A 54,077-nucleotide genomic window follows, 5' to 3' on the forward strand; every position below is an offset into this window, starting at 1 on the left:
AGGCACAGATGAAAACAGCGGACTTGTAAAGACATCAGCGGCAGCGGTAAGCAATAGCGTTGTAATTCAGACACCTGCTTTGCTAAGCGCTTCCATGACAGCTTTACCCGCATCAATAGGAGTCGGCTCTGAAATAACAGTAATCATGACAGTTACGAATAACGGACAGGCAACAGCAAATGCAGTAACTCCGACAGGTTTTGCAATAATTGGATCGGCATCTTATGTAGCTGTAAACGGGCCGCTGCCAACAAATGCAACTATAACATCCGGTACTTCGGCTTCATTCACGTGGCGCTACGCTGCTGTAAGCACAGGCAGTCTGTATTTTACGGCAAATGCATCGGGGCTTGATGGTAATAATGCGGCCTATACAGTAAGCACATCGGTTACAGCACAGAGCAATCCGGTAAACATTTATCCTACAGACCCGATTCTTACAAGCTGGGTTACTGTGTCGCCGCAGGTAATAAACTATAACCAGCGGTTCACGGTGATAATGTCAGTAAGCAATGTTGGAATTGTGGCTGCTAATGGGACAATCCCAAATGTCATCCCAACTGTCCTTTCAAGTTCGTTGATGAGCGGGCCTGTGCCGGCTTTTGTGGATATTCCGGTCGGCGGATTCGCGCAGTTTACATGGGTATTTGAAAGCGCCATGACCGCGGGAACTGCAAACCCGACAGTTATAGCTTCAAGCGCAGGTTTCAATAGTACTGATATTACAACCCTTTCAGCGTCGCAGATTCAGGTAATAGCAGATCCAATGCTTGCGCATGATATTATAGTAAGCCCGGCAGTGGTAAGCGTGGGACAGAATATTACCATAAGAATGCACATAACAAATTCGGGCGCAAGTGAAGCGCAGGGTGTTGTACCTGCAGCCCTTTCCAAACTTGGAAACGGAAATTATACATATGTAAGCGGGCCTGCGCCTGCAAGCCAGACAGTGGCAGCCGGGGCAAATGTGTACTTTACCTGGATATACCAGTCATCCGGCGCGGGTTCATTGGCTGTAAACGGATATGCCACAGGCTACAGCCAGTACAGCAAAGCAACAAAAACTGCAGCTGCAGAAGACAGTAATTATATTACAATACAGTCACCGGCATCACTTACAAGTTCAATTTCAATACCTGCCACAAAGAATATAGGGCAGTGGTTCACGGTAACAATGACAGTGACAAATAATGGTACTGCCACAGCTAACGCTGTCGCGCCTCCTTCCAACTTAACAGTTGTAGGAACCGGCGGAGCGGTAAGGATGAGCGGGCCGGAACCGCCAAGCGCGGCAATTATCGGCGGAACATCACAGGTATATCAGTGGACATACAGCGCAGCGGGCGCCGGAACAGTAACGTTTGCGGGAATTGCAGCCGGCACAGACGCGAACAGCGGGGCAGCAGTTGCAAGCAATAACGCCGTAAGCACAAACTTTGTGATACAGACAGGCGCTAATTTAAGTGTGGCAATAAGCGCGGCGCCTGCGGTAGCGGGAACCGGATATCCAATAACGGTCACAGGAATAATTACAAACAACGGACAGGCAACAGCAAATAATGTAAGGATGAACGAATTAAATGACGCGGCAGTATCAGGCGGAAACGCGACACTGACGACAGGCGTTGTGCCGTCAGCAGGTGTAATACTTACAGGCGGAGCAAGCGCATATTTCACATGGACATATACGGCTAACACGATAGGAACAATAAACTTTACAGGTATTGCAACCGGGGTAGATGGCAACACGAACCTTGGCGTGACATCAACAGCTGCTACAAGCAATAATGTGGAAATAAGAAATACGGCATTCTTAACCGCGGATTTAAGCGCGCTGCCGTTATCCGTAAGCGCAGGACAGAGAATAACAGTTTTAATGCATGTGACAAATACAGGCGCGGGCGACGCGAACGGCCTTACGGGTGTTAACATGACTCCTTCAGGCACGGGTTCTGTGTCTTATGTTTCGGGTCCTGTTCCGGTAACGCAGTCTATTGCGGCGGGCGCTGACACTTATCTGACATGGGTATATACGGCTATGACGGCGGGGAATATTTCATTCAACGCGGGCGCAAGGGCGGTTGATGTAAATATTGGCAATACTATAAACTCGGCAGCAGCCGTTTCAAATGCAGTCATTATAGAAACTCCGGCTTCACTTGCAGCTTCAATGAATGCATATCCTTCATTGATAAGCGCCGGTCAGCAGATAACGGTATTAATGACAGTTACCAATAATGGAACCGCGGATGCAGTGTCAGTACTGCCGGTAACGCCTTCGGCTTCTGTTCCTTCATCTGTAAGTATTATCACGCTGCCGGCTTCAGTTACAATTCCGGGCGGAGCATCATCTGTCTTTACATGGGTATTTGATTCCACTGCTCCGGGCAATGTAGTATTCACAAGCAAGGCTTCGGGTCTTGATGAAAATACATTAAATACAATATCTTCAGCGCAGGTTTCATCAAACGAGATTGTTATTCAGGCACCTGCGGCAATTGCGGCGTCAATATCCGCATCACCATCAGCAGTGGCGCTTGGAAGCAATGTTACGGTTATTATGACAGTTACAAATTCAGGAACGGCATCTGCTAACGCGGTAATACCGGCCGGATTTGGTTTCTCCGGTTCAGCTTCTCTTGTATATGTAAGCGGGCCTGTTCCTACTAATGCCACAATTACAGCCGGGGCTTCTTCGCAGTTTACATGGGTGTATGCGACAGTCGGCCTTGGGTCTTTAACATTCTCATCCAATGCCTCCGGAACAGATTTTAATTCAGGAATGCCTGTTTCTACAACTTACACGGCATACAGCAATATAGTAAATGTTTATCCCAATAATCCGGTAATGACATCATTTGTTACAGTGTCGCCTTCAATTGTAAACTATAATCAGAATTATACAGTAAGACTTACTGTAAGTAATGTGGGTGTTCAGGCAGCTAACGGTACATTTGCCAGCCCGCTTAACCCTGCGCCTGTGCTGGGCGGAACTTTGCAAAGCAGTGTGAATCCGACATCCGCAGATATACCGGCGGGCGGAACAGCAGTATTCACATGGGTTTACAGGTCCGCAACTACTGCAGGAACTGCTTCGTATTCAATAATAGCTTCAAGCGGCGGCTACCCAAGCACAAATGTAACGTCAGGTACTGCAAACCAGATACAGGTTGTTGCTGATCCTGTTCTTGCAAATGAAATGATTGTCACTCCGTCTGTCGCAAGTGTGGGGCAGAATATAACGGTAATGTTAAGCGTAACTAATTCAGGCGGCAGCATATCAGAAGGAACTGTGCCAGCGCCTATGGTAAAACTTGGCAGCGGTTCATATTCATATATAAGCGGGCCTTCGCCTGTATCAGCTTCAATAGCCGCCGGAGCAAGCGCTGTTTACACATGGGTTTACCAGGCAACAGGGGCTGGAACACTTGCGGTAAACAATTATGCAACGGGTTACAGCCAGTACAGCAAACTTACAATAACGGCAGCTGCCGATGACAGCAACTACGTCACAATACTTACACCGGCTTCACTTGCAAGTTCTATTTCAGCACCTGCCACTAAAAACATAGGGCAGTGGTTCACGGTAATAATGACTGTAACCAATAACGGCCAGTCAGCAGCAAACAGTGTAGCGCCTCCTATGGCTCTTAACCTTATTGGCGACGGCGGAGCTGTAAGAATCAACGGACCGGCGCCGGCTGCGGCAGTAATAGCAGGAAATAGTTCAGCCGCATTCACATGGACATACAGTGCGGCAGGTTCAGGCAGCGTCATATTCAGCGGAAATGCTTCGGGAATAGATTCCAGCACAGGTGCCGCGGTTTCAAGTATTGTCACAAACAGTAATCTCTTAAAAGTACAGACACCGGCTTCGCTTGGCGTATCAGTTTCCGCCATGCCCGCGGTGCTTGGTACAGGGTATATGATAACGGTAGTGGTTGATGTTACCAATAACGGACAGGCAACCGCAAATAATGTTTCAGTCACCGCTGTTGATGATATTCAGATATCGGGAGGAAATGCTGAACTTTCATCCGGAGTTCTTCCTTCGGCCGGAGTCACGCTGACAGCTGCGGCCACTGCAAGATTTACATGGGTTTACAGCGCGCAGGCAGTAGGCACAATAGCATTCACTGCAGCAGCCCGCGGAACAGACGTAAATAATCCGGCAGAACCTGTAATATCTAACATAGGTACAAGTGCGAATGTGGTTATTAAAGACGCGGCGTATCTTGTATCTGATATTCAAATAATTCCTTCTACGGTAAGTGTCGGCCAGCAGGTAACCATAATAATGAACGTAACCAATACGGGTGCCGGCGGCACTTCAGATGTAATAGGGCAGAATATTGTGACAACAGGGTCAGCATCGCTTGTTTATGTAAGCGGGCCGGTTCCGTCTGCAACACCTATTCCCGGAAACGCGGCGCCAATTCATAACCAGTTCTACACATGGATTTATACCGCGAATACTCCCGGATTTGTATCGGTAAGCGGAAATGCAAAGGGTATTGATGAAACACTTGGCAATACAATTACAAGCTCGGTTACGGGCAGCAATGTGCTTGCTGTTGAAAGTGCGGTTTCGTTAGCGGCTCAGCTTAGTGTATCACCTGTTCAGGTAAGCGCAGGGCAGATAATATCAGTCATTATGACGGTCACAAATAACGGCCAGGCAGATGCTGTATCGGTATTGCCTATAACACCCACATCAAGCATAGTCGGAACTGCTGCCATATTTGAATCGCCCGCGGCTGTTACAATTCCGGGCGGTGCCAGCGCGGTATTTATGTGGAGCTATACAACACAGGGATCAGGTACTGTTATCTTTACAAGTGCCGCGTTTGGCACGGATGAAAACAGCGGGCTTGTGAAAACTTCCGCACAGGCAGCTTCTAATGCGCTTATAATTCAGTCGCCTGCTGCGCTTACAGCTTCAATAAATGCAAACCCTGCAAGCCTTGGCACCGGCAATAATATTACCGTTGTAATGACAGTTTCAAATAATGGTCAGGCTGCGGCAAATGCAGTAACACATGCAGGGTTTATGGCTGTTGGAAGCGCGGGCATTGTAGCCGTATCAACACCTGAACCTGCAACCGCTAATATTTCAGGCGGAAGTTCAGGTTATTTCACATGGGTATATGCCGCCACATCTGTCGGTTCTATATACTTTACAGCCGATGGGCAGGGAACAGATTTCAACAGCGGCGCAATCATAGCAACTACAATTACGGCACAGAGCAATACCGTACTTGTTCAGCCTAACTTCCCGGTACTCTCAAGCTGGATATCGGTTGCTCCGCAGACAATAAACTATAATCAGAGATACACGGTAATAATGTCAGTAAGTAATTCCGGCATTATAACGGCAAACACCGTCACGCCGGATACATATACTGTACCTCTTTCAGGCACCACAATATCAGGCCCTATACCGGCAAATGCAAACCTGGCGCCGGGTGAAAGGCAGGACTTCACGTACGTGTTATCAAGCGCGGGTGTTGCGGGTATATCCAATGTTACAATGACTGCATCATCGGGTATTTATACAAGCACTGATATTTCAAATCCTGCCGGCATGGTGATAAATGTAATTGCTAACCCGGCGCTTGCTCAGGACATAACATTACAGCCTGCTGTAGCCAGCGTGGGACAGCGCGTAACGATAATTATGAATGTGACAAATTCAGGCGCAAGCACAGCCGAAGGCGTTGTGCCTTCCGCATTAATCAAACTTGGAACGGCAAGCTATACGCTTGCCCAAAGCCCGGTACCTGCAAGTGTAAACATAGCGGCAGGTGCTTCAGCTTCCTTCACGTGGGCATATACGGCCACCGGCGCGGGCAGCCTTGCGGTTAACGCTTATTCCAAAGGCTACGCCCAGTACAGCAAAACTACTGTTACAGCAACAGCAGTAAGCAGCAATTTCATAACAATAGAATCGCCTGCATCGCTTTCAAGCGCGCTGTCCATAGACGGAACGATGTTTAACATAGGGCAGGATGTCAGGGTATATATGACTGTTACAAACAGCGGTACGGCAATTGCCAATGTGGTTATGCCTAACCCCCTTAATTATTCCGCGGCAAGCACAGGCGGCTTGATACCTGTGTCAGGTCCCGACCCCGTAAGCGCTACTGTAGGCACGGGCACAAGCGCGGTATTTACCTGGCTGTATACGGCAGCGGGTTTAGGTTCGGTTGCGCTTTCAGGAAATGCTTCAGGCATGGATGAAAACAGCCTTGCAACAGTTAATTCAGCTGTCACGGTAAGCCCTGTGATACAGATACAAAGCCCGGCATCATTAACGGCATCCATTAACGCGTCACCTGCATATCTTGGAACAGGCGAAAATATAACTGTAATTATGAATGTGACAAACAACGGCCAGTCTGCTGTTAACGGCCTTACAGCAGATCCTGCAGGATTGATCCTGACGAATGGCGGAAACGTGCTGCCTGTTTCAGGGCCAATACCGGCTACAATGACTCTGCCTGGAATGTCATCTGCCGCATTCACGTGGATATATCAGGCAAACAGCGCGGGAACGGTACAGTTTACTTCAACCGCAAGGGGTACAGATTCAAACGATATTTCATCGCTGGTTAACACAGGTTCACAGACAAGCAATGCTGTAGAAATTTATGCCTCTGCCGGCGTTGCAATTTCATCCTTTACGGCATTACCTGCAACGGTATCCACCGGCCAGCAGATTACGGTATTAATGACGGTTGAAAATGCCGGAATTGGAAACGCAGAAGGCGTAATGCCAAGCGCGCTTGCTCTTATGGTCAGCGGCACTGCATCAGCATCTTACGTAAGCGGGCCTCTGCCTTCAACACCGCAGAATTTAGCATCCGGTTCAAGCACGCAGTTTGAATGGATATATCAGGCAACAACACCCGGAACAGTCTGGGCAAGTGCAAATGCAGTAGGATATAACGAGGCAAATAAAGCCACTATCACCGCACAGGCGGCATGGACTAATAATGTAATTATACAGCCGGCTGCATCGCTTACGGCAGGGCTTGTTTCAATTCCAAATCAGGTAAGCGTGGGACAGATAATAACAGTTGTAATGGCAGTCACCAATAACGGCACTGCAATGGCGGAAGGAGCTTACGGAGTAACGCCCGCGGCATCAATACCGGCCAATGCGCTTATATTAACATCGCCTGCGGCTCAGGATATTGCCGGCGGTACTTCCACGCACTTTACCTGGACATACAGTGCAAACGCTTCGGGCGCAATTAACTTTGCGTCATTGGCTATAGGGTATGACTTTAACAGCAAGATAACCAAAACAGCATCCGCAATAGGCGGAAATGTAAATATACAAAGCGTGCCTGTTCTGGCAAGCCGCGTTTCCGCGATGCCCATACTTATAAAAGAATCGGTTGATGCCATAACGGTTATACTGTCAGTAACCAACAGCGGCCAGGCGGCAATAACAAATGTTGTGCCGGCACTTGACATTACAGGCAGTTCAACGCCTTTATATCTTACAGGCCCGGCGCCGGTATCGGCAAACATTTCCGGAAACGGCGGAACTGCAAGATTTACATGGACATTAAGCGCCGCAGGAGTTGGAAATCTTATTTTCAGCGCCTATGCGCAGGGAACAGATGCCAATTCAGGCGTAACATACGGTTCAACGGGCAATACAGTTACTGTTAATGCCGTATCCAATCAGCCTGTACTTGCGGTAACACTCTCCGCCCCGGCTGAAGTAACCAACGGTCAGAACTTCACTATAATAATGAGGGTGGATAACGCGGGGCTTGTTGACGCTAATAATGTTACGGTATCCGCGCTTGCGGTAACCGCGGGTACGGCAACATATGTTGTAGGCCCTGTGCCGTCAGCAAGAAATATAACAGTGGGAAATTATGGCACGTTCACGTATGTGTACACAGCGGGCTCTGCGGGAACAATATCGCTTGAAGGCTATGCCTGGAACAGCCCTGTGGCTTCTGTTTCAACCACAGCTTTTGAACCTCCGGCACTCTCTTATAATTATATGGAAATACTGCCTATAGGCGGCACGTTCTCTGTCGGGCAGAATATTACTCTTACAATGACTATCAGCAATACAGGCGCGACAAATGCCATTAACGTAGCGCCCATACTTCCGCTTAACAGAGTAGGCACAGGCAATGCGACAATTGTATCAGGGCCGCTGCCTTCATCATTATCAATAACTGCGGGTTCATCAGCCACTTATACATGGGTATACAAAACTACAATTGCCGGCTCTCTTGGATATAACGGCAGGGCGCAGGGCCAGGATATAAGGACAGGCGCGGGTTACCAGAGCGTTACAGGCACTTCCAATATGGTTAATATAGAAGCGCCGCCTGTATTGGCATCAAGCATAAGCATAATAAATGACACATTGAACCTTGGACAGACCACAAATGTCTATATGACTGTTACAAACAGCGGAACAGCTGACGCGGTAAATGTGGCACCGGGTGATATATATGTGGTTAATCCTCCGTCCACCGGCGGAATGTGGGCAATTGACGGGCCTTCGCCGCTTACTCAGAATATTCCTGCCGGAGCGGCAAGGGTATTTACGTGGACATACAGCGCTACGGCTGTGGGCTCGGTTGCACTGTCCGGAAACGCTTCGGGCTTTGACGAAAACAGCGGCATAAAAATATCCTCTGCAATGAACGCAAGCAAATACATACAGGTTCAGCTGCCAATGCAGCTGTCTGCTTCAATAATAGCCGCGCCGTCTGATGTTAAGACAGGCCAGGCAATAACGGTATACGTAACTGCCAATAATACTGGAGGGGCTGCGGCAGCAAATGTTGTGCCTTCAGCATTAACACTTGGCGGAACAGGCAGTGTTGCCTATGTATCAGGGCCGGTGCCTGCGTCAGCTGCTATTATTAACGGCGGAAGTGCATTCACATTCGCATATGTGTACAACAGCACTGCTTTCGGAACAGTTAACTTTACGGCTTCAATTGACGCCAATGATTATAATACCGGCGACCCGCAGGCTACTGCTCCGGTGATTTCCAATGATGTAACAATAACCGACTCGGCTTACCTTGCAAGCGACACTTCAGTATCAAGAAGTGTGGTTTCAACAGGCCAGCAGATAACTGTAATTATGACAGTGACCAACGTGGGGACAGCTTCAACCGCAAGTTTTGTAACACCGTCTATACAGGCTATACTTACCGGCGGCGCCGCTTTAACAGCTGTGTCGCAGGCGGTTACATCCACGCCTATGGCTGCAAATGATGTTGTATCATTTACATGGATTTATAACCCAACCGCACAGGGAACGGTAACGTTCAGCACATACGCTTCATATGCAGATGCGGACGGCGCCAAGACAACAGATCCTGACCGCACGGCGCCGGTACAGATACAAAGAGCGGCGGCATTAACGGCATCGCTTATAACACCGCTTACGGTAAATAACGGGCAGATATTTGATGTTACGATGATAATAACAAATACGGGCGGCGCAAACGCCACCAATGTAATACCGGTGTTCACATCCAGCGCCACAGGCACGGGTGTGACGGTAAATCTTGCAGCATCCGGCGTTACTGCCACTGCAATAGCGGGCGGAAGTTCAACAGCCATAGTTTGGCAGTATCAGGCAACAGGAAGCGGGACAATATTCTTCAGCGGCTACGCAAGCGGCATTGATGAAAATGATACAACAAATACTATTATATCGCCCATGACGCCGCAGAATTATATTACAGTTCAGCAGCCGGCAGCGCTTTCCATCACCGCGTTTACGGTATACCCGCCGGTAGTGGCACAGGGACAGAACGTCACGGTCTTAATGACAGTAAGCAATGGCGGCGAAGGCCAGGTAACAAATATTAATCCTACAATGACGGCAACAGGCACAGGTTATTTCACAAGAATAACAGGCCCTGCTCCCGCAACTGTATCATTATCGGGTAATCAATCAGCGGTCTTTACATGGACTTATTCGGGTTCTGCCATTGGAATAGTTACATTCAGCGGCGGCGCGGAAGGGCTTGAAGTCAATACAGCTTCCAATATACAGTCAGGCCCAAGCGGAAATGTGGATGCGGAAGTAATAGCTCAGCAGGCAATATTAACGGCGCAGATGTCATTGTCGCCGTTGGTTGCCGGCCCAAGCCAGAGAATAACAATTAATATGACAGTTTCAAATACAGGGCTTCATGCGGCAACGGGCGTATCGCCTGTGGCCGGGTTATTAATGTATGACAACACAGGCAGTTTAATCAAGAGCGTAACGCACACAGCTCAGGTTGCGCCTGTGAATCTGGCAATAGGGCAGGCACAGACATTCAGGTGGATACTTGAAACGGACGTAAACTTTGGAACGGTAATCTTCAGCGCGGCAGCACAGGGCGCGGACGCCATACTGCCAATTACAGTTTCGTCCAATACAGCGGTCTCTGAAATGCTTACAATAGAACAGCCGCCCGCGCTTGTTTCAAGGATAGACGCGTATCCAAATACGGTAAATACATCACAGATGATTACAATATTAATGACTGTCACCAATAATGGCCAGGCGGATGCGGTTAATGTAATGCCGTCACAGTTATTTAAGAGCGGTTCGGCGCTTGCCAATCCGAATAACCCCAACGTTCATTCGCCGTCATCGGCTGTAATACCGGGCGGCGGCGGTGTGGCTGTCTTTACATGGGTGACACAGGCTACAGGCGCGGGTACAATTAACTGGCTTGGCTGGGCGTCAGGACAGGACGAAAATTCGCTCAACACATTCCTGTCAGCTTCAACAAGCACAAACGTAATAACTGTACAAAGCCCGGCTAATTTAAGCATTGATTCAATTGCAGCGCCTTCTTACGTCACGGTGGGCCAGCAGTTTACTGTTATAATGACGGTAACAAACCTTGGCGGCGCGTCAGCTCTTGGCGCTTCTGCAAATATGAACATAAGTTCCGGCAGCGGCGGCGTTATACCGATGGCAACTCCGGCAGCGGTGGATATTGCAGGCCGGACAACAGCCGCCCTTACATGGATATATCAGGCATCAGGCCAGGGTGATGTGGTACTGTCCGCCATGATAACGGCAACAGATTCAAACACCGGCGCTGTTATAACTGACGCGGGCTTCACCGGCACAATTAATGTACAGTCGCCGGCGTCCATTACTTCAGATATTTCAATAGCGCCCGCAATGAATTACAACGGTCAGATATTCACCGTATCAATGCTTGTAAATAATTCCGGTCAGGCTGCTGCTTCTTCTGTAGGCATAACACCTTTTGTGCTTACAGAAACGGGAGCGTCAGCATTCATGGTTACAGAGCCTTCGCCGCTTACAATGACGGTTGCGGGCGGAACGTCGCAGATATTCCAGTGGACATATTCCGCATCTGGTGACGGAACGATAACATTCAGCGCTTATGCAACGGGCACAGACGCTAATACATTAGATCCTATTGGTTCAACAGGCACAGAAGCGTCGGTAGAAATCAGGGCATCGGCTTCGCTTGTGGCGGATGTATCAGTATCAGCGGCAATGGTTTCCACAGGCCAGTCAGTAGTAGTAATTATGACAATAACAAATACCGGTTTTGGCAGTTCAAATGCCTATAATGTCACACCGCTTTATCCTGTATGGGCGGGCGGCGCCACGTTCAGCATGGTTTCAGGGCCGTCAGGCGCGGCAGTTACATTAACGGTAGGAGCCGCGGAATCGTTCACATGGGAATATCAGGCAACAAGCGCGGGCACATCATCATTTAGCGCTATCGCATATGGAAAAGACAGCGGCATCGGCGACATTTATTCATCGCCTGTCTTAAGCGCGCCGGTAACTGTCCAGACCTCAGCAGCGTTAATGTCAACGCTGTACAGTTTCCCTAACAGCATTAATACAGGGTCTGATTTTACAGTAATAATGTCGGTCACCAATACCGGCGGCGCCACAATTAACAATCTTACGCCGCAGTATAGCTTCACACCTGCTGCAGGAGTGGCAGCGCTTTCTTCATCGCCTGCTCCTGTTGCAACGTTTGCCGGCGGCGCTTATCAGGCATTCACGTGGATATTTAACACAACAGCACCCGGCACAATTGCCTTTGTGGGACGCGCCGAGGGTATTGATGTTAATTCAGGCTCAAATGTGACATCTGCACAGACATCAGCGCCGGCTGTAGTAATACAGGCGCCGGCAGTACTTGTATCCACAATAGAAACATATCCGCCTGCCACGCTGTCAAGGTCGCAGGTAATCACAGTTATACTTAACGTTACAAACACAGGCGGCGCAGCGGCAACAGGAGTTACGCCCACGGCGATGCTGATATCAGACGGCGGTTCAGGAGCAACATATGAACTGCTTACAGGAAATACTTCAAGTGTTACGTTAAATGGCGGGCAGTCAACGTCATTTACCTGGACATATTCTGCCACGTTAGAAGGACAGCTTACGTTCGGCAGCTCTGCTTCCGGTACGGACGCCAACAGCGGCGCGGCAATAGTGTCAGCACCAGATGATGTAACTGTTACTATAACAGAACCTTCCGCAAACCTTGTTGCAACACTTGACGTTTTCTCTCCGTCAGCTACAGACAGGGCGGAACTTAACGAAACAATAACAGCAATAATGGCTATAACTAATACAGGCCTTGTATCGGCTCGCGCGGTAACTCCTTCGGTAATGGCAATAACGCCGGTCGGATTTGTTACGCTAGTCTCAGGTCCTGTACCCGCGGTTATTGATACAATAGCTGTCGGTGCTACGCAGTACATAACATGGGTATACGAAGCCGGTTCTAATCCTGAATACCTTACGTTTACGGCATCGGTTTCAGGAACAAATGACGGTACGTCCACACCTGCAAGCAATTCAGGCGTGGCGGTATCAGACAGTATAAGAATAACGCCTTCGTTTGCTAACCTGGCGCTCTCAATTAACGCGTTGCCTGCCACGGTGGGCGTAGGTGATGCCATAACAGTAATAATGACGGTAACCAACAACGGCCAGCTTGATGCGGGTAATGTAAATCCTGTGCCTGCGGACCTGCTGCTCTCCGGAGCCGGATACGCTTCTGTATCAGTAACCAACAGTACGCTTAATGCTTCAATACCTGCAGGCGGGTCACAGAACTTTACCTGGATATTTACAGCGGTTTCAGGCGGAAATATCACATTTGCCGGAAACCTGGCGTATGAATCATATAACACATTTACCGGTGAGACTAATACAATCAATAACACTGACCCGGCAAATTATGTGGTTTCCAACGTTATAACAATAGCATTCGGAAGCTCCACCACATCGCATAACGATATGTACTTTACAGCGAACAGTTTCAACCCGCAGGCGGGCGAGTCGGTGGGCATAATCTTCAGCGTTAACGCGGATTCAAACAACGCTGATTTAATGGTCTTTAACGTGGCGGGTGAAAGGGTAAGGACAATGTCACTTGGCCCTGTAGCAGCCGGAATCCTTTACACGCAGCTTGCGGTATGGGACGGCAGGGCGGATGACGGCAAGCTTGTCACCACTGGCATGTACTACATAAAACTGCGCGACGGTTCATATGAAGTAATTAAACCGGTGGCTGTTATAAAAAAATAGACAGGCAATAAAAATAACAAGGAGAACGGCAGTATGAGAAGAAAGCTACTTACAGCTTTCACAGCAGCGTTAATCATAATACCGGCAGCGGTCTTCGCGCTTGGCGGCGGCACGTCCAATGCTGATTTTCTTAAAATAGGCGTGGGCGCAAGAAGTTCCGGAATGGGAGAAGCGTACGCGGCAGTGGCAGATGATGCCAACGCGGCTTTCTGGAACCCTGCAGGCATCGCGCAGGCGGATAAGTGGTCGTTTACACTTATGCATCTTATATGGTTTGCAGGCAGCAATTATGAATTCTTTGGCGGAATAGCGCCCATAGACAGCACAACCGCGGCGGGCTTAAGCGTGAATTACTTCTGGATACCGCCTTTTAACAGCACAAAAGACTCGTTCGGTGCCATTTTGGCACAGGACGCAGAAATGTCATATGACCTTGCAATAACCGGAACTTTCGCTAAAATACTGGGTAATTTTTATACAAAAGATTTTACCATCGGAAACGTGACTGTGGGCGCAAATATCACTTACATTCAAAGGCAGCTTCTGGGTGAAGCGCTTCCGGGAATAGTGGCTGCGGACCTTGGCATACTTGCAAATATTACAGAGCCTTTAAAAATGGCTTTTGTTATCTCTGATATAGGCACCAGTACAGGCAAAGACCAGACCCCGTTAAACCTTCGCCTTGGCGCGGCGTATGACATTCCTTTTTCAAAAGAGTTCGGGCTTTTGCTTTCGTCTGATGCAACCAAACCAATAGATATTACCAACCCTGAATACGCCAAATTTTTTGTTAATCTTGGATTGGAAATGAGAATAGCGGATATGGTTTATTTAAGGGGCGGCTATAAATTTGGAAGAGGAGATGAAAGTTTCACGGCAGGCGCGGGATTTGGCATAAAAGACCTTGGCAATATAGATTACGCTTTCATACCGCATACAGAACTTGGCGCCACACACAGGATATCACTTTCTTTCATGCTTGGTAATCCGGTTGAAAGGCCGGTAATTGGCGGGCCAAGGCCTCCGCAGAAGGTAAATGCCATGTCGGGCGATAAAATGGTATCAATAGGATGGGATCCCAATCAGGAATCCAACATTACCGGGTATAATATATACTACAGAAGAAAAGGCACTTATAAATATGAAATGCTTAACAAAAAGCCGGTAATGGAAGAGGCCAAGTTCAGGGCTGTCCTTGAAAATGACACGGATTATGAATTTGGTGTTACCGCCATGAACAACAGGGGCCTTGAAAGCGTAATGTCAGAAATTGTCGTTGCGACTCCAAAAAAATACACGGCCGTTAAACCCGAGAAGATGGAATCTGTATTTACAAAACAGTCAGACGCGGGAATTGTGGTGATGTGGAACGCGCCGGATGACGAGAGAATATCGGGCTTTAACCTTTATTATAAAAAGAAAGGCGACGAAAAATATAAGAAATTAAACAGGCAGATAATAAAAGAGACTAAAGCCACTCTGGCCGGCCTTCAGGCAAATATGGAATATACATTTGTTGTAACCGCCATAAGCAAAGACGGAATAGAAGGCGAATTTTCTGATCCGATAAGTGCAAGAATAGAAGAATAGAAAACCTATCTGACAGGTGGTAAATGACCGGGACTCCGACTGATTTCAAAGCCATTTCAGAAAAAGAACCGCGCGCGGCGGTTCTAAGCGATATTAAATTAAGGTGGATAGTGCTGGCCTGCACTGTTCCGCTGCTGTTTGTTATAGAAAGATTCGGAGTAAAGATTTCCTTAATTCCCATCCTTGTTATTTCTTCGATATTTGCGCTTATAAACCTTGCATATCTGTTCGCGATAAATCGCAACCTGCTAAGTGATACCGCGATTTTTGCCGTTTCTTCAATTGTTGACAATGTGGTTATTGCGGCTGCTTTGTTTTTTAGCGGCGGTATCGCAAGCCCGCTGTTTGCCCTTTATTTTATAACGCTTATTGATGCAAGTTTTGATTATTGGACGGGTAAAAAATTCCTATATTTTGTATCTGTGATAATGGTTTCTTTTTTGGGTGTATTTTTACTGCAGTATGGGTTCGCAGCCTCCGGGGCTGTTTTCTTTGATTTTCTTGCAAAAGAAGCGGTTCTTGTTATAGGAGCCTTTTTTGCCGTTAAAATATCCACTGAAATGAAAGCGCAGGAAACAAATGCAAAAAAAGCCGCAAAGGAAAAAGAAATCCTGTATAAAAACATAAACACGCTTAACACCAATCTTGAAAAGAAAGTGGCTGAATCCACCAGGTCGCTTGAAAATACCAACTTCATGCTTGTTAAGAAAAACATAAGCCTGCTGGCGGCGCACGAAATATACCTTACAGCGGGGCAGTCCCGCACAAGGGAAGAACTGCTTCAGCACATCCTTTCAATTATCATACCCCTTATGAAAGGCACGCGCGGAGCTTTTATTAAACTCACCGAAAATGGTTCAAAAGGCCACGTGGAATTTGCCAGGGAGGCTTTTGGAAAATCAAAGTTCAGCGATGGCCGCCTGGCGGTTGAAAAAGACGGAATTATTTCCAGGATGATAAATGACAGAAAAGGGCTGCTTATAAATAATGTGGATGATATAGAAGAACGTGTGATAAAATCAGCGGTGCCAAACGGGACCTGCGTAATATCGCCTTTAAGTTCGGGCAAAAACGTGGACGGGCTGCTTGTGGTTTCAAATAACAGCCCCGGCATTTATAATAAGTCGGACGTGGAACTTATTGAACTTTTAAGCGACCAGATAGGAACGCTTCTTCAGAACAGGCTTCTGTTTGATGAAGCCAATAGAAAGGCTGACGGCCTTGAAAAACTTATGAAAGTTACCAATTCGGTTGCGGCTTCCCTTAAGGTGGACGACATAATAAGCACTGCTTTAAGTGAGGGGATAAATAAGCTTTTCGCCGGTTCAAGCGGAGCGGTAATACTGCCCGAAGGCCCGGATAATTCACTGCGCGTGAAAGCGCAATATGGCTACGGCGAAAAAAATATTTTAAACAGGCAGATACCCAAGACAAGCATAGCGGGTTTTGTTTATACAAACGGAAGAAAGTTGATTATAAGAAATCCGGAACGCCTCTCTTTTTTTAATAAAGGAGTGGACTCCCTATACATAGAAAAGTTCGCGCTTGTGGTGCCGTTTACGTCAAAAGGCAAGAACATGGGAGTCATATGCATAACAAGGCCGGAAAAGTTGTATTCACACGATGACCATTACTTTCTTACCATACTTGCCGGCAGCATTGCCAGGGATATAGAAATAACAAACCTTTATGGAAGCATTAAAAAGGATTATATAAACTCCATATACGCGCTTGCGGCCGCGGTTGACGCTAAAGACCATTATACGCACGGCCATTCCACCACTGTTATGAATTATGCCACCAAAATAGCGCAGGCGCTGAATCTGCCTGAAGAAATGGTTGAAGACATAAAATACGCGGGCCTTTTACATGACGTCGGCAAGATAGGAATAAGCGAAAGCATAATCAATAAGCCGGGCAAGCTTACAAAAGAGGAATTTTCAATAATTAAGATGCACCCGCAATTGGGAGCGAACATAGTTGCAAAGATAGATTCTCTTAAAAAACTTGTGCCGCTTGTCATGTCCCACCACGAATGGGTAAACGGCACCGGCTACCCGCTTGGGTTAAGGGCGGAAGAAATACCTCTTGGCGGAAGAATTTTAAGCATCGCGGATGCTTTTTCAACAATTACATCCAAACGCCCTTACAGGGAAGAACGTACCATTGAAGATGGTATAACGGAATTAAGAAGGTGCGCCGGCACGCAGTTTGACGCCGAATTGGTGGAAATATTTGTGTCTGTGTTAAGGGCAGAACAGGAAGCCGAACGCGAATTAAAAGAAAATGCCCACAAAGATGAAGAAAAAGAGAAAAAAGACAAAAAACGGATCCGGGTAATAATGGAAAACCCTTCTGATACTGATGAACCGGAGATAAAAGACGATAAGTTCTACTCGTAACAGGTAACATCGTACAAGTTGCAGCTGACAGGTTACAGCTAACAGCTAACAATTTTCCACCTGTCACCTGTCACCTGACACTTGCCACTTGCTACCTGCCACTTGTAACCTGTAACCTGCCACCTGTAACCTGCCACCTGTCACTTGCCACCTGTCACTTGCCACCTGCCACTTGTCACTTGCTACTTGCTACCTGCCACTTGTAACCTGTAACCTGCCACTTGTCACTTGCTACCTGCCACTTGTAACCTGCCTTTATTTGACACCCTTCTTATTTTATGTTATCATCAAAGTCCGCTTTAAAATTAACAGGAGGTTGTTATGATTTTAAAATTAGGTCTGCCAAAAGGAAGCCTGCAGGAATCAACATTTAATATCTTTAAAAAAGCCGGTTTTAACATAAAATCGGATTCAAGAAGTTATTACCCCGCGGTTGACGATGAAGAACTGTCAATAACCCTTGTAAGGGCGCAGGAAATGGCAAAATACGTGGCTGAAGGCATATTTGACGCAGGAATGACAGGCGAAGACTGGGTGGCTGACAGCGGGGAATCGGTTAAAAAAGTTGATAACCTTGTCTACGGAAAAGTCGGCATGAGGCCTGTGCGCTGGGTGCTTGCGGTACCGGAAAATTCAAAAATAAAATCAGTTAAAGATCTTGCAGGGAAACATATTTCCACGGAGCTTGTAAACACCACAAAAGCATACCTTAAAAAACATAAAGTAAAAGCGGATGTAAGTTTTTCCTGGGGGGCAACAGAAGCAAAGCCGCCTCATCTGGCTGATGCCATTGTGGAACTTACGGAAACAGGTTCATCTTTAAGAGCTAATAAATTAAGGATAGTGGATACCATAATGGAATCCACAACGGTAATGATAGCCAATAAAGAATCGTGGAAAAATGAGTGGAAACAAAAAAAGATAAATGATGTTCTGTTGCTGTTAAAAGGCGCGTTAAACGCGGGCGAAAAAGTAGGGCTTAAAATGAACATTCCGGAGAAAAAACTTGGATGTGTCCTGGAACTGCTGCCTGCGTCAAAAAGGCCCACTGTTTCTTACCTTATCGGCAGAAAAGATGAAGAGCAATGGGTCGCCATAGAAATAATTATGGATGAAAAGAAAGTAAGGCCGCTTATTCCAAAGTTAAAGGAACGCGGAGCGGAAGATATAATAGAATACCCGCTTAACAAAGTAATTTACTAAAGGATCAGGCATGTTTTTAAAAAAAATGTTGCTGGCAGCAGTGTTTTTTATCTGCGTAATTCCGGTTTCACACAGTGCCATTATGGATGATTCAGATTTTTATTATTCGGTTACAAGTTCCGCTGAATTTGCTGAAAGCAGCGTAATGCCTGTTTTTGAACCCGTGAAATACGGTCAAAATAAACTTGTAGAGGACTTAAAGGTAAGCCTTGTACAGGCTGTGCCTTTTGGGTTTCTGCTGTCCACACTGTACATCACCGCCGCAGAGGCAATTAGCCAGAAAACTTTAAGCGTAAAAATGAAACCCGTCCAGGAATATATGCCTGTATATTACTCCGTAATAGGGGGGCTGGCGGCGGTTACCACTGTTGTAAATTTTGTATGGTATTTTGACTATCAAGACTCCGAAAAGGAGGTGGTTGATAATGGAAAAACGCCGCAAACAGATGAAAAAAAATAAAATAACAGTTAATTTTAATAATATGATGTCAGAAAAACTTGGCAGTGAAGGTATCAATACCGGGGAAATAAACAAACTTAAGCCGAAAATCAGGCAGGCAGCCAGGAATCTTCAGGAAAAAAGGGATGACGGCAAACTGGGTTTTGTTTATCTTCCGTACGACATAAAAATAAAAGAAGACATAAAAAAAACCGCAGCGGCAGTAAGGGATAAATTTGAAAACTTTGTGGTTTTAGGAATAGGCGGTTCTGCACTTGGGACCATTGCCCTGCACAGGGCGTTGACGCATCCGTATTATAATCTGCTGCCGGAAAATAAAAGAAAAGCGCCGCGGCTGTTTGTCCTGGACAATCCTGATCCTTCGTCTGCGGCCGGAATTTTTGATATTATAGACATTAAGAAAACCTGTATTAATGTCATCAGCAAGTCAGGCGAAACTGCCGAAACGGCGGCTTTTATGAAAATCTTCTGGAAAAAACTTCTGATGCAGATGAAAGAAGATAAATTAAAAGAGCATGTAATTATAACCACTGACAGAATAAACGGCGCCTTACGGCCTATTGCGGCCAAATACGGCCTTATGTCTTTTGCGGTGCCGGACAATGTGGGGGGCAGGTTTTCGGTTTTATCCGCATCAGCGCTGCTTCCGCTTGCGGTGTGCGGCGTTAATATTGATGAACTTTTAAAAGGCGCGGCGTATATGGACACAATGGTATCAGACGGTACAGTCTGGAAAAACCCGGCTTATATGGCGGCGGTCCTGCATTATATATCCGCGGTTAAGCATAAAAGAAATATAAGCGTAATGATGCCTTATTCTGACGCTTTAAAAGATGTAGCGGCCTGGCACGCGCAGCTTTGGGCGGAATCTTTGGGTAAAAAATTTTCCCGTGACGGCAGAATAATAAATTCCGGAATAACGCCTGTAAAAGCACTTGGCGCCTCTGACCAGCATTCACAGGTTCAGCTATATATGGAAGGGCCGTATGACAAGGTTATTACTTTTATTAAGGCGGATAAATTTAAGGAAGATATTGAAATTCCTTCCAATTTTAATGATTCAGAGGCAATGTCCTATTTAAGCGGAAAAAAATTAAGTTTCCTGTTAAACGCGGAACAATCAGCCACAGAAATTGCGCTTACGAACAGCCAGCGCGCCAGTATGACAATTACGCTTCCGGAAATTTCAGAATTTACGATGGGTCAGCTTATTTATCTGCTGGAAGTTGAAACGGCTTTTTTAGGAGAACTGTATAACATAAACGCGTATGACCAGCCGGGTGTGGAAGCGGGAAAAGCAGCCGCATTCGCGCTTATGGGCAGAAAAAGCCATAAAGATATTTTAAAACAGCTGATGGTAAAAAAGGATAAAAAGGCGTATATTATTTAAAGGTACTTATATAAAAAATCATCCGTTGAAAGGATAAAAAACATGGCAGAGGTAAAACCGTTTTCATCAGTGCACTATAACAGCGAAAAAGTGGAGATGGCAAAAGTTATTATGCCGCCATATGACATTATAAGGGATACTTCCGTTTATTATTCAATGTCGCCGTATAACGTGGTGCGTATTGATAAGGGCAATGAAGAATCCGGCGATAATGATTCCGAAAACAAGTATACAAGGGCCGCGGCAAATCTTAAAAAATGGATATCAGAAGGCGTTCTTCTGCGCGATGAAGAGGAGTGTTATTACCTCTACACGCAGGAATATTTGACGCCTGACGGGACAAAGCACGAAATGGCTGCATTTTTTGGGCAGGTAAAACTGGAAGAATTTGAAAAAAAAGTGGTGCTTCCGCACGAAAAAACCCACAGCGGCCCCAAGGTGGACAGGCTGCTGCTGATGAGGCAGACCAAAGCCAATACAAGCCCTATCTTGTCGCTGTATTTTGACGCTGAAAAAAAAGTGGACGCGATAATAAGAAAACACATAGCGGATGATAAGCCTTATTATGACGTAAAAGCAGGTGACGGAATAAGGTACAGGATATACAGGGTGACTGATAAACAGGAAAAAGAAAAAATATCATCTTTCTTTGCGGGAAAAAAACTGTTTATCGCGGACGGCCACCACAGGTATGAAACCGGCATTAATTTTAGAAACGAGATGAGGGAAAAAGGCGCAAAGCCCGGCGCCGCGTATGACTACATTATGATGTGCCTGATAAGCATGGAACATTCGGGAATAAGCATACTTCCGACGCACAGGCTTAAAGCCAAGTTTAACCCTGATATTCTTGGCGCCGCGGAGCTTGAAAAGTTTTTTGAGGTAAAGAAATGCGCTGATGAAAAAGAACTGCGTGAGATTATGGTAAATTCCGCGGGTAAAAAGATAATAGGCATTTTTGGGAAAGGCATGTGCCACGCGCTTACCCTTAAAAAGAAAGAATACGCTAAGATAGTAAATTTAAGCGAGCACATAATGGACTATTACCTGCTTGACGCGTCTGTGCTTCATAAACTGCTTTTTGAACGCATTCTTAAAATGGATGAAGCCGCCATAAACGAAGGCATTGACTACACGCCGGACATTGACGAAGCGATAAAAATGGTATCTTCAGGAGGGTCAGAAATAACATTTCTTCTTGGGCCGGCAACTGTGGAAGAAGTAAGGATAATTTCCGAAAACGGCGAGGTTATGCCTCAAAAAAGCACTTATTTTCTGCCCAAACTTGCCACCGGTTTTTTAATCAACAGCATGGAGGAATAAAAAACTGATGCAGGACGATCTGTTCTCTGCGGGTACGCCGGAAAAAGATAAATACAGGCCGCTGGCTTACAGGATGCGGCCCGCAAACCTTGATGAATTTTCAGGGCAGGAACAGGCTGTAGGAAAAAAAGGGTATCTTAGGGGATTTCTTGAAAAAGGAAGTATTCCTTCAATTATATTCTGGGGGCCGCCGGGCACCGGCAAGACCACTCTGGCGATGATTATTGCCAAACACATAAACGCGGAATTCATTCCTTTATCCGCGGTTAACAGCGGCACAAAAGAAGTGAAAGAAGTCCTTGAAAAAGCCCGCCTTAACCATGCAAGAGGCAAAAAAACCATTATGTTTATTGATGAAATACACCGTTTTAATAAGTCCCAGCAGGATGGTTTTTTGCCGCACGTTGAAAACGGCACAATTATCCTGATAGGCGCCACCACCGAAAACCCGTCTTTTGAGGTAAATTCCGCTTTGTTGTCAAGGGCAAGGGTGATAACGCTAAAACCCCTTGAAGAAGAGGATATCAGGCAGATAGTTTTAAGGGCGGTCAATGACAAAGAACGCGGCCTGGGAAAAAGAAAGATTGGAATACACGATGATGCGTTTAAGGTGTTTGACCTGTTGTCAAACGGCGATGCAAGGACGGCTTTGAATATCCTTGAAATGATAGACAATATGAAGACACAAGAAAGTTATGAGATAACCGTTGATGACATAAAAGAGGTTACGGAAAAAAACACCCACTTCTATGACAAGGGCGGGGAAGAGCACTACAATATAATATCAGCGCTTCATAAAAGTATGAGGGATTCAGACCCGGATGCTGCCGCGTACTGGGCTGCAAGGATGATGGAATCGGGAGATGCTCCTTTATACGTCTCGCGCCGAATAATAAGGTTTGCCAGCGAAGACATAGGCAATGCGGATACAAATGCTCTTGTTGTGGCGCTTGCCGCAAAGGAAAGTTATGATTTTCTTGGAAGCCCGGAAGGCGAACTTGCAATAATACAGTCGGCTGTATACATGGCAACCGCGCCAAAAAGCAACGCGGTTTATATGGCGCATAACCTTGTCAAAGAAGACCTTAAAAATTTCAGGGATGACCCTGTGCCTATGCATATAAGAAACGCGCCCACAAAACTTATGAAAGAGCTTGGTTACGGCAAAGGGTATAAATACGCGCACGATTACGAAGGCCATTATGTAAAGCAGGACCACCTGCCGGACAGGTTAAAGGGCAAAAAATATTATGAACCCACCGACAACGGAGCGGAAGCGCAAATTAAGGAAAGGATGAAAAAATGGCAAAGCGGCTCCTGATGCTTTCGTTTTTTCTGGCCGCGGGATTAAATCTGTCCCTGGCTGAAGAACCGAAAAAATCAGAAAATGAAATTATGCAGGTAAGGGTTAAAGAGATACATTTTTTTGTAACGCCCACCTTTAAATTTGTCCTTCCGGATACAAGCATAAAAATGGGAATAGTGCAGGATTTTGATAAATCAAAACTTGAAGGCTCCACGGAATACAATTATGTTTACAGTAAAATGAATTATCTGGTCAAATACAGTTTAAATTTTAATTTTCCTGTGTCCGTAAGCCTTTATGATAACATCTGGTTTGAACGCATTTTTGAAAAAAGGAAATACCTTCAGCGCAACAGGGGGGTAAGGGTAGGGCTTGAAACTCCGGAATTTCTTCAGTTTTTCAGGGTAAAGGAGTCAATAAAAAGGGAAACCTATTATTTTGCCGCGCTTGATGAAAGTGTAAGTACTGACGGCGGAACGATTAATATCTGGGACAGCGTTTTGGAAGTTAATATTAAGGATCAGCTGCAAGGCAATGACTTTTTAGCTTCCGCGCATTTTGAAAAGGGCCTTCCGGGAAATGAATCAAGATACAACTATTTGTACCTTAACATTGATGCGGCAAAAAGTTTTACGATAAACGGAAGTGACAGGTTTTCCATTTCGGCTGACGCGGGTTATGTGCTGGAACGCTATGACCTTCCTGCGTGGAAACGGTACTCACTTGGCGGCTATGATTCCCTGTGGGGCTACAGGGTGGATGAGTTCTATGGGGATTACAGGTTCAAATGCAGGTTCAGGTATGACCATAAGATTTTTGATAATATAGGGTTTAAAGTGATGCTGATGGAGCTTACATCTGTAAATGGGTTTATTTTAATTGATATGGGCAACACCGGTGATATATGGCAGATGCAGAAACTTGACCGGTACAAGACAGGCGCGGGCGGGGGATTGGAAATAAACCTTGTCTATAATAAAATGAATAAATTCAAATTATCTGTGGCTTTGGCGCAGGCAATCAACGGAAACAGCGTGCCCACGTTCTATTTTGTATATGACATATTGTAGAAAGTGCAGTGTTTATGTCGTGTCAGATTCAGGTACTTTTTCTGAGAGGTGTTTAGGTTGTTTTGTTTGAATTTGTAGGGACGGCGCTCCTGCGCTGTTCGGTAGTTTATTTGTCTTGGCAGTGGTAGACGCGGGTCTTCAGCCCGCGGAGGTTTTATTTTTATTGTATTATTCCAAAAATGTTTATTACCGGTATTTAAACAGATATAATAATCAGAACAACTTTCGGAGGGGAGGGAATATGAAAAACAACATGAAACTAATAATTATCTGTATATTTTTGTTTACTTTTATATTCAGCTGCAAAAAACTAAAGAATCCGACAGTGCCGGAAATAGATGTTAACAATATTTATACAAATACCTGTACCGCAACTGCCACGAACGGGGGTGTTAATACTGCCTCGCAAACTCCCACTATAACGATAACATTATCTGAAACCGATACAGCAACAAAAACACCAGTAACTCAGCAAACATTTACGAACACACCGGAGCTGACTCCAACATCGACGTTTACTATAACGCCTACGCAAACAATGACAATACAGGCCATGACGTTTATTGCCACACAGACTGCAAGCAGTACGGTGTCACTGACCGCAACCGCAACAGTAACTGCAACAGTTACTATGACAGCAACAATACAGCTGATTGGGAAGATGGTATTTGTAAGCCAAAGAGACGGGAATGAAGAAATATATACCATGAACTCAGATGGCAGCAATCAGACAAGGCTTACCAATAACACGGCAAAGGACATGTTTCCTGAATTATCATACGACGGCAGTAGAATACTTTACACAAGCAATCTGGATGGTGATTATGAGATATATTCAATGAATTATGACGGAAGTGATGTTCAGAAACTGACAGACAATACTTTTGTTGATGGGTATGCATCATTTTCACCGGACGGTACCAGAATAGTGTTTTTAAGTAATAGAGAGGGTGATGACGATTTGTACATTATGAACGCTGATGGAAGTTCTCAGACAAGAATTACTGAAATACATACCTATGTTATTCATCCTGATTGGTCTCCTGACGGTAGTAAAATAGTTTTTGAATCAATGATTCTTTCATATACAACGTATTCACAGATTTATGTAATTAATGTTGATGGTACGGGCCTTACTAAACTTTCCAATGTAGAATATGCTGAAGGACATCCTTCCTGGTCTCCTGATGGCAGCAAAATAGCCTATTTCAGCAACTTCGGCGGAAGTCTTGAAATATGGATTATGAACTCTGACGGAAGTGGACATATTAAGCTTACATCAAATGGCGGAAAAAACATATATCCTGTATGGTCTCCTGATGGCTCGAAGATCGCTTTTTATAGTGACAAGGACGGAAATCAGGGTATTTATTTAATGAACACAGATGGAAGCGGGCAGATAAGAATAACGAGTGGTTTAGTTTCGGACATAAGTGTTTCATGGAGATAAGAATGTTAAAGCGTGACAGCAGAATTCTATCGGATTGTTGAAAGTCAGCAAGGTTGGTGTTTTATCATTTATGTAGTGGTTGGAATGAGCCTGCGAGCGGAAGCATACGGGATAGTCGCGCCTTTTAAGGCGCGATTTTTAGATTTGTTTTATATGCTATCCAAAAAAACGGGCTGTGTATGGCCCGTTTTTTTATTTGTTTTAATGTTTTTTATTATTTGCCTCTGACCTTCCGTCCCTCAGTGCATCTGTCCCTCCCTCCCTCGGCTTTCATCTATGGGATATGGGATAAAAGTTTATGGGTTAAAGAGCTGTTAAGGTACTTGATTTTATCGCCTGTTTGCTATATTATATGAAGGATTTTAAATCGCTTACATATTATGGAGACGTATATATGAGTTTATTGCTTGCAGGATATCAGTTTAAAGGCCCGGAGCCGCTTGTGGATTTTAAAGAGACTGACATAGATAACGGCATATTTGGTATTTTTTTCCTTAAAAATCCCGAAAAACAGAAAGCTAATTATGGAGTCTTATACCTTTCAAATGTGGAAGAAATAAAAGCCGCAAAGGGATTTCCTGAAAATCATAAAAAATACGCTGAATGGGCACAGGAAGCTAAAAGTCCGGCCAACCTTTATATTGGATTCTGTCCCACACCCGGGCTTGTCCCGCAGAAAAGGGATTTGATAATTAAGCACCTTATTTACAGATATAACCCAGCCTGCAATAAATAAAGTCAACCAAATCGGGTTTGAATACGTCTAAATGTAAGTCAGTTTATGTTGATAAAACGTTATTGGTGTGATAAATTAGTATAATTAAAGCCTATACAGGCTAAATTTGAAGGGAGAATAAGATGAAAAAAACAATTTTTTTAGTATTAATTGTGTTCGCGGCAGCATTGTTTGTTGGTTGTAATCAGGGTAAAGTGGTGGCAAAGGTGGACGGAAAGGTAATAACTGAAAGCGATCTTAAAGCGGAAATTGACAACCTTCCGGCTAATTTAAAACCGTTTGCGTCCGACCCGGGGATAAGAAAAAACATTCTGGATAATATGATACTTGATAAGGTTATAATGGGCTATGCTGAAAAAGAAGGAATTACAAAGAAAAAAGAAGTGCTTGAAGCGGCAAAGGAAACAGAAAAGTCAATAAGGGCAGAGATAGAATCACAGCTGGCTATGCTGAAAAAACAGCAGGAACGTATTTCGGAAATGTCACAGAAAGAAGCGGTTATGAAAGAAGTTTTTGAAAAAGGCGTAAATTTTGCTGAAATTCCGGTAACAGAAGCGGAGATTAAAGACGCGTATGACCGTTATTCAGCAAGAAGAAAATCACAGGATCCTAACGCAAAAGTGGAACTGCTTGCTCAGATAAAGGATAATTTAAAGCTTGGCGTTGCAAGGCAGAAATGGGTGGAACAGTTAAAAGCGGCGGCAAAGATAGAAATAGAAGAAAAGGCGTTTGAACTGCCGGCGGCCCCTCTTAATTCGGGCATAAAGCTTGAAGCTCCAAAGAAATAACAAAGTTTTTTCAGCAGGGCTGATAATAACAGCCCTGCTGTCTTTTATACTTTCGGGGTCGGTTTTTAAAGAAGCCCCGGATGTTCTGGCAAAGGTGGACGGTAAAAAGATTGTAAAGGAAGATTTCTTAAGAAAGACAGCCCTTTACGGAATAACGGTATCTTCGCATGAACAGGCCGAAAGTTTTTTAAACGGGATGGTTAACGATATGCTTATCCTGAATATGGCTAAAAAGGATAAAGTTAAAGCCGGCAAAGAAGAGCTGTATAAAGAAATAGAAAATTTTGTCCCGGGCTTTTCTGCCAAAGACATTAAAAAGGTTCTTAAAAAGGGCGGCATAAGCTACAGTTACTGGCTTAAGGACATAAAAGAGAAACTTATAATAAAAAAAGAGATAGAACATGTTTTAAAAGGCCGGCTGGTTATAACCGACAGGGAACTTAAAGATTACTACTGGACTAATATCCTGGAATTCAGGCAGGCCAGACGGGTCAAGGCAAGGCAGATAGTGACCGGTTCCCTTGAAAAGGCACAGGAAGTCCTTTTGAAAATTAATAATAAACAGCCCTTTGAAGAACTTGCAAAGGATTATTCCATAACTTCGGAAGCGCATGATGGCGGCGACCTTGGTTATGTAAAGCACGGGGATGTGCCTTCTTTCATGAACCAGCTCTTTACAATGAAAAAGGGCGCGGTAAGTTACATAATAAAATCACCGTACGGATATCATATTTTCAAGTGCGAAGATATAAAAGAGGCGGCCACGCCCGCGTATGATGAAGTAAAAGAAGATGTGGAAAAGAAGTTCCGCGAAATAAAGAAAGACGCGGCTTTTTCAGTATGGATGAAAGAATTAAGGCAGAAGTCGGATATAAAGCTTTTTTTGGAACATCTAAATCTGGTTGTAGAGGAGGTTTTACATGCAGAAAATTAAAATAGTTGTAATTCTAACAGCGTTATTTATACCCGCGTTTATAATCGCGGCGCCGTCTTCGGATAAAATAGTGGCAAAGGTAAATGACGGGCTGGTGCTTGAAAGCGAAGTAAGGGAAGCCTATGACGCCATGACCGCGCAGCTTGAAGCTGCCGGGCAGAAAGTGTCGCCTGATCAGCTAAAAAAAGAGATATTAGAGAACCTTGTGCAGCAAAAACTTTTAATAACCATAGCACAGGAAGAAATGGTAATAGTGTCAGAAGAAGCTGTGGCTGATAAAGTGAATGAATTTCTTTCCGGTTTAAGGGCGCGGTTCGCGAATGAGGAAGCGTTTGAAGAAGCGCTTAATAAAGAAGGGCTTTCGTATACTGATTTCAGGCTTAAAATTGAATCGCAGGTAAGGGATGGGCTTGTTTTTACAAAACTAAAGCAGAAAAAACAGCAGGACTTTATAAGTAAAGCGCCTGTGGCGGAAGCCGAAATGGCAAAGTATTATGATGAACACAAAGGCGAATTTAAGGTCGGCGATGAAGTAAATATTTCCCAGGTGATGATAATGCCGGGATATTCCGGAAACAGTTCTCAGAAAGCCGCGGAAGTTACTTCCCGCTTAAAGTCGGGAGAGGATTTTGAAAAGGTTGCGTCATCGCTTGACGGTGTTTCAGGGATAAGCGCTGCGGAACTTGGATGGATAGATACCACACAGCTTGCAAAACCCATTATGGATGCACTGGCAAAACCTTCAAAGAATAAGGTTGTAAATGTAAAGTCAGACGGCTCTTATCACATCATAAAGATACTGGACTATAAAAGCGGAAGCGAACAGACGCTTGATGATGTAAAAGATAAAGTAAGGATGAAATTGATAGAAGGTAAAGTTGATAAGATGTGGCAGGATTGGATAGACGAAGTAAAGGCGAAGGCATACATAAAGTACATGTAACAGGTAACAGGTGACAAGTAACAAGTAACAGGTAACAGATGACAAGTAACAAGTAGCAGGTAACAGATGACAAGTAACAAGTAGCAGGTAACAGATGACAAGTAACAAGTAGCAGGTAGCAGGTAACAGATGACAAGTAGCAGGTTGCAAGTAACAGTTGTAAGTTGTAACTTGTCAGTTGTAAGTTGTAACTTGTCAGTTGTAAGTTGTAACTTGTCAGTTGTAAGTTGTAATTGTAACTTGTCAGTTGTAAGTTGTAACTTGTCAGTTGTAAGTTGTAACTTGTCAGCTGTAAGTTGTAACCTGTCAGCTGTAAGTTGTAACCTGTCAGCTGTAAGTTGTAACCTGTCAGCTGTAAGTTGTAACCTGTCAGCTGCAAGTTGTAACCTGTCAGCTGTCAACTGTAAGTTGTAAATAGCGGAGGCGTTTATGATTAAAGCGGCGATAATAGGCGGAACCGGGATGACCGGCCGCGAACTTATAAAAATACTTGTGAAACACCCTTTTGTAAAAATAAATTGTGTTACATCCCGCGGAAGCGCAGGTGTGAAAGTTGCCGACGCTTTTCCTGAAGTTAACGGGCTTATTAACCTGTCTTTTGTTGACCCTTCAGACAAATCTGTGTTTGAAAAAACAGACGTTGTTTTTGTCTGCCTTCCGCACACGGAAGCCATGGAATTTGTAAAACAGGCGCATGACAAAAATAAAAAAGTTGTGGATTTAAGCGCTGACTACAGGATTCAGGACATAAAGATGTATGAAAAATGGTATAAGCACGCGCACAAATACCCCGCGCTTTTAAAGAAAGCGGTTTACGGCCTGCCGGAATTTTACAGGGATAAAATAAAGAAGGCGGATGTGGTTGCCAATCCTGGCTGCTACGCTTCATCGCTTATATTCGGGATAGCGCCGGTTTTAAATAAATATGAAGTATCGGATATTATAGCCGATTCCAAATCCGGCGTTTCCGGTTCCGGGATAAAGCCCACCGCAAAAAACATATTTCTTAATGTTAACGAGAATATTTACCCTTATAACACGGGGCGCGCCCACAGGCACGTGCCGGAAGTGGAAGAAGCGCTGTACCTGAAGCTAAAAAAGAAGGTAAAGATATTTTTCACCCCGCAGGTAATAGCGGCGGAAAGGGGAATATTGTCCAATATTTACATAAAAACAAAAAAGAAAGTTGACCCCGCGGATGTTAAAAAAATGTTTCAGGCGTTTTATAAGAATGAACCCTTTATCCGCATTGTTGATTCGGTATCGCTGCATCAGGTGCAAAACACCAATTTCTGTGACATAGCAGTATCCGGTGTAAAAGAGATGAACATGCTTTTAATATCCACAGTGCTTGACAATATGGTTAAGGGCGCGTCAGGCCAGGCAGTGCAGAATATGAACCTTATGTTCGGTTTAAACGAGCAGGAAGGTTTAAAATAATGGAAAAGAAGTATGTGCTTCCAAAAGGTTTTAAAAGCGCGGGTATACAAGGGCAGATAAAACCGGGCAAGATTGATACCGGGCTTATCTTCTCTGAAACGCCGTGCGACTGCACGGCTTTTTTTACAAAAAATAAACTTAAAAGCGCGCATATACTTCTTGATCAGAAGAGGGTAAATAATAAAATACGCGCGGTTTATGCCAACAGCGGCAACGCTAACGCGTTTACGGGTCAGCAGGGCGTTGATAATATTATAGAGATAGGCAAAGTTGTGGCCAAAACGCTTAATGTTCCGGAAAATTCTGTTCTGTTTGCCGCCACCGGCATAATAGGCAAACAGCTGCCGCTGGACATAATGGTGAAAAACGCTCCTGTTGTATGTAATGCTTTATCCGCCAAAGATGACAATTATCCCAAAGCTATAATGACAACCGACAAGTTCAGGAAAGTGCGCTCGTCAGTGTTAAAGATGGGAAACAAGACCGTAACAGTAAGCGCTGTGGGTAAAGGCGCGGGGATGATATCGCCGGACATGGCAACGCTTCTGGTGTTTTTAATGACGGACGCGGTTATAGATAAAAAGCTTTTAAGGGAAGCCGCCAAAGAGGCGCTTGAATATTCTTTCAACAGGATAACGGTAGATGGGGACATGAGCCCTAACGATACCGTAATGTGCCTTGCTAACGGGCAGGCGGGGAACAAGAAAATAAGTTTAAAGGGCAAGGATTACACTGCGTTTAAAAAAGCCGTGTCAGACGCTTTTTATGGAATTGCTGAAGATATGGTGTCTGACGGCGAAGGCGCCACAAAAGTTGTAAAAGTGGAAATTATTAATTCAAAGACCAAAGCTGCGGCCAAAAAAGCGGCTCTGCGCATTGCGAATTCCCAGCTTGTAAAGTGCGCGTTCTTCGGCGAATCGCTTAATATGGGGCGCATACTTTCAGCCATTGGCCAGACCGGCGTGAATGTGGATTTAAACTCCATATCAATAGATATCGGCGGGTACAGGGCTGTTGAAAAAGGGAAACTGATAACAGGCGATGCGCTTAAAAAAGTTTTAAAGCAGGACAAAATACATCTGTTAATAGATTTTAAGCAGGGGAAAGAAAAGCATTATATTCTTGCGTCTGATTTAACTTATGACTATGTAAGGGAAAACGCGGATTATTCTTAGAATAAGATTTGTAGGGACAGCGCTCCCGCGCTGTCCGGCTCTTTGTTATTAATTTGGTATTTTGGTTTTACGGCGGTTTCAATAAGAATACAAAGTAATGCTTTTAACGGGGGTAACTTGAATAAAATTATTATTCTAATATTGGCTGCAATTTTTTTGTGCTCCCCTGCCTATGCCATTTCCAATGCGTATATTGACGCGCGTGTTGCTACAGTGACGCTTTATGACGATACCCTTGAAAGCCATAATCATCTGCGTAATCTTAAAGGGCGCTTTACAGTAGGTAATGGAGAGGGCAGGCCGCTTTTGTATGGTTTTCCAACAGCGCCATGGAGTTCCATTACCACAATAAAAATTGATTACCCTAATGGCGGAACAGCTGCTTTTGGTTATGGCGGCGAGTATGTATCGGGACCTTCTGACAGCCCCGGCAATACCGTAAATACAACTGTATGGAAAATAAGCAATATTCAGGTTACGCAGGTTTTATCGCTTGTTGATAATCCAAGAGGCAGCGGGCTGCCGGACACTGTGGAAATAAAATATGTAATAGAAAATCTTAACGCGGTAAACGCAAGTGTGGGCTTAAGGGTAATGCTTGATGTCAGGCTTGGCACGGAAGCCGCCGGCGATAATTCGCCTATCTTTGTTCAGGGCGCGGGTCGGATACAAAAAGAAAGGGAATGGGTTGGCGCGGCGGTTCCGGAAGCGTGGCAGACCGTTGACCGTTATGATAATCCGCTCATTAAGGCGGAAGGGGGGCTGTCAACCGGAAGCGCCACAAAACCTGACAGGTTTCTGGTTGGGCAGTGGACTTCAATGTCTTCAAATCCGTGGCTGTACACTTTAAATACTACAGATAATATTGCCGACATTGCCACGGCAATTTACTGGGAATCTTCAGTTTATGCTCCGGGGGAGAAAAAAACTTTTATCACTTATTACGGGTTGCCTTATGTATCCGGGGCTAATATTGATATGTATAAGAGTGTTGACCCCGTTGAAGCGTTTCATGGCGATACGCTAAGCTATAATATTTCATATTCAAATATAGGCGGCGCTGCCTCATCATCTGTTTATATTTGGGACACGCTGCCGTGGAACACGTCTTTTGTTGACGCATCCCCCGGCTATTCGCTTACAGGCAGGGTTATTTCCTGGAGCATAGGCGCGCTGTCCGCTTTAAGCTCGCAGTTTTCCGTGTGGTTCAGGGCGGGAATAAATCACGATCAGGGGATAACGGTAGAAAATGAAGCTGCAGCGGGTTACACAGATGCGTACTGGCTGGATTATGAAACTGCGCGTTCCAATAAGGCTGTGGCCGCAATTTTCACATCCACAATAACGCCTACTTCCACCATAACACCCACGTCAACTATTACTCCTACATTTACAATTACGCCAACGCCTGCGCCGTATCTTTGGCTTAATACCGTTAATGTTTTTCCCAACCCTTCAAAGTCATCCGCAAAAATTGTTTTTTATGTAAGCGTGGATTCCGAAGTTACGCTTAATATATACACTGTTTCAGGTGAGCCTGTAAGAAAAATACAGCAGGAATTCTTCGCCGGCACAAATGCGTTTGACTGGGATGTAAGAAACAATGCCGGCGCAAAAAGCGCGTCCGGGCTATATGTTTACCGCCTTGAAGCCCGAAGTAAAAAAGGGGAATATCAGGAAACCTCCGGCAAACTGACGGTGGTAAGGTAATTACAGGTGACAGGTTACAAGTTACAGGTTACAAGTTACAGCTGACAAGTTACAACCTGTCACTTACAACCTGTCACTTACAACCTGTAACCTGTAACCTGTAACCTGTAACCTGTAACCTGTAACCTGCAACTTGTAACTTGCAACTTGCAACTTGTAACTTGTAACTTGCAACTTGTAACTTGTAACTTGTAACTTGTAACTTGTAACTTGTAACTTGCAACTTGCAACTTGCAACTTGTAACTTGTAACTTGTAACCTGCAACTTGCAACTTGTAACCTGTAACCTGTAACTTGTAACTTGTAACTTGTAACCTGAATCGAATCCCTGTATAATTTATATATATTAACTGCAAATGTGACTTGGAGGTAATGAAAACGCATGAAAAATAAGGCTTTTATCGGCATTGTAATCCTGCTGACAGCCGCCATTTTTATTTTTTCCTGCGGAAAGAAAAACAGCTTTACCGCACCTTCACCTGCGCCTGTTATAGCCACAGATACGCCTGCGGATATTACAACTGTACCCACGGCTATTAATACAGGTACAATCACAATAACTTCCACGCATACTGAAATACCTGTTAATTCAATAACATCAACAACCACGATAACAATTACAAACACACTTTTGATAAATTCACCTACCATTACTTTATCAGCTACCGCGACAGCAACGCCGTCAAATTCATCCACGGCGGAAAATTCATCAACCGTTACTTTAACGCAGACACCAACACCTCCATTTACAGAAACTGCAACGCCCACTGCATCTGTTACAAACACGCATAGTTCGCCCACGCTTACAGTAACCATTACAAATACAAACGTTATAACATACAACAGCGGTACCGCGTCAGCGTCATCCAATCCGTTATTTTCCGGCGTTTATGGAAATACGGTAACAATCACATTCAACTGCGGTTCTATAAACTGGCAGGGCCCAAGCCCGATTTACGGCACGTTAAGAATTACTGTTCCCGCGGGATGGAGCCTTCCAAGCCTTGCGGGAAATAATCCCGGCTATTATGAAGTATCGCTTCCGTCAGGCGGACAGCTTGTGGGAATTGACGCGGTTGACAGGACAATGATAATAAAAGTGGCATCGCTTTCAGCTTTAACGGGCCAGGTGGCTGTAACTTATGGATCTATGTCATCGGGCGGGCCGGGCGCGTACATTCCAAACGCCGGGAATTTTACATTTGAAGTGTCAGCTGCAGAGATGGGGGATTCAACGCTTCCTATTGCGGTAAATCCGCAGGTAACAGTTTTAATACCAACGCCATCAGTTACGCCAACCAACACGCCGATAATAGGCGAAGGCACAATGGCTGTCATACCGCAGTATTTGACGCAGAATACAACAGGGAACACAATAATGCTTGTTTACACCGCGGGCGCCGCAGCCTGGACAAGCGATGTTGAAGGCGGAACAATAAGAATAACACTGCCGGCAGGATGGACTCCGCCGGAAGTTGAAGAAGGTTATGCCGGGCAGTTTTCAGCTGTTGCATCATCGGGCGCTTCAATTGTGGGGCTTCAGGAAGATATTATGGATATGATAATAAGGGTGAAAGATCTTCCGGCCGGCGGAACTGTAACTATAATTTACGGGTATAAAAAAACAGGAATTGAACCGGGTTTTGCGACAGCCGGTGCGGGTACTTACACGCTTACAACTTATGTTGATCCGTTCGGCGCGGATATTCATCCTATTGCATCCTCACCGCTTATTCACGTTATACCGCCCACTTCCACAGTCACGGCAACCTTTACCATAACGCCCACGCATTCGGCTACGCCCACAATAACACAGACTTCAACAATAACGCTGACGCATTCAATAACGCCCACGCATTCAATTACTCCCACTTTTTCAATCACACAGACGCACACTTTTTCACCCACAATTACCATAACCGCCACTGCCACAATAACAGCCACTGCGACGGGAACGCCCACGGTGACTAATACTGCCACGCCGTTCTGGGAAGTAATGGGAGCCAAAGGAATATCAAAAGGGCAGGCGGATTTTGATTCAATAGACATTTATAACGGAATCATTTATGTTGTGTATAGGGACCTGGGATACTCGGAAAAAGCCGTGGTGAAAAAATTTGAATCCGGTGTGTGGTCATTTGTAGGCCCCGAAGGGGGAATCTCAGACGGGATTGCCTATGATACAGTAATAAAAGTTCACAACGGTGTGCCTTATGTAGCTTACAGGGATGACACAAAAGGGTTTAAAGCAACTGTAAAAAAGTACACCGGCGGCAGCTGGCAGGACGTGGGCACAGGAGATGTCTCTGCAACTGCCGCGTACGATATCTCTTTTGGGATAGATAAAAGCGATAATACAATTTATCTTGCTTATAGGGACAATGCAGACTATCTGAATGTTAAGAAATTCACGCTGTTTGGGGTGTGGGAAGAAGCGGGTACCACATCACCCTCCGTAAAAACTGCGGAAATATCCCTTTTTGCATACGGCGGCTATGTTTATGTTGCTTTTTCCGACCCGGATAAAGGGTATAAATTAAGGGTGATGGCGTATGATATCTATGACGTTAAAGGCTGGGTTAATTTTGGTTCTGCTGACGGTATTTCAATTGGCAATTCGTATTCGCCGTCGTTGTTTGTATACTCTGACGGGACGCCTCATGTGGCTTTCCGCGATACCGGTAATTCAGGAAGGGTATCGGTAATGAAATATGAAACATCGGCGTGGTCTTATGTGGGGTCATCAACATTCTCCAATACCAACTGCGATTCAATATCCCTGTTTGTACATTCAGGCACGCCGTTTGTGGCATACAAAGACGGGGGCAGGGGAAACACGGTAACTGTGGCAAGAAATAAAACAGGGGTCTGGGAAATTGTGGGCTATGATATTTCAGATGGAGCCGCGGAATTTGTTGATTTGTCATATGACACATCCGCACAGATGCCTTATGTCATTTTCCGTGATGCAACGACAGTGACACCGTTAAAAGCAACAGTGATGAGATATACGGGAAGTTATTAAAAAACGTGGAGGCAATAATATGAAAAAAATAATTATAATATCACTTGTGGTATTTACGGCATTGGTATTTTTGTCATGTAAAAAGAAGGGGGCGCCTGTGCCGTTTCCCGCGCCTGACCCGATAGCTAAAAGCGTGTCTGTGTCAGCGGTGGAAGACGCAAGGGTTCCGGGAATTGAAAAGCGTATTGAATACCTTGAACTTTTCCAGGAAATATACATGTTTGAAATTAACTATTTAAGGAACAACGTAAGGGAGCTGACGCTGGCGTCCGTTGATGCGGAAGACGCGGAAGCACAGGAACTTGCCGCACAGCGGTTTGAGGATGATAAAAGAAGGGCAGAGATGGGAAAGATAGTGGATGAAATAGGCAAAAAGGGAATGGAAAAGATAACGGTTGCCGACCTTAGAAAATACAGGGAACGGATAAGGGAACAGATAGCGGAGTAGTGATTGGATGCTTAGATGCTTGGAAGGTTGGATGGTTAGAAGGTCTGGTTGGAGCGAGCATGCGCAGCGGAAATCCCTGCGATGAAGCGAATATATGAGCGTAAGAAGCAGGGATAGACGCGGGTCTTTAGCCCGCGGATTTTATAAGTAGATTTTAGTAGTGGTAGGCGCACCCTTTAGGGTGCGGCAGTTGGTTTAGTTTTAATGGGTTTTTGTTCTTAATTTCTATTCCTAGAATTTCTTTTCTTACGAGGTTATGCTTTTGCTTAACTGCCTATAGCTTAAACCGCTGTTTCTTCCGTCCCTCCGTGCATCCGTCCTTCTGTTACAAAGCTTTTATATATGGGATATGGGTTAACAGTTTATTGGATAATCCTTCTTATGCAACCTTTTCCCGTTCCATACGTTATAATGTTATGGAGTGAGTTTTTGATTTAACCGAGCCGCTGAGCTGCTGAGCCGCCGAGCTGCCAGGTTCAGGAGGGTTTTTTTGAGTCTTGAAAATGAAAAGGACATAATAAACAGGGCAAAACAGGACCCGCAGGCGTTCGCGGAGCTGTTTGATTTTTATTTTGATAAAATATTCCATTACATCTTGTACCGCACGGGAAACGCGGAAATAGCCAGGGATATAGCGTCCGAGGTTTTCTTTAAAGCCCACAAAAATATAAAAAACTTCCGCTTTATGGGATATCCTTTTTCCGCGTGGCTTTACCGCATGGCGGGAAACGAGGTTATTTCGTACTTCAGGCATAAAAAGTTTGAACCTTCATCCCTTGAAGCGTATCTGGAAGATAATAAAATAGACGGCCCCGCTTCAAGGCAGGACATGCAGCAGGAAATAATAAAAGCGCAGGAACTGGCAGATTCCAACGGCGCGTACTGCGCGGTTAAGCAGGCAATGCTTAAGCTGGATCCGCTTTATCAGGAAGTAATTGTGCTTAAATTCCTGCAGGAAAAATCCATAAAGGAAATATGTGAAATACTGGGTAAAAAAGAAGGCACTGTAAAATCGCTTATTTCAAGAGCGCTGGATATGATAAGGAAAGAGTCGGATATTAAGTATTTTTCGTCCATAAACGGATAAAACGCAACCTAATTTTTTTTGGAACGTTATCAGATATAAGAGCAAAAGGAGAATTAAAATGGAAGAAAAAAACTTTAAAAAAGCGCGGCTGGAAAATGTGACCATACCGCAAAACAGGGAGTTCTTAAGAAATGCCCTTATAAATTCCGCGGCAACAAAAAAGAAATCGTTTTTTAATTTTGCGCCGGTAAAAATAGGCGCAGCCGCTTTTGCGGTAGTGCTTGCGGCTGTTTTTATGGTGGTGGAAGATAATAATAATCCCGGGCAGACTAACAATCTGGGCGGCGTATGGAGCACCTATGATGATTCCGCAGAGGGCAATAACTCTGTTGTATGGCCGCAGGCGCCAAAAGCTTGTGAAAACCTGTTTGAAAAAAGCGCGCCCGGTTTTGGCGGTAAAGGGTATGCGGTGCGCGTTACAGGGAATGCAGGGGATAAAGCAAAAACCACTTTGGGAGTTAATACCTATTTAAGCGAACACGCTTCGTGCCCGCGCTGTTCAGGGATAAATATAACCATGTTCAAAGGTATTAAATTTAAGATGAAGGGCAATATTGCCGGCGGCGCGCTTTACTTTATCCTGCCGCACGAATCCGGCGAGCCGGACGAAAATAAAACTTTATGCCAAAGCCTTACGGATAATAATGATTATACGGCGGATATCAGCGGGCTTGTAAAAAGTGAATGGACAGACGTTAAACTTGATTTTTATAAGTCGTTTAAACAGCCCAAGGGAACCACGGTAAAAATAGATAAAGTGCTTGAAAATGCCAACAGGATTAAATGGGAATGGAAAGGCAATAAAGGTGAAAAGATGGATATTTGGATAGATGAAATTCAATTTTATTAAAATTCCCGGTATCCGGGACAATAAGGAGGAAGGTATGAAAAAGATTACAGCAATGGCGGCAGCGGTAATGTTTGTGTTTTCAGGGCTGGTATTTGCGGCAGAACCGTTTATAGTGGATGACTTTGAAGACGGCAATGTTCAGACAGTAAAGGGCGGATGGTGGTACACGTATAATGATGCAAATGCAGGCGGTAATTCTGAAGTATGGCCCGCGCAGGGCAAGTTTGAATTAAGCAAGCCGGGAGCGGATGGAAAGGGCTATGCAGCAAGGATGAAAGGTACTGCCGGTAATAAACTTGGATGGGATTTTGTAGGAATGGGAGCAACGCTATCGCTTAATTCCGGATGTCCCACGGCAGAACCTGTTGATTTAAAAATGTACACAACGCTTCAGTTTAAGATTAAGGGGAACGTGTCCGGCGGCAGGCTTACGGTGGTGATTCCGTATACTGCCGGCACTTGCGAGCAGGGATCTGATGGTCCTAAAAGTCTTACGGATTGGGCGGATTATGAATGCGGTATTACATCCAAGGTATCCGAGGGTTGGACGACAGTAAAACTTGATTTAAGAAAAGATTTTAAGCAGCCAAAGTGGGTAAAAAAAGAAAATGTAGCGGCGATTGATAAAGTGTTGGAAAACGCGCACAACATCTCATTTCATTTTTCCAGCCCGGACGGCGATAATATGGATATCTGGGTAGACGACATACAGTTTAATTAATAATATTTTTGTAATCCACAAAAAACCCGGGCTATTTTGGCCCGGGTTTTTTATTTATTGTTTTTGATTTGGATTTGGTAGACGCGGGTCTTTAGCCCGCGGCAGTTGGTTTTGATTTGGGGTTTGGTAGCCGCGCCTTTTAAGGCGCGTTGTTTTGCCTTGTTTTGAAAATGGCATCAAAAAAAACGGGCTGTGTATGGCCCGTTTTTTTTATTAATTTAATGGTTATTTTTTTTGCTTTCATTCATGGTGTTTGTTTCTTTTTGGTTTTACGCTTCTGCTTAACTGCCTATAGCTTAAACCGCTGTCTCTTCCGTCCCTCAGGTTCTAAAATATCATTTGATGTTTTTACACAATTGGGTATAATCATTAAAAATTAGCGGAGGGAATACACGTGAAAAAATTATTATTATCAGTATCAATTGTAATTGTTTTGGCTTTATTAATTCCGGCATGCAGCAAGACAGCGCCGGCAGAACCGCAGGCAGAACCTACAAGCGTAAATACTCCCACGATAGGGGAGGCTGTAGACAATATGGGGATTACTTTTGTTATGGGCGGATGTCAGCCCTGGACCGCGGTTACAAATCAGTCATATTCAGGCGGGGATTCTTTAAAAAGCGGTGTTGTTGTTGACGGCTGCGCTTCAAGTATAACCGCCAGTTTTGAAGGCCCGGGAAAACTGGAATATTATGTAAAGACTTCAACTGACAGCGGGGACTTACTGCGTTTTTATATGGACGGTTCCGAATACTTTTCTTATTCGGGGGAAACCGACTGGTATAAAGAAACCCTATATTTCTCTTCGGGCAGCAGCGATGTATCCTGGGAATATGTAAAAAACACGGATGGAATTACCGCCGGAAGCGATGCGGTTTGGCTTGATAATATCACTTATGTTAAAACGACGCCTGTGACGGTTGATTATTTTAGTGATGGTGATATGGTATCGCTGTTTGGTACTGCCTGGGAATCTCTCACCAGCACAGGGTCTACAATATCAGATTTTGGCCTTTCTTCCAGGGAATTCAGCGGATTTGTTTTGGCAATTACAGGCACTGTTCAGGCTGTTGGAACAGGCAGTGTATATAAGGGGCAGCTTGGGGTTAAGGTTAATCTTAGTGAAAGCGGTTCCGTTGATTTAAGGTTTCAGACATTATCTTACGCCGCGAATTCTGTTAAAACCTTAACCGGCAGTGACGCGCTAAAAATTTGTTTTAAAGTAGTTAACACAACAGGCGAATATCTTTTTGCTTCTTTTACGGCGCCATCAGCATGGATTAATGCGGGTTTTGGATTTAACGCTATGCAGGAAGGCGGGGCGTACACTAAAGATGAAGTTCTGGATGACGCAAAAACGCTTGAAATATACCTGCAGCTTGAATCTTCCGTGGAGAATAACACAGCCCCCGTGGAATTGTATCTGGATTCAATCAGCACGTATTAATTTATTTTTTGTTTGGATAATTTAGAGGCGCGGTATCCCGCGCCTCTTTTTTTTGTTTATTTTGATGACTTATTGCTTTGATTATTTTGGTTTTTGTATTGGTAGACGCGGGTCTTCAGCCCGCGGATTTTATCCTTTATCGTAGAGGCGCAATATATTGCGCCTCGTTTTTGGTTTGAATTTTATCCATATTATGTGTGGAGAATTCTTTTTATCCCATCTCAAAAAACGGGCTATGTATGGCCCGTTTTTTGGGATTTGTTTTAATGGTTTTCCTTCCGTCCCTCCGTGCATCTGTCCCTCCGTCCCTCGGGTTTAATCCGTTAAGCTCTATCTTGACATTTGTAAGCCCATAGATTACAATTGTAAGTAATTACCTTACAAAGGAGCAAAGATGAGATTCAATACAAACATTATTATGCAGATGTCATCAGATGCCAAAGTGAAAATTCTTCATTATGTGCTTAAGGACGGGTTCAGGATGACAGGAAGGGAACTGGCCAGAATATGCGGGGTATCGCATTCAATGGCCATAGATACGCTTAAGGAATTTGAGGAAATGAACCTTGTTTATAATTTCAGGGCCGGCAAATCAGTGGTGTGGATGACAAAGACAGACAGCTATGCTTATTTGATAGCTAAAAAACTATATGACAAAAAAGAGGAGTATCTGCCGGTAGAACACCTTAAAACTATGCTGATTGGCAGCCTGCCGAAAGGGATTGTAAAAAGGGCTGTTCTTTTTGGCTCTGTTTCCAGAGGCGAAGAAAACTATAACAGTGACATTGACCTTTTTGTTCTGGTAGAGTCCGAAAAAAATAAGAAAAAAATGGAAGAATTTCTTCAGAATATGTCTTTTAAATGCGGGAAGTTATACGGAAATGTGCTGGGTTTCTATTTGTTGACGGAAAAAGAATTTGCAGCAAAGAAAAATCTTGCTATAATCAGGAATGTGGAAAAGGGGATAAAATTAATATGACAAAAAAAATAGATACAAAAGCAGTGGAAAAATCAATGTGTTCTAATTACCTGCAAAAAGCTGAAGAAAATCTGCGAAGCGCCAGAAAAGCGGTTGAGGCACGGGATTATAATTCGGCGGCCGTAAGTGCAGTCCATTCGGTTATTTCCGCTGCTGATGCATACTGTGTATTTGCTTTGGGCAAACGGTGTTCTTCACCCAAACACGAGGATGCTTCGGAGCTGGTTAAAACAGCCCCATATCCTGACAGTGAAAAAAATGCGGTTTCAAAGGCGTTTATGTCGGTGATACGTATAAAAAACATGGCCGAGTATGAGGAACGTCTTGTAAAACAGAAGGAAGCTGAAAAGGCTGTAATGGAAGCCGGGGAACTTTTAAATATGGTAAAGGTTAAACTGAAATGAAAATATACAAATGCAGTTTATCAAGTCGTGAATCAGGTGATGACGCTGTTTTTATTTTAACTAGATATATAGGGATAGATATATCAATGTACTCCGGGATATTGAAGTGAAAAAGACGACTTTAATATTCTTTTTACTAAGTTTAATTTGCTGTTTTATTTATACGTATAATATGAATTCTCTTGATTATCAGAGCAAACTATTGAAAAGAAAACGGACACAGTATATAGATTTGATTAATCGACTTAAATTATTTGAAGACGACTCGTTTAACATCGTAAGAGGTACAAATAAAAAAATGTCATATATTTTAAAGGGTAAAGAATATATTATTGAAGATAGAAATTTGAATAATTTATTAATCAAAGCAAATGTTTATAGTTTAAGCAGGGAAGAATATAACAAGAATTATATTTATTTTTTTAGGACGTCTTGGGCTGCGAATTGTGGGCTGATATTTGTGGAAAGTCCTGGAAATATATTAACAAAAGAGGTAAATCACGTATTGAAAGAAGCATATCATACAGAAAAAATTAATGATTTGGGATGGTATTATTGGAGATACAAAAGTAGGGAGTGGTAATAACATTATTATTAGTAGTTTGGAGAAAAAGGTTTTAGAGCCTGATTTGAAACTGCGTGCCAACCATAAGAATAAATTAACACCAAGTCTTGACTCAAGACACTATAAGAATAAATGGCAATAAATATAGCGTTTTTGTTTAATTTTAATAAATAGGGTGTTTTTTGTTAGTTAAAATAAAGTGTGTTGTTAAAATCAACTGCCGCGCATAATACCGGGCAATACTATTATAGGCTCGGTATTAAAAAGGCGCGCCTGCCACGGCAAAACTAAATCCAAGCTGCCGAGCTGCTGAACCGCCGAGCTGCATTTCTTTCGCAAGCACCCAAAAAACTATTGCCAAAATCAAAACCTTGTTGTATTATCATTTTAAATTTGCTTATTGAAATTTAACGAGGTAATGGATGATAGAAATGAAAGTTAGCGGGCTTGCCACGGATTCCACATCGCGCATGCCCATTGTGATACTGTCTGATAAGGAAGAAAAGCGATACCTGCCCATCTGGGTGGGGGTTTATGAATCAGATGCAATCTTAATGGCGCTTGAACACATAGAAGTACCGCGGCCAATGACACACGATCTTTTAAAGGTTATTCTGGAAACAACAGGGATAGAAGTTGAAGAGGTTATGATATCTGCCATTAAAGAAAACACCTTTTTCGCGAAGATTATCCTGAACGACGGAAAGACTGAATACGAAATTGATTCCAGGCCGTCAGATGCCATAGCGCTTGCGCTAAGGACGGACGCCCCTATATTTGTGGCGGAAAACGTAATTATGGAAGCCACTATAATGGATAAAGAGAAATACGAAAAAGAAATGCAGGACTTCAAGGAATTCTTAAAAGACATTAAGCCTTCGGATTTTCATAAGTAAAAAATTTTTCAAAATTAAAGATGGAACGATGTTTTAAGATACGGTAGGCGGTTCTTAAACAATGAAAATGGACAGTGATTTAAGGGAAGGGCTTAAAAGTTTAGGCACGCTTGGCACACTTGGTTTCACCCTTGTAATATGCACGTTTGCGGGGCTTGGAATCGGGCTTTTGCTGGATAAACTTACCGGATTAAAGCCGGTATTTACTATAATATTTCTGCTCTTTGGAATAGTATCCGGATTCGTCAATATCTTTGTGAAGACGGGAAGGTTTAAAGATGACGCCAAACGTTAAGGTTTTTATTATGCTTGTTATATTGGCAGCAGTTTCAATGGCGGCGGCTTTTTTTGATTTAAGGCTGGCGCTGGGGGCTGTTTCCGGCATTATGCTTTTTGCCTTAAATTACCTGGCGATAACGTTTACGGTAAAGGGTATTGTTTCCGGCGACGGGCAGCCCGTGCAGAAAGCGGTATCTGTGGTCATGATATACATGGGCAAGATACTTGTAATAGGCGCGGCGGTGTTTGCGGTAATAAAGTTCAGGGAAGTGATTTCAATAAAGGGCTTTTTAGCAGGCATTTTTGCGGCAACAGCCGCGGTTCTTATAGGGCACACGCTTTTATTTAAAGAAAATAAAAAAACTATATAAAGGAGACGCAATGGGAGAATCACTGCACTATCATTCATTTATCCCTTTTCTTGACAATCACGCTTTTACCATTGTCCTTATGATGATGCTGGATTTCGCCATAGTAATTTTTATACTGTGGCTTGGCAACCTGAAACGCGATTTAAGGCCAAAGGGCGCGCAGAATCTTGTGGAATGGTTCATTAAATACATAACGGATTACGCGGATTCCGTAATAGGCAAGCAGGCGCCGCGTTACTATCCCATACTTTTAATGCTTTTTATGTATATTCTTGTCGGCAATTTAATGGGGTTAATACCGGGGCTTATTTCGCCCACCAGCATGCTTACCGTTACTGTCACCCTTGCTATTTGTGTTTTCATAATGGAATGGTTTGAAGGCATACGGGTAAAGGGCATTATCAAATACCTTGCGCATTATACGGGCGGGGACGCGGTTCCGGGCTGGCTTAAACCGTTTATGTTTTTTGTGGAATTAATGAGTGACATTTCAAGGCCTGTATCACTCTCTTTCAGGCTTTTCGGAAATATTATGGCAAAAGAAATATTACTTGGCGTCCTTATCGTGCTTGTTCTTTTGTTCTGGCCCACAGTTAATTCAAACGCGATAAGCGCGATGATGGCGGGTTTTTCTTTTGTATTAAGGCCGCTTATAATTGTGCTTGGCGTCCTTGTAAGTGTTATTCAGGCGGGGGTTTTCACCCTGCTTACAGCCATATATATCAGCGGAGCGGTAGCTTCGCATGAACACAGCGAAGAACATTAATTCAAATATATTAACAGGAGGTGGAAGATTTTGAAAAAGTTCAGGTTTGTAGTGCTTATGGCAATTTTTGTAATGGGATTAGTTGGTGTAGCAATGGCAAGCGAAGCGGCAGGCGCGGCGGGAAAAGCGACAAATGAAAGCGTTACTTTCTTTGCGTTCTCCGTTTTAGCGGCAGCGTTGGGTGTAGGGCTTGCAGCACTTGGATGCGGAATTGGACAGGGAATGGCCACAGCGAAAGCTGCGGAAGGCGTAGCAAGGCAGCCGGAAGCTGCAGGTAAGATTCAGGGTGTCCTTATCCTTGGTCTTGCTATCATTGAATCACTTACAATTTACGCGCTTGTTGTAGGCCTTATCCTTATATTTGCAAACCCGTTCAAGGATCTTTTCATAGGATAGTATTCACGCGGGCCGCAAGGCCCGCTTAGCACTCATAGAAATAACGGATTATTAAAAGGCATATAATAGAAATAATTAAATCCCAAAAGGGATAAAATACAGGAGGATAAAAATGGTTTCAGTAGATAAAGCGGTGTTGCTGGTACAGCTTATAACTTTTCTTTTGGCGGTTCCTATGATATGGATATTCTTCTTAAAGCCGCTTATCAGGACGCTTACTAACAGGGAAAAATACATCACGGACACGCTTGATAAAGTGGAAAAAGACCGCGATGAAATGCAGAAGATGAAAGAAGAATACGAAACAAAGATGAGGGAGATGCACTTAAACGCCTCCGCGGCGCTTGAAAAAGCGGTTGCAGAAGGCGAAAGGTCAAGGCATGAAATAATTGAAACCGCAAAAGAAGAAGGGCATAAGCTTATAGTTGAAGCAAAAAAAGAAATTGAAGCGGAAAAAGTTAAAGCGATAGAAGATGTAAAAAGCAGCATTGTTGATATAGCTGTTATTGCTGCGGAAAAGATTGTAAAGGCAAGCATGTCAAAGAAAGCGCAGGCGGATATTGTTCAGGACGCAATTGAAAATATAGGAAAAAACTAAAAAGGGTGATTAGATGATAAACACTACGTTACCTACAAAATACACCGAAGCGCTTTTTCAGGCGGCGGCGAATTTAAACCAGATAGAAAAAGTAAGGGAAGACCTGCAGCTGTTGCAGTCCGCGGTTTCAGCCAACCGTGATTTTGCGGCGATTCTTGGCCACCCCGGCGTAAGCAAAGCGGATAAAAGGGCGGTTGTCACAAATGAATTTAAGGAAAAGATTTCAAGGCTGGCGCTTAATTTTATGTGCCTGCTGATAGACAAAAAAAGGGAAGCGCTGTTATTTTCCGTTTACGAGATTTACTCGCAGAAAGCGGACGAGCTTGCCGGCATAAAACAGATTCAGGTAAAGACCGCGTACACATTAACGCCGGTTGAAGAAGCAAAGGTTTTGGCACAGCTTGAAACTTCATTTAAAAAGAAAGTGCGCATGGACGCAAGGGTAGACACCGGAATCCTTGGCGGAATTATAGTAAGGGACAGGATGACATTAATTGACGCAAGCGTAAGGCAGTACCTTGACACAATGAAAAAGGAACTTAAAGAGGTAAAGAAAAAGGCAAAAAAGAGCCCGAAAAAACCAGCAAAAAAGAACACAAAAAAGAAAAAATAACTGACATACCTCAAGGAGGAAGCAATGCAGATAAGACCGGATGAAATTACAGGAATTATCAAGGCGCAGATTGAAAATTATGAAACAAAGGTTACTTTAAGCGAAGTAGGCGAAGTAATTCAGGTAGGCGACGGTATTGCCCGTGTGTTCGGGCTTGACAACGTTATGTCCATGGAGCTTGTAGAATTCCCCGGAGGCATAATGGGTGTCGCGCTTAACCTTGAAAAGGACAATGTCGGCGTGGTTTTAATGGGCGACGATAAAGGCATCAAGGAAGGCGATATGGTAAAACGTACCGGGAAAATTTTATCCGTTCCGGTAGGCGATGAAATGATAGGAAGGGTTGTCAACGCGCTTGGAGTCCCGATAGACGGCAAAGGGCCTATTAACACCTCTAAAATAAGGCCGGTAGAAGTCATAGCGCCGGGAGTTGTTGACAGGGATCCGGTTAACGAACCCATGCAGACAGGCATCAAAGCTATTGACGCCATGATACCGATAGGCCGCGGACAGCGCGAACTTATAATCGGCGACAGGCAGACAGGCAAGACCACAATTGCAATAGACGCAATCATCAACCAGAAAAATTCAGGCGTAATCTGCATATACGTTGCCATCGGGCAGAAACAGTCCACTGTGGCAAAAGTTGTAAATACCCTTACACAGTACGGCGCTATGAAATATACAATCGTAGTATGCGCCGGCGCTTCTGAACCCGCGCCTGTCCTTTATATGGCTCCTTACGCGGGCTGCGCAATGGGCGAAGAATTCATGTGGCAGGGCAAGCACGTGCTTATAGTTTATGACGACCTTTCAAAACACGCTGCCGCTTACAGGCAGATGTCGCTTCTGTTAAGAAGGCCCCCGGGCCGTGAAGCTTATCCGGGAGACGTTTTTTATCTTCACTCAAGGCTTCTGGAAAGGGCTTCAAAGTTATCAGCAAAACTTGGCTCCGGCTCCATTACCGCGCTGCCTATAATTGAAACACAGGCCGGCGATATTTCGGCTTATATCCCGACCAACGTTATTTCCATCACAGACGGGCAGATATTCCTTGAAAGCAGCCTTTTCTCCGCGGGTGTAAGGCCTGCCATTAACGTAGGGCTTTCAGTATCAAGGGTCGGCGGCAACGCTCAGATAAAAGGTATGAAGCAGGTTGCGGGAAAACTTAAACTTGACATGGGACAGTACAGGGAACTTGCGGCTTTCGCGCAGTTCGGCACAGAGCTTGACAAATCATCCGAAGCACAGCTTTCTTTAGGCCGCAGGATGGAAGAAATATTAAAACAGGGAAACAATCTGCCGCTTCCCGTTGAAGACCAGCTGGTTATAATCTACGCCGGTATCAACAGGTTCCTTGATGACGTGGCGCTTGAAGACGTAAGGGAATTTGAAAAAGGGCTTTTAAAATACGTCAATGAAAAGCACGGCGACGTGATAGAAGACCTGAAAAAAGAAAAAAAGTTTACGGACAACATCAACAAAAAGATAGACAAGGCAATATCGGAATTCAGGGCAACGTTTAAAAAATAAAAAAGGAGCTTTAAATGGCTACTTTAAGGGACATCAGAAAAAGGATAAAAAGCGCCCAGAATATTCAGCAGATAACAAAGGCCATGAAAATGGTCTCTGCGGCCAAGCTGCGCAAAGCCCAGGACAGGACTTTGGCATCAAGGCCTTACGCTGAAAAAATCTCGCAGGTAATAGGCGAGCTTATGTCAAGCGACGCGGGCTCGCGGTTTCCGCTTTTAAAAGAGCACCCGGAAGTAAAAAAAGAAGCTGTAATACTTGTCACGGCTGATAAAGGGCTGTGCGGAAGCTTCAACGGCAACCTGGCAAAAGAAGTCATGATGATGATGAGGGAAAATCCGGACATGTCGCTTTTTTACATCGGCAAAAAAGGGTTTGACCTTTTAAAAAGATTTGGCAAGGAAAATGAAAAATTCAAATTCAATGACCGTTACATAGGCTGGCCGGACGTGGAAGAGGTTGGCAAAATGGTAATAGATAATTTCAGCTCCGGCAAATACGGAAAGGTTACGCTTATCTACAGCAAATTCCAGACAAATTTAACACAGAATATAATCAAGAAACAGCTTCTGCCGGTGGTGTTTGAAGGCAGCACGGAACAGCACGCTAAAAGGGATTTCATATATGAACCTTCGGAAAAAGCCGTGCTTGAAAATCTGTTTGTAAGGTACGTTAAGACAACCATCTACAGCGCGGTGCTTGAATCGCAGGCTTCCGAACACGGGGTCAGGATGGCTTCAATGGAAAAGGCCACAAATAACGCGAACGATATGATACGCAGCCTTACCCTTCTGGCCAACAAGACAAGGCAGGCGGCAATTACAAACGAAATTCTGGAAATAGTGGGCGGAGCAAACGCCATAAAAGGTTAGTAAATTTAAAAACAATAAAAACGGCTAAAAGCCAATAATTAAGGAGGAAGAAGGCATGAGCGAAGGAAAAGTGGTACAGGTTATAGGGCCTATCATAGATATTGAATTTTCGGGAAAGCTTCCGGAAATTTACAACGCCGTAAAGGTTACCGGAAAATATGAAATGAACGGCGAAGAACACGAAATTAACTTAACTACAGAGGTTGCCACCCACGTGGGCGACAACACTGTACGCTGCGTGGCCATGAGCTCCACAGACGGCATAAGCCGCGGCATGAAGGCAAAAGATACAGGAGAGCCCATCAGGGTGCCTGTAGGCGAAGCCACACTTGGAAGGGTATTAAACGTGCTTGGCGAACCGGTGGATTATTTAGGGCCGGTTAAGACAGACAAGTTCAGCGTTATCAGAAGGCGTCCTCCTACATTTGAAGAACAGGCAATTAAGACAGAAATGCTTGAAACAGGCATAAAGGTTATTGACCTGCTGTGCCCGTACCCTAAAGGCGGAAAAGTAGGCTTGTTCGGCGGCGCCGGTGTGGGCAAGACTGTTGTTATTATGGAACTTATCAGAAACATCGCGCAGGAACACGGCGGCTATTCCGTATTTGCGGGAGTAGGCGAGCGTACAAGGGAAGGTACAGACTTAAGAAATGAAATGATGGAATCCGGCGTTATCAGCAAGACTTCGCTTATATATGGACAGATGAATGAACCCCCGGGCGCAAGGTTAAGGGTGGGTTTAACAGGCCTTACTGAAGCTGAATACTTCAGGGATGAAGCCGGCAAAGACGTCCTTTTATTCATAGACAATATTTTCCGTTTCACGCAGGCAGGTTCAGAAGTTTCCGCGCTCTTAGGCCGTATGCCTTCAGCTGTAGGATACCAGCCGAACCTTTCAACAGAAATGGCGGAGCTTCAGGAACGAATCACTTCAACTAAAAAGGGCTCCATCACATCGGTTCAGGCCATATATGTTCCTGCCGATGACTTAACTGACCCGGCGCCTGCAACAGCCTTCGCGCATCTTGACGCGACAACTGTTTTAAACAGGGCGCTTACATCGCTTGGTATTTACCCCGCGGTTGACCCGCTTGATTCCACATCGTCAATTCTTACGCCTGAAGTTGTCGGCGAAGAACATTACAATGTGGCAAAAGAAGTGCAGAGAATTCTTCAGAGATATAAAGATCTTCAGGACATTATCGCCATCCTTGGTATAGACGAACTTGCGGAAGCAGACAGGCTTATAGTGGGAAGGGCAAGAAGGATACAGAAATACTTAAGCCAGCCGTTCTTTGTGGCTTCGGCGTTTACAGGACAGGAAGGAAAATACGTGCCTGTAAAAGAAACAGTATCGGGCTTTAGAAAACTTGTATCCGGCGAACTTGATAACCTTCCGGAACAGGCTTTCTATATGACAGGCAGCATTGATGAAGTAATTGAACGCGCAAAGACAATGGTGTAACGGAGAAAAAAAATGGCCAATTTGATAAAACTTGACATAGTCACGCCGGATAAAAAAATATTTGAAGGCGAAATAAAAAGCCTTGTGGCTCCCGGAATTGACGGTGAATTTGGAATACTTCCGGGGCACGCGCCGTTTGCCACTGCGCTGGCGCCGGGTGTGGTTGAATTAAAAAGGCCCGACAACACGCAGGAATTAATGGCAGTCAGCGGCGGCTACATTGAAGTGGCGCATGACAGCGCTGTGCTTCTTGTTGAAACGGTTGACAAAGCCGGTGAATTTGACATAGAGCGTATTAAACGCAACAAGGAAGAGCAGGAAAAACTTCTTAAGTCTAAAACGCAGCATGACGTGGATTACGACAGGATACAGATGGAACTGATGCGTGAAATGTCCAGGCTTAAGGCTGTGGAACTGCTTGCCCGGCGCGGAAGATAAAAATGCGTTACAGGCTGCTGCCGTTATTTTTTATGGCGGTAATGTTTTTTGTTTCGTGCGGCAAAAATGTTGAACTTTCAAAAGAAAAATTTACAGCCGTTCAGCAGGGTGAGCCTTCAACAATGTCTCTTACAACAATGCTGCAGTACCGGCCGTTTTTTATAAGATGGGAAAAAGGGAATTTAGTTGAAAAAAACGCGTTGTCTCCCAAACCTTCCTGGAACCGCTTTATGGCGATGAATCCGGAAGGCTTTGTTATCAGAAAAAAATCACCTGAAGGTATCACCCAAATCCCGGCGGTTTATATTGAAAATATAGAAATAAGCCCCAACCGCAGCCTGGCCGCGTTTACCATCAAATTGGGTTCTTCGCTTAACGGATCTGTGGGAATAGCGGATATAAGGCAGAAGAAAGTAATATTCAACGAAGAAGTGGAAGACCGCCCCGCGCAGCCGCCCGCAAGGATGAGCATTGCAATAAGGGACGCATTTTTTAAACCGGTGTTCTCGGATGACAGCAGGTATCTTGCCTATACGCGTTATAATTATCTTAACACCCGCCATATCCGCATAAGAAATATTACGGACGGCACATTCAATGAAATTGACAATGCCATGCTTCCGCAGATGGCAGGCGGCAATATTTATTATATGGCTTACAAAAAAGGGAATCCCGCCCTTATGCTTATGAAACGCGGTATTACCGGCGGGGATGCGGTAAAAATTGGTGATGTTACAGAGAATATGGTAAATTTTATGCGTTTGAACAATTCTGTATATCTGGCAACGTGGGAAGGTTTTTATGAAGTGGCAAACGGCAGTCTTGTAAAAAAATTTGATTTTGAAGATATAAAAAAATACGGTGAACAGGCGGAAATAACCGCAGCTTATCTGTCATCGCAGGAAGGCCTTAATTACCTGTTTTTAACGGTTAAACATAAAAAAGACGGTGATTACAAATGGCGCGTTTATGGAAGGCTTTTCTGAAATTTTAAAATAAAATTTTATAATACGAAAACCACAAAAAACACAATAAAATAAGGGCTTTTTTGGCGCAACAATTGCGCGCGAGGGTTGTCTAAAACTGTTGTACGATGCCGTTTTATATGGGGTAAAATATCCTTGACACCCTATGGGCAAAATGATATATTTTATTTAATTATAATCGAGGTGATTGTTAATGATAAAAAGGTATTTAATTACGGCTGTTACGGCTGTATTTATGTTTGTTTTAACGTTAACTTCATATGCTGACCAGGGCACAACTTCCGCTGTATTTTTAAAGCTGGAGCAGGGTGCAAGGCCTATTGCAATGGGCGGGGCTTACACGGCAGTTGCGGACGACGTACATTCAATTCTTTGGAATCCTGCGGGCTTATCACAGCTTCAGGGATTTCAGGTATCATTTATGCATACTATGTGGTTCGCGGATATTTTTTATGACTATCTTGCGCTTGCATATCCTGCCGGTGAAATTGGTACTTTTGGGCTTTCGGTGGTTTATGTAAATTCAGGGGATATTAAAAAGTGGGATATTTTAGGAAATCCGCAGGGTTCGTTTAATTCTTCTGACCTTGGTTTTGGTATTGCCTACGGTACCACAATCAATAAGGACCTTTCCCTTGGCGTGACTATAAAACTTTTTAATTCCGCAATTGACGACAAATCAGCTTTTGGTTTTGCCGGTGACATCGGCGCAATATATACCACCCCCGTTGAAGGGTTAAAAGCCGGAATAGCATTTCAGAATCTGGGCCCAAAATTTGGTTTCGGTGAAGCGTTTTTGCTTCCTATAAATTTCAGGGTGGGTTTAAGCTATTCGGCGGTGAGAAATCTTATCTTAAGCCTTGATTACATCCAGCCCATAGAGACAAACGGAATCGTAGCGGCGGGCATGGAATACTGGTACAGGGATCTGCTTGTTTTAAGGCTTGGCTATCAGTATCAGGGAATGCTTGATAAAAACTATTACTATGAAAACTACGCCGGCCCGTCAATACTTGCGGGATTTGTAATCGGCGCGGGAATAAAGATAGATATATATTCGGTGGATTACGCGTACAGACAGTACGGTGTTCTTGAAAGCACACACAGGATAGGGCTTACGGTTAAGTTTAAGTAAAATGCACACGCTTGAAATCAACACCACAAAAAGGTGTGAGCTGGTTGAAATAACAGCTGATGTGCAGGCGGTGGTTGACTTAAATAAAGCGCGGGACGGAATGGTATTTTTAATGGTACCTCACACTACTGCGGGCCTTACCGTTAATGAAAATGCAGACCCTGCGGTAACAAAAGATATACTAAGAAAAATGCAGGATATGATTCCGGTTAATGACGGCTATATTCACGCCGAAGGCAATTCGGATTCCCATATTAAACAGTCTTTGTTTGGCTGTGAAATGTTTTTTATTGTTGAAAACGGAAAGCTTGTCCTTGGTACCTGGCAGGGGATTTATTTCTGCGAATTTGACGGGCCAAGAAAAAGAAAAATACACATAAAAATAACAGGATGACTTCATAGGAGGAACTAAATGGCGCGTGTTGTATTAAAAAACATCTGGAAAAAGTACGGAAACGTGACAGCTGTTAAGGACGCAAACATCACATGTGAAGACAAGGAATTTTTAATCCTTGTAGGGCCGTCAGGCTGCGGAAAGACAACCACATTAAGGATGATAGCGGGCCTTGAAGAAATCACATCCGGTGAAATGTACATTGATGACAAGCTTGTAAATGACATTCCGCCAAAAGACCGCGACATAGCCATGGTTTTCCAGAACTACGCTTTGTACCCTCACATGACGG

The 54,077-nt window shown here is 44.3% G+C and carries 43 protein-coding genes; 42 read left to right on the forward strand and 1 reads right to left on the reverse strand.

The window, feature by feature from the left end; all coding sequences use genetic code 11:
- The 18 genes from CVV21_12420 to CVV21_12505 form a co-directional block, all read left to right on the forward strand.
- A partial coding sequence (locus CVV21_12420) for a hypothetical protein (GenBank protein PKL90467.1) occupies window positions 1-13,600 on the forward strand: 13,600 nt, incomplete at its 5' end.
- 33 nt (window positions 13,601-13,633) lie between these two features.
- A complete protein-coding gene (locus CVV21_12425; protein ID PKL90468.1) occupies window positions 13,634-15,190 on the forward strand; it encodes a hypothetical protein in 1,557 nt (518 codons plus the stop codon).
- Window positions 15,191-15,213: 23 nt separating this feature from the next.
- The gene (locus CVV21_12430; GenBank protein ID PKL90469.1) at window positions 15,214-17,592 is read left to right on the forward strand and encodes a hypothetical protein; all 2,379 of its coding nucleotides are present in this window, start codon (window positions 15,214-15,216) and stop codon (window positions 17,590-17,592) included.
- 321 nt (window positions 17,593-17,913) lie between these two features.
- Window positions 17,914-18,795, forward strand: coding sequence for an ATP phosphoribosyltransferase (locus CVV21_12435; protein PKL90470.1), 882 nt, complete (start codon window positions 17,914-17,916; stop codon window positions 18,793-18,795).
- A 10-nt stretch (window positions 18,796-18,805) separates the two neighbouring features.
- Window positions 18,806-19,255, forward strand: a complete 450-nt coding sequence (locus tag CVV21_12440; protein ID PKL90471.1) for a hypothetical protein — start codon at window positions 18,806-18,808, stop codon at window positions 19,253-19,255.
- Entirely contained in the window at window positions 19,242-20,645 is a 1,404-nt protein-coding gene (locus CVV21_12445) for a glucose-6-phosphate isomerase (protein PKL90508.1), read from the forward strand. The genes CVV21_12440 and CVV21_12445 overlap by 14 nt, the downstream gene beginning before the upstream one ends.
- Window positions 20,646-20,687: 42 nt before the next feature.
- Entirely contained in the window at window positions 20,688-21,968 is a 1,281-nt protein-coding gene (locus CVV21_12450) for a DUF1015 domain-containing protein (protein ID PKL90472.1), read from the forward strand.
- A gap of 7 nt (window positions 21,969-21,975) precedes the next feature.
- Window positions 21,976-23,289: an AAA family ATPase gene (locus tag CVV21_12455; GenBank protein ID PKL90473.1), complete on the forward strand. Its 1,314-nt coding sequence runs from the start codon at window positions 21,976-21,978 to the stop codon at window positions 23,287-23,289.
- Window positions 23,289-24,344, forward strand: coding sequence for a hypothetical protein (locus CVV21_12460; GenBank protein ID PKL90474.1), 1,056 nt, complete (start codon window positions 23,289-23,291; stop codon window positions 24,342-24,344). Before CVV21_12455 ends, CVV21_12460 begins: the two co-directional genes overlap by 1 nt.
- Window positions 24,345-24,585: 241 nt before the next feature.
- Entirely contained in the window at window positions 24,586-25,794 is a 1,209-nt protein-coding gene (locus CVV21_12465; GenBank protein PKL90475.1) for a hypothetical protein, read from the forward strand.
- A gap of 394 nt (window positions 25,795-26,188) precedes the next feature.
- Window positions 26,189-26,530 carry a hypothetical protein gene (locus CVV21_12470; protein ID PKL90476.1) on the forward strand — a complete coding sequence of 114 codons (342 nt, stop codon included), beginning with the start codon at window positions 26,189-26,191 and terminating at the stop codon, window positions 26,528-26,530.
- 122 nt (window positions 26,531-26,652) lie between these two features.
- Window positions 26,653-27,318, forward strand: a complete 666-nt coding sequence (locus CVV21_12475) for a hypothetical protein (GenBank protein ID PKL90477.1) — start codon at window positions 26,653-26,655, stop codon at window positions 27,316-27,318.
- Complete coding sequence (locus CVV21_12480) at window positions 27,299-28,252, forward strand: hypothetical protein (protein PKL90478.1); 954 nt, start codon at window positions 27,299-27,301, stop codon at window positions 28,250-28,252. Before CVV21_12475 ends, CVV21_12480 begins: the two co-directional genes overlap by 20 nt.
- Complete coding sequence (locus CVV21_12485) at window positions 28,239-29,195, forward strand: hypothetical protein (GenBank protein PKL90479.1); 957 nt, start codon at window positions 28,239-28,241, stop codon at window positions 29,193-29,195. Before CVV21_12480 ends, CVV21_12485 begins: the two co-directional genes overlap by 14 nt.
- A 129-nt stretch (window positions 29,196-29,324) precedes the next feature.
- Window positions 29,325-29,609 (forward strand): hypothetical protein, encoded by a 285-nt coding sequence (locus tag CVV21_12490; GenBank protein PKL90480.1) that lies wholly within the window; start codon window positions 29,325-29,327, stop codon window positions 29,607-29,609.
- Window positions 29,610-29,624: 15 nt separating this feature from the next.
- Complete coding sequence (locus tag CVV21_12495) at window positions 29,625-30,635, forward strand: N-acetyl-gamma-glutamyl-phosphate reductase (protein ID PKL90481.1); 1,011 nt, start codon at window positions 29,625-29,627, stop codon at window positions 30,633-30,635.
- Window positions 30,635-31,810, forward strand: a complete 1,176-nt coding sequence (locus CVV21_12500) for an ornithine acetyltransferase (protein PKL90482.1) — start codon at window positions 30,635-30,637, stop codon at window positions 31,808-31,810. The genes CVV21_12495 and CVV21_12500 overlap by 1 nt, the downstream gene beginning before the upstream one ends.
- 117 nt (window positions 31,811-31,927) lie before the next feature.
- The gene (locus tag CVV21_12505) at window positions 31,928-33,520 is read left to right on the forward strand and encodes a hypothetical protein (GenBank protein ID PKL90483.1); all 1,593 of its coding nucleotides are present in this window, start codon (window positions 31,928-31,930) and stop codon (window positions 33,518-33,520) included.
- 63 nt (window positions 33,521-33,583) lie between these two features.
- On the opposite strand, the gene CVV21_12510 is transcribed toward CVV21_12505, so the two are convergent.
- Window positions 33,584-33,928 (reverse strand): hypothetical protein, encoded by a 345-nt coding sequence (locus tag CVV21_12510; protein ID PKL90484.1) that lies wholly within the window; start codon window positions 33,926-33,928, stop codon window positions 33,584-33,586.
- On the opposite strand from CVV21_12510, the gene CVV21_12515 reads away from it, so the two are divergent.
- The 24 genes from CVV21_12515 to CVV21_12630 form a co-directional block, all read left to right on the forward strand.
- On the forward strand, window positions 33,903-36,545 hold the full coding sequence (locus CVV21_12515; protein ID PKL90485.1) for a hypothetical protein: 2,643 nt from the start codon (window positions 33,903-33,905) through the stop codon (window positions 36,543-36,545). The two genes, CVV21_12510 and CVV21_12515, sit on opposite strands and share 26 nt — an antisense overlap.
- Before the next feature lie 19 nt (window positions 36,546-36,564).
- Complete coding sequence (locus tag CVV21_12520) at window positions 36,565-36,993, forward strand: hypothetical protein (protein PKL90486.1); 429 nt, start codon at window positions 36,565-36,567, stop codon at window positions 36,991-36,993.
- 451 nt (window positions 36,994-37,444) lie between these two features.
- Window positions 37,445-38,080 carry a hypothetical protein gene (locus CVV21_12525; GenBank protein PKL90487.1) on the forward strand — a complete coding sequence of 212 codons (636 nt, stop codon included), beginning with the start codon at window positions 37,445-37,447 and terminating at the stop codon, window positions 38,078-38,080.
- Between the two features lie 58 nt (window positions 38,081-38,138).
- Window positions 38,139-38,930 carry a hypothetical protein gene (locus CVV21_12530; protein ID PKL90488.1) on the forward strand — a complete coding sequence of 264 codons (792 nt, stop codon included), beginning with the start codon at window positions 38,139-38,141 and terminating at the stop codon, window positions 38,928-38,930.
- Complete coding sequence (locus CVV21_12535; protein PKL90489.1) at window positions 38,911-39,651, forward strand: hypothetical protein; 741 nt, start codon at window positions 38,911-38,913, stop codon at window positions 39,649-39,651. The genes CVV21_12530 and CVV21_12535 overlap by 20 nt, the downstream gene beginning before the upstream one ends.
- Before the next feature lie 394 nt (window positions 39,652-40,045).
- Complete coding sequence (locus CVV21_12540) at window positions 40,046-41,098, forward strand: hypothetical protein (GenBank protein PKL90490.1); 1,053 nt, start codon at window positions 40,046-40,048, stop codon at window positions 41,096-41,098.
- Window positions 41,099-41,492: 394 nt separating this feature from the next.
- Window positions 41,493-42,077 (forward strand): hypothetical protein, encoded by a 585-nt coding sequence (locus CVV21_12545; protein PKL90491.1) that lies wholly within the window; start codon window positions 41,493-41,495, stop codon window positions 42,075-42,077.
- Window positions 41,960-42,481: a hypothetical protein gene (locus CVV21_12550; GenBank protein ID PKL90492.1), complete on the forward strand. Its 522-nt coding sequence runs from the start codon at window positions 41,960-41,962 to the stop codon at window positions 42,479-42,481. Before CVV21_12545 ends, CVV21_12550 begins: the two co-directional genes overlap by 118 nt.
- Before the next feature lie 202 nt (window positions 42,482-42,683).
- Entirely contained in the window at window positions 42,684-43,064 is a 381-nt protein-coding gene (locus tag CVV21_12555) for a hypothetical protein (protein PKL90493.1), read from the forward strand.
- 404 nt (window positions 43,065-43,468) lie between these two features.
- Window positions 43,469-43,942: a hypothetical protein gene (locus tag CVV21_12560; protein PKL90494.1), complete on the forward strand. Its 474-nt coding sequence runs from the start codon at window positions 43,469-43,471 to the stop codon at window positions 43,940-43,942.
- A gap of 61 nt (window positions 43,943-44,003) precedes the next feature.
- Window positions 44,004-44,237, forward strand: a complete 234-nt coding sequence (locus tag CVV21_12565) for a hypothetical protein (protein PKL90495.1) — start codon at window positions 44,004-44,006, stop codon at window positions 44,235-44,237.
- Window positions 44,221-44,592: a hypothetical protein gene (locus tag CVV21_12570; protein ID PKL90496.1), complete on the forward strand. Its 372-nt coding sequence runs from the start codon at window positions 44,221-44,223 to the stop codon at window positions 44,590-44,592. The genes CVV21_12565 and CVV21_12570 overlap by 17 nt, the downstream gene beginning before the upstream one ends.
- Before the next feature lie 10 nt (window positions 44,593-44,602).
- Window positions 44,603-45,358 (forward strand): ATP synthase F0 subunit A, encoded by a 756-nt coding sequence (atpB, locus tag CVV21_12575; GenBank protein ID PKL90497.1) that lies wholly within the window; start codon window positions 44,603-44,605, stop codon window positions 45,356-45,358.
- Between the two features lie 57 nt (window positions 45,359-45,415).
- Window positions 45,416-45,754 (forward strand): ATP synthase F0 subunit C, encoded by a 339-nt coding sequence (gene atpE / locus CVV21_12580; protein ID PKL90509.1) that lies wholly within the window; start codon window positions 45,416-45,418, stop codon window positions 45,752-45,754.
- 112 nt (window positions 45,755-45,866) lie between these two features.
- Window positions 45,867-46,352: an ATP synthase F0 subunit B gene (gene atpF / locus CVV21_12585; protein ID PKL90498.1), complete on the forward strand. Its 486-nt coding sequence runs from the start codon at window positions 45,867-45,869 to the stop codon at window positions 46,350-46,352.
- 13 nt (window positions 46,353-46,365) lie between these two features.
- Window positions 46,366-46,965, forward strand: a complete 600-nt coding sequence (atpH, locus tag CVV21_12590) for an ATP synthase F1 subunit delta (protein PKL90499.1) — start codon at window positions 46,366-46,368, stop codon at window positions 46,963-46,965.
- Between the two features lie 24 nt (window positions 46,966-46,989).
- Window positions 46,990-48,498: a F0F1 ATP synthase subunit alpha gene (locus CVV21_12595; protein ID PKL90500.1), complete on the forward strand. Its 1,509-nt coding sequence runs from the start codon at window positions 46,990-46,992 to the stop codon at window positions 48,496-48,498.
- 14 nt (window positions 48,499-48,512) lie between these two features.
- Window positions 48,513-49,367: an ATP synthase F1 subunit gamma gene (gene atpG, locus CVV21_12600; GenBank protein PKL90501.1), complete on the forward strand. Its 855-nt coding sequence runs from the start codon at window positions 48,513-48,515 to the stop codon at window positions 49,365-49,367.
- A 55-nt stretch (window positions 49,368-49,422) separates the two neighbouring features.
- Window positions 49,423-50,832 carry a F0F1 ATP synthase subunit beta gene (gene atpD, locus CVV21_12605; GenBank protein PKL90502.1) on the forward strand — a complete coding sequence of 470 codons (1,410 nt, stop codon included), beginning with the start codon at window positions 49,423-49,425 and terminating at the stop codon, window positions 50,830-50,832.
- Between the two features lie 12 nt (window positions 50,833-50,844).
- Window positions 50,845-51,270 carry an ATP synthase F1 subunit epsilon gene (gene atpC, locus CVV21_12610; protein ID PKL90503.1) on the forward strand — a complete coding sequence of 142 codons (426 nt, stop codon included), beginning with the start codon at window positions 50,845-50,847 and terminating at the stop codon, window positions 51,268-51,270.
- A 2-nt stretch (window positions 51,271-51,272) separates the two neighbouring features.
- Window positions 51,273-52,256, forward strand: coding sequence for a hypothetical protein (locus CVV21_12615; GenBank protein PKL90504.1), 984 nt, complete (start codon window positions 51,273-51,275; stop codon window positions 52,254-52,256).
- A gap of 193 nt (window positions 52,257-52,449) precedes the next feature.
- Complete coding sequence (locus CVV21_12620) at window positions 52,450-53,391, forward strand: hypothetical protein (protein ID PKL90505.1); 942 nt, start codon at window positions 52,450-52,452, stop codon at window positions 53,389-53,391.
- A gap of 1 nt (window position 53,392) precedes the next feature.
- Window positions 53,393-53,785 (forward strand): hypothetical protein, encoded by a 393-nt coding sequence (locus tag CVV21_12625; GenBank protein ID PKL90506.1) that lies wholly within the window; start codon window positions 53,393-53,395, stop codon window positions 53,783-53,785.
- A gap of 18 nt (window positions 53,786-53,803) precedes the next feature.
- Window positions 53,804-54,077 (forward strand): sugar ABC transporter ATP-binding protein (locus tag CVV21_12630; GenBank protein ID PKL90507.1); only part of this gene is annotated, 274 nt, incomplete at its 3' end.

It is taken from the genome of Candidatus Goldiibacteriota bacterium HGW-Goldbacteria-1, assembly GCA_002839855.1.
Lineage (GTDB): Bacteria > Oederibacteriota > PGYV01 > PGYV01 > PGYV01 > PGYV01.

What these genes read in the sequence shown, in the direction of transcription:
- CVV21_12425 (PKL90468.1), top strand. Translation starts at nt 13,634, where the DNA reads ATGAGAAGAAAGCTACTTACAGCTTTCACAGCAGCGTTAATCATAATA.
- CVV21_12430 (PKL90469.1), top strand. Translation starts at nt 15,214, where the DNA reads ATGACCGGGACTCCGACTGATTTCAAAGCCATTTCAGAAAAAGAACCG.
- CVV21_12435 (PKL90470.1), top strand. Translation starts at nt 17,914, where the DNA reads ATGATTTTAAAATTAGGTCTGCCAAAAGGAAGCCTGCAGGAATCAACA.
- CVV21_12440 (PKL90471.1), top strand. Translation starts at nt 18,806, where the DNA reads ATGTTTTTAAAAAAAATGTTGCTGGCAGCAGTGTTTTTTATCTGCGTA.
- CVV21_12445 (PKL90508.1), top strand. Translation starts at nt 19,242, where the DNA reads ATGAAAAAAAATAAAATAACAGTTAATTTTAATAATATGATGTCAGAA.
- CVV21_12450 (PKL90472.1), top strand. Translation starts at nt 20,688, where the DNA reads ATGGCAGAGGTAAAACCGTTTTCATCAGTGCACTATAACAGCGAAAAA.
- CVV21_12455 (PKL90473.1), top strand. Translation starts at nt 21,976, where the DNA reads ATGCAGGACGATCTGTTCTCTGCGGGTACGCCGGAAAAAGATAAATAC.
- CVV21_12460 (PKL90474.1), top strand. Translation starts at nt 23,289, where the DNA reads ATGCTTTCGTTTTTTCTGGCCGCGGGATTAAATCTGTCCCTGGCTGAA.
- CVV21_12465 (PKL90475.1), top strand. Translation starts at nt 24,586, where the DNA reads ATGAAAAACAACATGAAACTAATAATTATCTGTATATTTTTGTTTACT.
- CVV21_12470 (PKL90476.1), top strand. Translation starts at nt 26,189, where the DNA reads ATGAGTTTATTGCTTGCAGGATATCAGTTTAAAGGCCCGGAGCCGCTT.
- CVV21_12475 (PKL90477.1), top strand. Translation starts at nt 26,653, where the DNA reads ATGAAAAAAACAATTTTTTTAGTATTAATTGTGTTCGCGGCAGCATTG.
- CVV21_12485 (PKL90479.1), top strand. Translation starts at nt 28,239, where the DNA reads ATGCAGAAAATTAAAATAGTTGTAATTCTAACAGCGTTATTTATACCC.
- CVV21_12490 (PKL90480.1), top strand. Translation starts at nt 29,325, where the DNA reads ATGACAAGTAGCAGGTTGCAAGTAACAGTTGTAAGTTGTAACTTGTCA.
- CVV21_12495 (PKL90481.1), top strand. Translation starts at nt 29,625, where the DNA reads ATGATTAAAGCGGCGATAATAGGCGGAACCGGGATGACCGGCCGCGAA.
- CVV21_12500 (PKL90482.1), top strand. Translation starts at nt 30,635, where the DNA reads ATGGAAAAGAAGTATGTGCTTCCAAAAGGTTTTAAAAGCGCGGGTATA.
- CVV21_12515 (PKL90485.1), top strand. Translation starts at nt 33,903, where the DNA reads ATGAAAAATAAGGCTTTTATCGGCATTGTAATCCTGCTGACAGCCGCC.
- CVV21_12510 (PKL90484.1), bottom strand. Translation starts at nt 33,928, where the DNA reads ATGCCGATAAAAGCCTTATTTTTCATGCGTTTTCATTACCTCCAAGTC.
- CVV21_12520 (PKL90486.1), top strand. Translation starts at nt 36,565, where the DNA reads ATGAAAAAAATAATTATAATATCACTTGTGGTATTTACGGCATTGGTA.
- CVV21_12530 (PKL90488.1), top strand. Translation starts at nt 38,139, where the DNA reads ATGGAAGAAAAAAACTTTAAAAAAGCGCGGCTGGAAAATGTGACCATA.
- CVV21_12535 (PKL90489.1), top strand. Translation starts at nt 38,911, where the DNA reads ATGAAATTCAATTTTATTAAAATTCCCGGTATCCGGGACAATAAGGAG.
- CVV21_12545 (PKL90491.1), top strand. Translation starts at nt 41,493, where the DNA reads ATGAGATTCAATACAAACATTATTATGCAGATGTCATCAGATGCCAAA.
- CVV21_12550 (PKL90492.1), top strand. Translation starts at nt 41,960, where the DNA reads ATGCGGGAAGTTATACGGAAATGTGCTGGGTTTCTATTTGTTGACGGA.
- CVV21_12560 (PKL90494.1), top strand. Translation starts at nt 43,469, where the DNA reads ATGATAGAAATGAAAGTTAGCGGGCTTGCCACGGATTCCACATCGCGC.
- CVV21_12565 (PKL90495.1), top strand. Translation starts at nt 44,004, where the DNA reads ATGAAAATGGACAGTGATTTAAGGGAAGGGCTTAAAAGTTTAGGCACG.
- CVV21_12570 (PKL90496.1), top strand. Translation starts at nt 44,221, where the DNA reads ATGACGCCAAACGTTAAGGTTTTTATTATGCTTGTTATATTGGCAGCA.
- atpB (PKL90497.1), top strand. Translation starts at nt 44,603, where the DNA reads ATGGGAGAATCACTGCACTATCATTCATTTATCCCTTTTCTTGACAAT.
- atpE (PKL90509.1), top strand. Translation starts at nt 45,416, where the DNA reads ATGGCAATTTTTGTAATGGGATTAGTTGGTGTAGCAATGGCAAGCGAA.
- atpF (PKL90498.1), top strand. Translation starts at nt 45,867, where the DNA reads ATGGTTTCAGTAGATAAAGCGGTGTTGCTGGTACAGCTTATAACTTTT.
- atpH (PKL90499.1), top strand. Translation starts at nt 46,366, where the DNA reads ATGATAAACACTACGTTACCTACAAAATACACCGAAGCGCTTTTTCAG.
- CVV21_12595 (PKL90500.1), top strand. Translation starts at nt 46,990, where the DNA reads ATGCAGATAAGACCGGATGAAATTACAGGAATTATCAAGGCGCAGATT.
- atpG (PKL90501.1), top strand. Translation starts at nt 48,513, where the DNA reads ATGGCTACTTTAAGGGACATCAGAAAAAGGATAAAAAGCGCCCAGAAT.
- atpD (PKL90502.1), top strand. Translation starts at nt 49,423, where the DNA reads ATGAGCGAAGGAAAAGTGGTACAGGTTATAGGGCCTATCATAGATATT.
- atpC (PKL90503.1), top strand. Translation starts at nt 50,845, where the DNA reads ATGGCCAATTTGATAAAACTTGACATAGTCACGCCGGATAAAAAAATA.
- CVV21_12615 (PKL90504.1), top strand. Translation starts at nt 51,273, where the DNA reads ATGCGTTACAGGCTGCTGCCGTTATTTTTTATGGCGGTAATGTTTTTT.
- CVV21_12620 (PKL90505.1), top strand. Translation starts at nt 52,450, where the DNA reads ATGATAAAAAGGTATTTAATTACGGCTGTTACGGCTGTATTTATGTTT.
- CVV21_12625 (PKL90506.1), top strand. Translation starts at nt 53,393, where the DNA reads ATGCACACGCTTGAAATCAACACCACAAAAAGGTGTGAGCTGGTTGAA.